The following is a 57,671-nucleotide window of genomic DNA, read 5'->3' as shown; positions in this document are numbered from 1 at the left end:
CGCCCGGACCTTCAAAACAACCTGGAAAACGCCGCAGCGTAACGCTTCGGCATGGAGGCACTATGGGGCTCAAAGGGCACGCGGCCATTGTTGGCAGCGCACAATACAAACCGGAGAAATATTCGACCGCACCCAAGATGTTTCACCTTGAGCAAGTCGCCGATCTGGCGGCCCAGGCCCTGCGCGATGCCGGGCTCAAGGCCTCGGACCTCGACGGGCTGGTGATCAACGGCCCGCATTTTCATGAAGCCTCGGTGTTCGTACCGGCGATGGCCGCCGAATACCTGGGCCTGCGCCTGAACTTCGCTGAAGTGGTGGACCTGGGTGGCTGTACGTCGGTGGGCATGGTTTGGCGCGCCGCCGCCGCCATCGAACTGGGACTGTGCCAGGCCGTGCTGTGCGTTATTCCCGCTCGCATGGCGCCGTTGGGGCCTGATGAGGATCCTGGCTGGATGGCCCGGTCCATGCGATTTGGCGGCCACAGCACGGCATTCGGCGCACCTGAAGCCGAGTTCGACCTGCCTTACGGGCACATGGGCCAGAACACCGGCTACGCGATGATTGCCCAGCGTTATGCCGCCCAGTACGACTACGACCAGCGGGCCATGGCCAAGATCGCCGTTGATCAGCGCACCAACGCCCTGGCCAACCCGCAAGCGATGTTCTACGGCCAGCCGTTGACCATCGAGCAAGTGCTGGCCAGCAAGATGGTCGCCGATCCCTTGCATGTCCTGGAAATCGTCATGCCGGTGGCCGGTGGCGCTGCCCTGATCATCACCAACAAGGAAGTGGCGGCGCGGGCACGCAAACGTCCGGCCTTCATTACCGGGTTTGGCGAGCACCTGGCCTTCAAGTCGCCGTCCTATGCCGAGGACATGCTGCACACGCCGATTGGCCCGGCTTCCCAGCGCGCCTTTGCCATGGCCGGGCTCAAGCCCAAGGACGTCGATGCCGCGCAGATCTACGACTGCTACACCATCACCACCTTGCTGACCCTGGAAGATGCCGGTTTCTGCGCCAAGGGCGAGGGCATGGCGTTCGTGCGCGAACACGACCTGACCTGGCGCGGGGATTTCCCGATGAACACCCATGGCGGGCAACTGAGTTTCGGTCAGTCGGCCTCGGCCGGTGGCATGAGCCAGGTGATCGAGGCGGTGACGCAGATCGCCGGCACCGCCGGTGAACGCCAACTGGGTCGCTGCGACAGTGTCTACGTCTCCGGCACCGGCGGCGTGATGAGTGAGCAGGGCGCATTGATACTTCAGGGAGCATAAGCACATGTCCAACAACAAACCGATGCCGGTCGCGACGCAGATCTCCGCGCCGTTCTGGGAGGGCCTGAAGGCTCGCCGCCTGTTGATCCAGCAATGCAATGCCTGTGCGCACTGGAACTTCTACCCGCGCCGGCACTGCACGGTGTGCCTGGAACATGACCTGGCGTGGCGCGAAGTCAACGGCGCCGCGACGCTGTACAGCTATACCGTGACGCGCATTGCGACCTTGCCCGACTTCATTGATGAGATGCCGCAGAAACTCGCGGTGGTCGAGTTGGCTGAAGGCGTGCGCATCAACACCAACCTGGTTGGCCTTGAGGAACACGAAATCCGCATCGGTATGCCCTTGCAGCCGGTGTTCGCCGAAGTCGATGCCAAGGGCAACCGCCTGCTGCGCTTCACCGGGGTCGACAAGGATGCGCCGGGCCTTGAGCCGCTGCCCGCGCAGGACAGCGAACCGGCGCCTGTTGCAGAGCAACCGGCCGCCCGGCAGGTCGACCTCAACGATGGTCCGGCCTTGCAGGCGCTGGTCAGCGAACAGTTCAGCGACTGGAGCAATGTGGTGGTGGTCGACCAGGCGCTGATCGACGACTTTGCCCGGTTGTCGGGCGACGATTACTGGATCCATACCGATCCGGAGCGGGCGCGCCTGCAAAGTCCGTTCGGCGGCACCATCGCCCACGGTGCGCTGGTGCAGGTGTTGCAATCACGGATGAAACTGGCGCTGAGCTTCGAAATCAGCGGCTTCACCACCCAGATCAACTACGGCTCCGATCGCCTGCGCTTCCCGGCACCGGTACCGGCCGGCTCGCGCATCCATGCGCGGGCCCGGGTGAAAAAAGTCGACATCCAGGCCCGTGGCACCCAGCTGACCCTGGAGCTCAACACCCATGTGGTGGGCCAGGACCGGCCGTCGGTGATCAACGATCTGGTGATCCTGTACATGGCCTGATCCCCGCCGAAGATCCCCTGTAGGCGCCGGCTTGCCGGCGATAGCGTCCGTCAGGCCGACGAATGGGTTGTCTGAACTGAGGCCATCGCCGGCAAGCCGGCTCCTACAGGGGGGGGGGGCGATGTCAATCAGTTCGGCTTGCACATAAATACCCGCCATTCCCGCCCCACGCCATTTGCGCCATTGCATAAGCCATTTGGACGATGTTTCACCTCTCCCTTGCGCCGACTATTGCCCCAGAGGCAACGCCCATCTCGATTGCCTCGCATGCCTGGTGCGTGACAAAAACAAGAGGATCGGCCCTATGAATTGCCCTATCCAAGCCTTCCCCGAACTGGAGCGTTGCTCATGCGCTCGTTGATCGGCTACGCGGTTTGCCTGGTGGTTGCCTTGACCATCGGCTACACCTTTTCCCCCAAAGCCCCTGCGCAGGCAGAGCTGTTGGCCACGCGCCCGGACCGGGTGCAGATCAACGGCCTGCTCAATTTTGGCGCACGCGTGGTCGCCGTTGGCGAGCGCGGCAGCATCCTGCTCAGTGATGACCAGGGCGTCAGCTGGCAGCCCGCCAACGTCGCCACGCAACGCAACGCCACCCTGACCGCCGTGGTCGCGCTGGACGACAAACGTTTGCTGGCCGTCGGGCATGACGGCTGGATCCTGCGTTCCGAGGACGCTGGCAGCAGCTGGCAGGAAATACGCTACGACAGCGATCTGGGCGAACCGCTGCTGGGCATCTGGACCGGCGGTGGCGACAGCGTCCTGGCGTTCGGCAGCTTCGGCAAGTTCTATCAATCGACTGATGGCGGAAAGACCTGGGTACCGCAGCCACTGGAGATCGACAACGCACACCTGAACAGCATGGCCGGCGGCAACGATGGCCGACGCATGCTGGTGGGCGAACAGGGTCTGGTGTTGCGTACCAGCGACAGCGGCCAGCACTGGCAAACCTTGCCGGCGTTCTACAGCGGTTCGCTGTTCGGCATCGTGCGCCTGAGCGCAGACAACTGGGTGACCTACGGTATGCGCGGGAACGTTTTCGTCAGCCACGACTTCGGCGACAGCTGGACCCAGATCAAAGTCGGCAACCAACTGCCGCTGTACGGCCATGTGCTGCTGCCCGATCACTCGGGTCTGGTGATCGTCGGTGCGGGCAGTTCGGTGGTGCGCCTGGATGTGAAAGGTGAGCTGGTCGGTGTCGGACGTCTGGCCGGCCTTGGCACATTGACCTCGGCGACTGTCGTTGGCTCGCGTCTATTGGTGGGCGGCGAACGCGGGGTATTACAGGGATCAGGTGGCAGCGTCGCTGCCTTAATGGCCACGCAGGCCACCCAGTGAATGAGAGGCAGGTAATGAATCAAGGTAAACACTGGGTGACGCGTTGCGTCGAAACCTGCGCGGACCATCTGATGGCCCGGCGCAAGGGCCTGCTGGCGCTGTTCGTCCTGGTGACGCTGGGCCTGGGCTACAGCGCCACCCACACGCAACTGGATCCGGGCTTCAACAAACAGATCCCGGTGCGCCATGAATACATGATCAATTTTCTCAAGTTCAGCCGCTACTTTACCGGCGCCAACCGGTTCCTGGTCAGCGTGCGCTGGAAAGGCGAGGGTGACATCTATAACGCCGAGTACCTCGAGACCCTGCGCAAAGTCACCGACGACGTGTTCTTCATCTCCGGTGTCAGCCGGCCCAGCGTGACGTCGCTGTTTACCGCCAACGTGCGCTACATCGAAATCACCGAGGAAGGTTTCTTTGGCGACGTAGTAGTGCCACCGCGTTTCAGCGGCACTCTCGAGGACCTGGCGCAGGTTCGCAGCAACACGGCGGCCTCCGGGCAGGTCGGTCGCCTGGTGGCCAATGACCTGAAGTCGGCCATGGTCCGCGCCGACCTGCAGGACACCGACCCCAAGACCGGCCAACCGGTGTCCTACGTCGAAATCGCCAAGCGTCTGGAAGAGATTCGTGGCAAGTACAACAGCCCCAATATCGAAATCAACATCGTCGGCTTCGCCAAGCTGGTGGGGGATGTGGTTGAAGGGTTGAACACGGTGATCGGCTTCTTTGTCGTGGCCTTCGTCATCACCGGTTTGCTGCTGTGGCTGTATTCACGCTCCCTGCGCCTCACGGTGGTGGCGCTGGTGGTCGCGTTGCTGCCGGTGGTCTGGTTGCTGGGCCTGTTGCCGCTGCTGGGCCTGGGCATCGATCCGATGTCGATCCTGGTGCCGTTTCTGATTTTTTCCATCGGCGTGTCCCATGCGGTGCAGATGACCAACGCCTGGAAGCAGGACGTGTTGGCCGGCAGCAGTTCGAAGGAAGCGGCGCGTTCGGCGTTCTGCAAGATTTTCATCCCCGGTTCCCTGGCCTTGCTGATGAATGCCCTGGGCTTCGCGGTGATCATGATGATCGACATTCCGATCGTTCACGAACTGGGGGTGACGGCCTGCATCGGCGTCATGCTGATGATCATCACCAACAAACTGATGCTGCCGATCATCATTTCCTACCTGCGCCTGGAGCCTGCGCTATTGCGTCGTGCGCAATCGCGACCGACGGGCAAGCACCGCCTGTGGTGGCGTCTGTCGGCGCTGGCCGAACCCGGGCCTGCCGTGGGCGTGTTCGTTGTCAGTCTGTTGCTGCTGGCGGCCGGGGCCTACAAGGCTCGCGACCTGGCGGTGGGCGATATCGGCGCGGGCGCGCCGGAGCTGCGGGCCGATTCGCGCTACAACCAGGACAACGAAAAGATCATCAACAGCTACTCCATCGGTCTTGATGTGATGTCGGTGTTCGTCCAGGTCAAGGGCGTTGAGGAAGGTTGCCTGTCGCCTGCGGTGATGCGTGCGGTGGAAGCCTTCGATTTCCGCATGCGCACGGTCTCGAGCGTGCAGTCGATCCAGAGCGTGGCGGACATGGGCAAGCGGGTGATCGCCGGCAACAACGAAGGTAATCCGCGCTGGGCGGCGATTCCAGGATCACCCCGTGGCCTGAGCCAGGGCGCGCGGGCCTATATGCCGGATGACGGAATGGTCACCGACGGTTGCCAGCAGATGCAGATCCTGGTGTTTCTCGCCAATCACGAGGGCAGCACGGTCAGCCATGCGATCGCCGAAGCCAAGCGGATCATTGCCGAAGTCAGTACGCCGCAAGTCGAATTTCTCCTGGCCGGCGGCAACGTCGGGGTGATGGCGGCCTCCAACGAGGCGGTCAAGCGCGCCGAAGTGATCATGCTCGGGGCACTATTCGGATCGGTGGCACTGTTTTGCTGGCTGACCTTCTTGTCGATCCGGGCGGTGCTGTGCATTCTGGTGCCGCTGGCGATTGTTGCGATCCTGTGCAACGCACTGATGACCCTGCTCGGGATCGGCCTGAAGGTCGCGACGCTGCCGGTGATGGCGCTGGGGGTGGGTGTGGGCGTCGACTACGGCATTTATCTGTACGAACGTATCCAGCACGAAATGCTGCGCGGAGCCAGCCTGCGCGAAGCCTTCTACGAGGCCATGTGCCAACGCGGCACCGCTGCGGTGTTCACGGCCGTGACCATGGCGATTGGCGTGTGCACCTGGGCGTTCGCACCGCTGAAGTTCCAGGCTGACATGGGGGTGCTGCTGTCGTTCATGTTCCTGGTCAATGTGCTGGGGGCGATTTTCCTCCTGCCGGCGCTGGCGGCCTGGTTCAATCGCGGTCGCCCCTTGGTTGAATATCGGGCTCGTACGCCTGCACCGGCACAAGGGCAATTCCGCTTGAAAAGCAGCCCGGCGGCGCGTGATACCGCAAGCGAAAAATAAACCTGCCGGGCCTCTTGTGGAGTCCACAGGGGCTAAGGAAACTGGCAGGCAAGTAGAGTCGAAAAGAGGGGGGAACTCTGGGTTCCCCCGGCCGAAATTATAAAAATAACAAGGGAAGAGCCTGGCTCTTACCCGAGCGAGAGAAGACTATGCAAAATGCTGTCTTGACCCATGAAGCCCTGGCCAGCCTTGGCCTCGACCTCACGCGCTACAACCAGCTGGTGGGCGAAATCTATGAAGGCGCCCTCGATCCGAAAATGATGGCCCACGCCCTCAGAAGTTTTCTCAAACTCTTCAATGCCAATTTCGTCACCCTGATCCTGCGGGTGCCGGATCAACCCGACACGGGCGTGATGATTATCGTCGGCGACATCGAAGGTGCCGGTGATGTCTGCTACATGACCTACCCGCAAACCAATTCGCCTTTCGCCAACCAGCCGATCGACAGTGTGTTCACCGTCGATGACATCATGAGCGCCACTGAGTGGGAACACTGCGCCTACTTCAAGGCGTTCTGCGCTCCCAATGACGTGTACCACGTGATGTGCGCGGACATTTCCACCCCCGACGGCGGCAAGCTGCGCTTTCGCATGACCCGCCCCAAACGGGCTCCCAACTTCTCTGCCAACGACCGGGCGGTGTGCGCCAGTTTCCTGCCTCACCTGCGACGGGCCTCGCAACTGCATAACCTGCTGGACCGCAGCGAATCGCTGAGCGAGTTGTATTCCCAGGCCATCAGCCGGTTGTCGGTGGCGACCCTGGTGCTCGACGAGAGCGGCAGCGTGCTGCAGATCAATCCGGTGGCGCAGGAAATTCTCGCCCGTTCCGATGGCCTGAAACTGGTGGGAGGGCGCCTGGAGGCGACGTACCCCAGCGACAACCGCGAGCTGCAACGCCTGATTCGCGGCGCGTTCTGCCCGGATGCGCCGAAAAGTGCCGAGGCCATGTCGGTGACGCGTCCTTCGGGGCTGGTCAACCTGGGGGTGGTGGTCGAATCGATTCCGTCCCTGGACTGGGCCGAAGAAAAGGGCCAGCCGGCGGCGCTGGTGTACATCCGCGATGCGTCTAGCAAATCCCTGGCCAGCGAAGTGGTGACCAAGCAGCTGTTCAACCTGACCAAGGCCGAAACGGCCCTGGCCATGGAACTGGCCAACGGCTTGTCCCTGGAGGAAGCTGCCGAGGTCCTCAATATCCGCCGTAACACGGCGCGGGCGCACTTGCGTTCGATCTTCTCCAAGACCGGTGTGCGGCGCCAGACCGAACTGGTGCGCATCATGCTCAACAGCGTGGTGGCCTTGGGCAAGCCGCAACTGGCGCTGAAACTGGCCGAGAAAATCAAGGTGCCGCCGCTGCAATTGGCCGTGCCGATCTACCGTCAGGCCTGATTCTGCAGACCCACCGCCGGGCCATTCGTGCCCGGCGTCGCAGTCATTGATCCCGCGCATTTTTTAGTCCGCACGGACGATGCCGCCCCGTGATCGCCCTGTCGATACTGGGCGGACCTATCACGGAGAACCACAATGCCTATTACAGCCATTACCGGCAGTGCCTCGGGAATCGGGGCCGCCGTATCCGCCGCCATGCGCGCTGCCGGACATCAGGTCATCGGTATTGATCGCAACAACGCCGAAGTGCTCGCCGACCTGTCCACCCCTCAAGGGCGCGACGCGGCCATCACGCAAGTGCTTGAACTCAGCGGCGGGGTCCTCGACGGACTGATCTGCTGCGCCGGGGTCGGTGTCACCGCGCCAAACTGCGGGCTGATCCTCGCGGTCAATTACTTCGGCGTCAGTCAATTGCTTGACGGCCTGCAGGGGGCATTGGCCAAGGGCCAACAACCGGCGGCGCTGGTGATCGGCTCGGTGGCGGCGACACATTCGGGGCCCGAGGGCCAGCCGCAGATCGAAGCGATGATCGCCGGCGATGAAGCCCAGGCCTTGCAACTGGCCAACAGCCTCGGCCAGCCGCACGTCGCCTATGCCGCCTCCAAATTTGCCATCAGCCAGCATGTCCGCAGCCTGGCTGTGAGTTGGGGCAAGCAGGGTATGCGGGTGAACGTGGTGGCGCCGGGTGCAGTAGAAACCCCGCTGCACCAGGCTTCGCTGGACGATGCGCGTTTTGGCCAGGCAACCCGTGATTTCGTCGCGCCCTTGGGCCGCTCCGGGCGCCCTGATGAGATCGCCGCAATGGTAGCTTTCTTGCAATCGCCACAAGCGTCATTTGTCCATGGCACCGTGGTGTTCGTTGATGGCGGTATGGACGCCATGGTCCGCGCCTCGCGTTTCTAAAAGGAATCTGTATGAACAAGGTGGCATTCATCACCGGCGCCAGCCGTGGTATTGGCCGCGAGGCGGCGCTGGCATTCGCCCGCGCCGGTTTCGACCTGGCGATCAGCGCCCGAACCCTCAACGAGGGTGAGCAACATGAGCATGCCTTGCGCGATGCCACCGGAGCGCCGCTGGCCGGCAGCCTCAACGGCACTGCGCAGGCGTTGCGCGAACTGGGTTGTCGGGTACTCGTGGTGCCGATGGACCTGCTCGACAGCGCCTCGGCCCTGCACGCTTGCGAGGCGGTGCTGGCCGAGTACGGGCGCATCGACGTGCTGATCAACAACGCGATCTACCAGGGCAGTGATCTCAACGCCGGGTTCATGGACCTGCAGGCGCAGACCCTGGAGCGTATGTTCCAGGGCTACATCCTTACCCCCTTCCTGTTGACCCGTGCAGTGGCCGAACACATGGTGACGCGCGGCGGCGGGGTGGTGATCAACGTCACCTCCGGCGCTGGCGAAAGCGACCCACCGGTGGCGGCGGGCAAGGGCGGTTGGGGATATGCCTATGGTGCGGGCAAGGCGGCGGTGTCGCGATTGTCCGGAGTGCTGAGCACGGAGCTGGGCGAGGCCGGCGTGCGCGCCTATACCCTCAATCCGGGCGTAGTTACCACCGAAGCCCTTAAGGCCACCATCGGCGACAAAGGCCTGATCGCCCTGCGCGCCGGCAGTGCTCCACCGCATGTTCCGGCGGCGGTGATGCTGTGGCTGGCCACGGCCGAACAGGCGCCGGGATTTCAACGCCGAACCATCGCCGCCCAGCCGTTTGCGCTGGAGCACGGGATAGTCGCCGACTGGCGTTGAAGTTTTGAACGACGGTATCGAATGGCGGCTTGAAGCCATTGCTCCCACAGATTTCACGGTGAGGCATCAATAGCCTGAACACCCTGTGCCTGTGGGAGCAGGATCGCTCCGGGCGGCGCTTCGGCGAAGAGTCCCTGCACAATCAACACAGCCTCTGAAATCAGTTGATCAGAGCGGCATCCACCAGCAACCCGTCCCCCCACCTGCACCACCGCCTGTTCCAGCCCAGGTACACGGCGACATGTCGCAATCGAAAGCCCCACCTGTGGTAGATGAGCCGTCCGGCACCGGCAGCCCCGTCAATCGCAGTCTTTTCCCTCAGCCATAAGAGAACAGTCCTACATTTATCCTCCTTCGCCTTTGCTACCTTTCGGCGCCTTGCCTCACTCCCCCACAAATTCAGATACAAACGGCCTCAGCGACCGCCGAAGGAACAAAGGATGTTCAGCTCTAACCCTCTCGCACGCTTCAATTTGACGATTCAGGGCCTCAATCACGACCTTCAAGTCCTGGCGTTCACGGGGCAGGAAGCGATAAGCACGCCCTATGCCTTTGACGTGGTTCTGGTCAGCGAGAGACCGAATATCGATCTTGAAAGCCTGCTGCATAAACAAGCCTTTCTGGCCTATGGCGACGCCGGTATCCACGGGCAAATCCATCGTGTTGCCCTGGGCGACGCCGGTAAACGTCTGACGCGTTACAACGTGACACTGGTGCCTCGGGTGGCTTATCTGGGCCACAGCATCAATCAGCGCATTTTTCAACAGCTGAGCGTCCCGCAGATCATTACGCAGGTGCTGGACGCGCACGGCATTCATCGTGACTTTCACCTGTTTCAGCTGGGCTCAACCTATCCAGCTCGTGACTACTGCGTGCAGTACGACGAGTCAGACTTGCATTTCATTCAACGGCTTTGCCAGGAGGAAGGTATTCATTACCACTTTCGGCACAGTCCAGAGAAACACCTGATGGTCTTTGGTGATGACCAGACCGTGTTCCCCAGACTTGAACGGCCAACGCCCTATCAACAGGACAGTGGCATGGCTGCCGAAGAGGCGGTGATCAAACAGTTTGGTCTGCGCGTAGAAGCGCGTACCAGCCGCACCACCCGCCGTGACTACGATTTTGAAAAGTCTCGCATTCTGCTGGAGTCCGCTCACCAGCCATACATCCGTCAGGCGCAGCCTGATCTGGAAGATTACGACTACCCCGCACGCTTTACCTCGGGAGAGCGTGGCCAATTGTTAAGCAAACGAGCGCTGGAGCGCCATCGTGCCGACTACCTGCAAGCAGAAGGCAAAAGCGATCAACAGGCGTTGGCGGCCGGTCGCTTTCTGCAAATGTCCCGGCATCCACGCGCAGAGTGGAATGACCTTTGGTTGCTGACAGAGGTGCGTCACGAAGGCAAGCAACCGCAAGTGCTTGAAGAAAACCATAGCAGCGTTGCCTCCAGTCATGAGGATGAGCTGGTCCAAGGCTATCGAAACACGTTTGTCGCCATACCTTGGGACGTTTTCTACCGTGCGCCACATCGTTACAACAAGCCGCGAGTGCTTGGCAGTCAGACCGCCGTGGTCACCGGCCCCAAAGGTGAGGAGATCCACTGCGACAAGTACGGTCGGGTCAAGGCTCAGTTTTTCTGGGATCGCGAAGGTCGCCACGACGGTAAAAACGGTTGCTGGTTGCGGGTGTCCTCCAATTGGGCGGGCAATGCCCATGGCAGCGTCACCATTCCGAGAGTGGGCATGGAGGTGTTGGTCAGTTTTCTTGAGGGTGACCCTGATCAACCGGTGATCAGCGGGTGTCTTGCCAACAGTGTCACCCCGGTGCCATACGAATTGCCCGCCCACAAAACCCGAAGCGTGTTTCGTTCCCGCAGTTCACCGGACAGCGGCGGGTTCAACGAATTGCACCTGGAAGATCGTGCCGGCCGGGAATTGATCTACCTGCGTGCCCAACGCGACATGGAGCAGAGGGTCGAAAACGACAGCCGCCTGGAGGTCGGGAACGAGCGCCGGGAAACCATCAAGGGCGACAGCATCACCGTACTGGAAGCCGAAGAACACCGAACCGTCACGGCTGACCGCAAAGTACAGCTCAAGGCAAGCGACTATCTGCATGTCGCCAGTAACAGCCACACCCGCGTCGATCAAACACTGGTGGTGGAGTCCGGTCAGCATTTGCACATCAAAGCCGGTGCGCACCTGACCCTGGACGCTGGAGCGAGCATCAGCCTCAAGGCGGGCGGACAGCACATTGTGATCAGCCATGGGGGCATTTTCAGTAGCAGCGAAATCCAGGTCGGTGGCGCCCCGGTGGCCGGCACGGCGGCCTCGCTCGCGATACCCGGAATCCAGGACGCCTTGACGGAGCCATCGCAACTGCCTCCCATGATTTCGCCTGGCCAGGACGCCCTCATGTCAGCCAGCAAAGTCATGGGAGCTGACTTCTGTCCCATCTGCGAAGCCTGCCGAGAAGGCATTTGCATGACACAGGAAGACGCAACATGACCGACTCGTTACCCCGTCAATGGATGATCCGCCAACAACGTCAAGGCCATATCCTGTGCATCGTTCTGGACTCGGAGAACGAGCGCGACATGCGCCAATCCCTGTTGAAGACCTGCCGGTTCGACCAGTACTCGAGCGTATATGGCGCAACCCGGTTGGCTGACCTGGCGGACGCCGGGCCGTTTGTCTTCGCCTTCGATCACGTCGGCGATAGCCGTATCGACGAATTGCTCAATCACCCGCAGCGGAACTGGGGCTGGTTCGCCAGCCTGCAAAGGGGCGATCTGCCCACTCTGGTCAAACACTGGCAGGAGCGGCTGATCGTTGGCGTACGGCCGAATCTGGCGCTGTACCGTTTCCACGATAATCGGGTGCTGGGCCGTGCCCTTGCGCATCTGTCTGTTGAAGCCTGCCCGGCCTACCTCGGGCCCGCGATCAGCGTGTGTTACTGGCAGGGCAAACGTTGGGAAAGTACGGACAATCCCGCCCCCGGCACCTACCCAGTGCCAGAGCAGCCGCTGTGGCATCAAGTGCCTGCTCCCAGCCAACAGGCTGATGACATTCGCCTGACCAATGCTCATCGCTACCTGCTGGCGGAGCATGTCGAGGCTTACGCCAAACTTGCCGAACAACATGATCCTGACAACTGGCTGCGTAGCAGGCTTGCTCAGGCGCAGGCGTGGGGATGGTACGCACCGGATCAATTGGAATTTCTGCTGATCCAGAGCCTGCAAGCATCCGCTTACACGCTGGCGTCGCATTGGCAGGTTCGCCCCGGCGAGAGTCCGAGCGAACACTTTGAACGGGTGTATCAAACAACAGCCTTCTGGCAAGGGGAAGGCGCCCTTTGAAACGCCTGATCCGCACAGCCGTTCTGAGCAGCTGTCTGGCGTTGACCGCAGGCTGCGCCAGCAGTCCGCCGAACACCTTTACCTTCACCGCCGACTTGCCGCCCGACTTTGCCTATCAGGCCATTGCCGGTATGTGCCCGCCCAAGGCGAAACCTGCACCGTGCCCGGCGGGCGCAATACCGCAGTCGGCTACAACATGAACTGGCGTGAAAACTACCAGCCAACCGCTGAAATCGCCTTGCGCAGAACGGTCAGTGGCTGCCCGCTGGTGCTCAGACGCATCGAGCTGAAAATCTATGGGACTTACGGTAAAGCCCGAGGAGATTTTGGCTCGGACATCGCCAGCGTGTTCGTTCGCGACAAGGTGGAGGATCAGTACAAAAGTGACTTTGACGAAACGGGCGAGAGTTCTTTCTACGGTGAATGCCAAAGGCTGTTCCGCACCGTGGGCCCAAAACGCCGCATCGTAAAACTCCTCAACTGCAAAACCCTCGATGCGCAGGGTGAGCGAGGAGGTTATCAGCCCTTTGCCATGTACAGCCTCGACCAACTACCGGGTAAGACCGTGAAGATGCACATCAAGTTGGCGAACGAAGAAAGACCCGGCTGGGGTGACACGTGGGTCAAAGTTCCAAACGGCTGGAAGCGCTGTATGGGCAAGGGCTATGAAGATCAGCGTGGGTACTGCAATGGCAATTACAAAGACTTCAGCGGTTTCCAGATGCCTGACGGGCGGCAATGCACCATCTACCCCGGCTGTACCGAATAAGGACATCCCCCCATGACAATCTTGTACCCGCCGGTGAAGTCACTGTTTAACAAACTGGTTTTGAACAGCTGTCTGGCGTTGACCGCAGGCTGCGCCAGCAGTTCGCCGAACACCTTTACCTTCACCGCCGACTTGCCGCCCGACTTTGCCTATCAGGCCATTGCCAAATATGTGCCCGCCCAAGGCGAAACCTGCACCGTGCCCGGCGGGCGCAATACCGCAGTCGGCTACAACATGAACTGGCGTGAAAACTACCAGCCAACCGCTGAAATCGCCTTGCGCAGAACGGTCAGTGGCTGCCCGCTGGTGCTCAGACGCATCGAGCTGAAAATCTATGGGACTTACGGTAAAGCCCGAGGAGATTTTGGCTCGGACATCGCCAGCGTGTTCGTTCGCGACAAGGTGGAGGATCAGTACAAAAGTGACTTTGACGAAACGGGCGAGAGTTCTTTCTACGGTGAATGCCAAAGGCTGTTCCGCACCGTGGGCCCAAAACGCCGCATCGTAAAACTCCTCAACTGCAAAACCCTCGATGCGCAGGGTGAGCGAGGAGGTTATCAGCCCTTTGCCATGTACAGCCTCGACCAACTACCGGGTAAGACCGTGAAGATGCACATCAAGTTGGCGAACGAAGAAAGACCCGCCATCGGGAATACGTGGGTCAAGGTACCCAATGGCTGGAAGCGCTGCATGGGCGACAACTTTGAAGACCAATATGCGTTTTGCTTTGGCAATTACAAAGACTTCAGCGGTTTCCAGATGCCTGACGGGCGGCAATGCACCATCTACCCCGGCTGTACCGAATAAGGAGGTTTTGAAATGAAATCATTGGAAAAAGAGCTGGACTCACCGCTGAGTAGCCGCGTATTGGCATGTCCCGCCCAGGGGCGATGGAGCAGCTTTCAGCTGGTCGACGAGTTCGGCTCTGGCGAACCCTATGCCGGGTTGGTCTACGGCGTAACCGATTCGGAAGGGAAAACCTATGAGGGCCATCTGGATGCCACGGGCACCGGTAAGATCACTGATCACTTCGCAGGTCCTGTTGAGCTATTACTTGATCAAACGTACGAAGGGTCAGAACAGCTATATAAGGATTTACAAACAAGACCCCATTACCCCCTAAAAATCACGGAACTCCAGGTACGCGCCGAGCAAACCCGTTACCTGAACCACAACGCCACCCGTACCCGGGAAAACCCCGCGCAAGCCTGTGCGGATGCATTTTTCAGGTGGAAGTGCGCCATCTGGTCAAGCACGCCGCCCATTTGCCGCCTCAGGTTTACAGCCACTACCCGATGGAGTCGGGGTCGGCGAAGATCATGGGCAAGCACGGTTTGTACGGCGTTGCTCTTCTGCCACTGAAGCACACCGTGCTGGAAGTGCGCCCGCTGCGGGCCTTGCGCCCCATGCTGTCCACCGACGCCGAGTACTGTTCGCTCAACCTCTATCAACTGGCGCTGATGGCCACCTTGAGCTATTGCCCCTTTGGTCAAAAACCCGATACACATCCCGTCGAAACCGCGACTGTCAGCTTTCCCCTGCAACCCAGCGTGGGCAACTGGTTCGGGGACGCACTGGCCAAGTTTGATGAGCTGGGGAAAGTCGATTCGGCGCAAACAACGGCCTACTACCCGTTGTATGAAGATGTACCGTACTCCAGGCGCCTGGAAATCGTGCCGTTCGACCCTGGCCTGTATCCCGCAAACAATCCTGAACTGAAAGACGATCAGGAAACCCCTGCCAAAATTCACTTCTTCGACGACCGGGACCTTGGGGCGGATACCACCGATACCCAAGCCTTCATCACCCACCACGATGAACTGATCCTGATCGCAGTGCGCGGCACCTTTGAAATCATCGCCGATGGCCTGCGCGACGCCGATGCCCTTCAGGTGCCGTTTGAAGATACCGACAGCAAGGTGCACCGTGGTTTTTATCAGGCTGCGCAGAAAGCTTACGACTTTGTCTTGGAGTACCTCGACAGGTTTTATGCGGGTCAAAAACTGCTGATCTGCGGCCATAGCCTCGGCGGAGCCGTGGCATTGTTGCTCTCGGAAATGCTGCGCCGCAGACCTGAAGGCTACAACATCCAGCTCTACACCTACGGCGCCCCCCGCGCCGGCGACGCCAAATTCGCAGAAGGTGCGAAGCCGCTCGTGCACTACCGCATGGTCGCCCATAACGACCCGGTGCCGAGCGTGCCCGGCACGTGGATGAACACCAGGGCAGGGGTCTACTGGGCCGGGGCAGTGCTGACCTTTGTCAACGTGCCGGTTGGCCTCTCGGTCTTTGTAGCAGGCATCACCAACTGGAGGGGTGAGCCTTACGAACATCACGGCACCCTGCGTCATGCAATGCCGGTGCAGTTCAGTCGCAAGGAAGTGTCCATGATCCTGTGGGAGCCGGGCTGCGACACCATCACCCAGCATGCCGCCTGCTCGGTGGCCATCGAACAGGAAAACGGGCTGCCGCATCGACCATTTTTGCTGGCTCAACTGTTCAGTGCCGGCAGCCACTCGATGGTCGGCAGCTACATTCCGGCTTGCTGGGCGGCATTCAAGCGTTCACAGGAGGCTCAAGGGAAAAACCGATCCCTGGTCACCGACCAGGAGTTTGGATGGATAGAGGCGGCGCTCAGGAACATTACCGATCAGTTGCGTTCAAGGCGAAGACACTTCGCGCACCAAACCTTGAAGTATCAGGAAACTCACGAGGCAGAAATCAACGCCGTCGGTATTGAGATCGACAAAGTGCATGTGACGCTTGCTCGCCTGAATACCTTGCGGTTCGAGCGCGTCAGCCAAGCCAAGGTCTACGGGTCGCTTTCGACTCAGCCCGAGCAGTTGGCGCAAAACCTGCAGCGCTGGCTTGCCCATGCGGAAAATCAGGTGATTGAACAGTGGGCCATGGCGCCAGACGAGGGCAAATACAACGAGCTGCTGGCTTCGATCTATGGCCATGTCATCGGTGCTCCCTACACGCTGGACATCGATTCGATTATTTGAAAACCCTGCGGCTCTATCACCGGACGCGAGTTTTCGCGGGGGCTGCGATTGAACCTGATCGCTTGCTTCGTCGGAACGGAACCCTGACTCACAAGCCAATACAGGCCTTCGGTACCTGGAGTGCCGAAGGCAGCGTGGTCGATCGTTGCGCTCAGTTGATGGTTGGGGTGAGCGAACGGCGGGTTGAAGGCCGTTGCTCCCACAGTTTGCGTGTTGATTACAAAAATCTGCGTTCATCACTGAATCTGGGGGAGCGGCGGGCGGTAATCCGAAGTGCCCGCCAAAGCGCCCCTGGCGGCAGTGTTTACGCCTGCAAGCGCTGACGGGCCAGGGTCATGGCGGTGTCTTCGATCATGTCTTCCTGGCCACCGACCATGCCGCGACGGCCCATCTCGACCAGAATCTCCCGTGCCGACACGCCGTACTTTTTCTCGGCTCGCTTGGCGAACAGCAGGAACGAACCGTAGACCCCGGCGTAACCCATGGTCAGGGCATCGCGGTCGCTGCGGATCGGGAAGTCCATGATCGGCACCACCAGATCTTCTGCCACGTCCTGGATGCCAAACACGCTGACACCGGTGTCGATGCCCATGCGGTCGCACACCGCCACCAGCACTTCCATCGGCGTGTTACCGGCTCCGGCCCCGAGGCCCGCGCAGGCAGCGTCGATCCGGTTGGCCCCGGCGGCAATCGCGGCGATGGAGTTGGACACGCCCATCGACAGGTTGTGGTGGCCATGGAAGCCGATCTCGGTTTCCGGCTTGAGGGCCGCACGCATCGCCGCCACGCGGGCGCTGACATCGTGGGGCAGCAGGTAGCCTGCCGAGTCGGTCAGGTAGATGCAGTTGGCGCCGTAGCTTTCCATCAGCAGGCCTTGCTTGACCAGGCCTTCGGGGCTGTTCATGTGGGCCATCATCAGGAAGCCGACGGTGTCCATGCCCAGGCCGCGGGCATGGGAGATGTGCTGTTCGCTGACATCTGCCTCGGTGCAGTGGGTGGCCACGCGAATGGTGTTGACCCCCAGTTCGTGGGCCATTTTCAGGTGGTCGACGGTGCCGATACCCGGCAGCAGCAGGGCCGAAACCTTGGCCTTTTTCATCAGCGGGATTACCGCCGACAGATACTCCTCATCGGTGTGGGCCGGAAAACCATAATTCACCGAGCTGCCGCCCAAGCCGTCGCCGTGGGTGACTTCGATCAGCGGCACGCCCGCCGCATCGAGGCCGCAGGCGATGTCTTTCATCTGTTGCAGGCTGATCTGATGACGCTTGGGGTGCATGCCATCGCGCAGGCACATGTCGTGAACGGTGATGCTTTTGCCGCGAAGATCCATGGTCGGCTCCTTATGCGTGGGCGGGTTGGGCGGTGGCTTTGAGCACAAGCTCGCCCTTGAGGATTTCCTCGGCGAACATCTCGGCGGTGCGCGCCGCGGCGGCGGTCATGATGTCGAGATTGCCGGCGTACTTGGGCAGGTAGTCACCCAGGCCTTCGACTTCCATGAAGATCGACACACGATTGCCGTCGAACACCGGGCCATTGACCAGCTTGTAGCCGGGCACGTAGCGCTGCACTTGTTTGATCATCGCTTCGATGGCGGCGGTGATCGCTGGCTGGTCGGGTTCGCTGGCGGTCAGGCAATGCACGGTGTCGCGCATGATCAGCGGCGGCTCGGCCGGGTTGATGATGATGATCGCCTTGCCTTTCTTTGCACCGCCGACCTTTTCCACTGCGCTGGAGGTGGTGCGGGTGAACTCGTCGATGTTTTTCCGGGTGCCGGGGCCGACGGATTTCGAGGCGGCGGTGGCGATGATTTCGGCGTACTCCACCGGCTGCACGCTGGACACCGCCGCCACCAGCGGAATGGTGGCCTGGCCGCCGCAGGTGACCATGTTGACGTTCATCACCCCCAGGCCCAGTTGCGCCTTGAGGTTCACCGGCGGTACGCAGTACGGGCCGATGGCTGCCGGGGTCAGGTCGATCATCAACACGCCCAGGGCATTGAGCTTTTGCGAGTTCTGCGCGTGCACGTAGGCCGAGGTGGCGTCGAAGGCGATCTGGATCTGGTCTTCGAGGACATGCGGCAGCAGACCGTCAACGCCATCGGCGGTGGTTTTCAGGCCGAGCTCGCGAGCGCGCGACAGGCCTTCGGAGGTGGCGTCGATACCGACCATCCAGACCGGCTCCAGTACCTCGCTGCGCATCAGTTTGTACAGCAGGTCGGTGCCGATGTTGCCCGGCCCGATCAGCGCGCATTTGATCTTTTTGCTCATGGTGTTCTGGCTCCTGAAGAGGGAAGGGCGATTTACGGGACGAAGCGCAGGCTGGTTTCGCCCAGCCCGCTCATGGACAGGCTGATGCGGTCGCCGGCGACCACTGGCACCAGTGGCGCCAGGGCACCGGAAAGAATGATTTCGCCACGGCGGAACGGGATACCCAATTCACCCAGGGTGTTGGCCAGCCAGGCCACTGCCGCGCAGGGATGGCCTTGCACCGCCGAGCCCAGGCCCGAGCCTGCCGGCTGGCCGTTTTTGAGCATTTGCATTTGCACCGCAGCCAGGTCCAGCGAGCGCGGGTCGATGCGCTGGCTTCCGAGGGCGAACACGCCACAGGAGGCGTTGTCGGCCACGGTGTCCTGGATGCGGATCTGCCAGTCGTCGATCCGCGAATCGACGATTTCGAAGCACGGCATGACCCACTGACTGGCGGCCATTACGTCGTCGGCGCTGATGCCCGGGCCTTGCAAGTCTTCGCCGAGGATAAAGGCGATTTCACCTTCGGCCCGTGGCTGGATCAGGTTGTAGCGGGCCAGGCTGACATCGCTGCCATCCTCGACCTGCATGGCGTTGGTGAGGAAGCCGAAGTCCGGTTGGTGGACATCGAGCATTTCCTGCACGGCGCGGCTGGTCACGCCGATTTTCTTGCCAACCACGTGCTCGCCGAGGGCTTCGCGGCGTTGCAGGAAGCGCAGGGAAATCTGATATGCCTGCTCCAGGGTGATCTGTGGATAACGCCGGGTCAGGGGCGCCAGCGTCTGGCGGCCGCGCAAGGCGTTGAACAGCTCGTCACCGAGGGTGTTGATCAAATGGGCGTCCATGGCGAGGGCTCCAGATGGGGGGAAGAAAAAAGGCCCGCCCCAACGTGGTCGGGGGCGAGCCCAAAGGAGTCGGTCAGCCGGGCCAGACGGATGTGTCGGCGCCGCCATCGACATCGATGATCTTGCCGGTTACCCAGGCCGAAGCGGGGCTGGCCAGGTACAACGCGGCAGCGGCGATGTCTTCAGGGCTGCCCAGGCACTTGAGCGGAGTGTTGGCCTCCATGGCTTCGCGCATGGCGGCGGGCATCACGCTGTTCAACGCTTCGGTCAGGGTGGGGCCGGGGGCGACGGCGTTGACCCGGATCTGCGGTGCGAAATCCTGGGCCAGCAGGCGGGTCAGTTGGCTGAGGGCGGCCTTGGCCGTGCCGTAGGCGCTGAAATGGCGCTGGGCATAGCGTGCCGCTACCGAGCTGATATTGATGATGTTGCCACCACCGGCTTCGCGCATCAGCGGCACGCACAACTGGCAGAACGCGTAGCTGGTGGTGACGTTGAAGGTCAGCATCTCGGAGAATTGCTCGGGCGTCATCTGCAGCGGATCGTTGGGACCGCCACCGCCGACGTTGTTCACCAGATGAGTGATCCGGCCCATTTGCTCAACGCTTTGACGCACCAGTGCCTGGCGTTGCCCGGCGTCGTTGACGTCACAGGCGATGGCCAGGGCGCGCCGGCCCAGGCCGCGAACCTCTTCGGCCACGGCCTCTACCTCGTCCATCGAGCGCGCCGAGCACACCACATCGGCGCCGGCTTCGGCATACGCCAGGGCAATCGCCCGACCGATACCCCGGCCGCTGCCGGTGACGATGGCGACGCTGCCGTGCATTTGGAAACGCTGCAAAATACTCATGGGCCCTTGCTCCGTGGGGTCGATTGTTTATGGATTGAATATCGCCGCAACGGCTGGCGCCAGCATCGTCTCAATGGACTATCAAACAGCGCACACAGGGAGCTGCGATGAGGTGCACCGGCTTGCCAGCGAAGGGACCCTCGAGATTGGCGCGGTGTTTGAGGGCGCCTTCGCCAGCAAGCCGGCTCCTGCAGGGAATCATGTAGCCACGCAGGTCCGCGCTCTTCGTAGGAGCTGGCTTGCCAGCGAAGGGGGCCGCGAGATAGGCGCAATGTTTGAGGGCGCCTTCGCCGGCAAGCCGGCTCCTACAGGAAATCGTGCGGTCACGGAATTCCGCGCTCTTCGTAGGAGCTGGCTTGCCAGCGAAGGGGGCCGCGAGATTGGCGCAATGTTTGAGGGCGCCTTCGCCAGCAAGCCGGCTCCTGCAGGACAGTGCGAATCCTGGGAGACCCATCCCCCCCTAGTCCGCTTTGACGATGAATGATTGTTCGCTCGATCCGATGATCTGTCTCGACTCGCGCAGTGGCGCAGTGAGATCGGGAGAATTGAGTGATGCACAGCATGCGAGAAAAGACCCAGGAAGAACGTGATCTGCTTGAACGTGCACGCAGCCTGGTGCCGGCACTCAAGGCGCGCACGGCGCAGGCCGACAAGGACTTGAAAGTGCCGGTGGAGAGCGTCATCGAATTGCAGTCCGCCGGCTTGCTGCGGGCCCTGCAGCCTCGGGCTTTCGGTGGCTACGAAGTCGACCCGCGGACCTTCTTCGAAATCCAGACCATCCTCGCCGAGGGTTGCATGTCCACGGCCTGGATCTACGGCGTGATGGGAGTTCACCCCTGGCAACTGGCGCGCTACCCGATCGAAGCGCAGCGCGAAGTCTGGGCCGAAGATCATGACGCACTGATCTGCTCGACCTATATGCCGGCCGCCAAAGTCACGGTGGTCGAAGGTGGCTATCGCATCAGCGGACGCTGGGGTTTTTCCAGCGGCAGCGAGCACTGCCAGTGGGTGTTCCTGGGCGGCATCCTGCCAGCCGATGGCGAACACGCCGCCGAGCACGGCACCTTCCTGCTGCCGCGCAGCGACTATCAGATCGAACGCAACTGGGACGTGATGGGGCTGCGCGGCACTGGCAGTCACGACATCGTGGTCGAGGATGTATTCGTCCCCGCCCACCGCGTGCAGCGCACCAATAACTGGACCCTCGAAGCGACGCCGGGGCGTCTGGTCAACACCAACCCGATCTACGCGATCCCCTTCGCTCAAGTGTTCTCCCGCGCTGTCTCGACCTCGGCCATCGGCGCCCTGCAGGGTGCGATCAACGAATTTTGCGACAACGCCGCCAAACACATCGGCAAGCACGGCGCCCGTACCGCTGAGGATCCGGTGGCGCAAACCGCGATCGCCGAAGCGATGGTCACCGTCGACAGCCTGCGCCTGGTTCTGGAGCGCAACTACGAGCACCTGATGAGCCTGGCCCGTGCCGGCGAATACCCGGACACCGAGACCCGTCTGCTGTATCGCTACCAGTCGGCCTATGTGACCAATATCTGCGCCGAACGGGCCAATGACCTGCTGCGCAGCATGGCCGCTTCCGGCTTGTACAACACCAATCCGGTGGCGCGGCTGTTCCGCGACTTGCACCAGGCACGCGGACACATCGCCAACAACTACATGGCCTACGGCCGCAGCTACGGCGCGGTGATGCTCGGCCTGCCCAACCCGGACCCGTACGTCTGAGGCCGTGGCACCTGTTTCAAGACCCCTGGGTTTACACCTGTCCGTGACGCACGGGCAGGTGGTCATGAGTACCTGACCTATGAGCAATTATCTGGCCCTGCGCGTGGCGCGAGTGATCGAGGAAACCGCCGATGCGCGCTCCCTCGTGTTCGACGTGCCGGAGCATCTGGGCGAACGTTTCCGCTATCAACCCGGTCAGTTCCTGACCTTGCGCGTACCTTTCGAGGACGGCTGGCTGCCCCGTTGTTATTCGTTGTCCAGCACGCCGTTGCTGGATGAACCATTGCGGGTCACGGTCAAGCGCGTGCACGAGGGGCGCGCCTCGAACTGGCTGTGCGGCGAGTTGCAGGCCGGCCAGACCCTGGAGGTGCTGCCGCCGGCCGGGGTGTTCGTGCCACGCAGCCTCGACGGCGACCTGCTGCTGTTCGGCGGCGGCAGTGGCGTGACGCCGGTGCTGTCGATCCTGCGTTCGGCATTGCTCGCGGGCACGGGTCGGGTCCTGCTGATCTACGCCAACCGCGATGAGCAGTCGGTGATTTTCAAGGATGAACTCAAGGCCTTGGCCAGTGCGCATCCGCAACGCCTGCAAATCGTCCATTGGCTGGATTCGGTGCAGGGCATTCCAGGCGTCGGACAACTGGCCGAGCTGGCACGGCCGTTCATCGATGCCCAGGCATTCATTTGTGGTCCGGGCCCGTTCATGGACGCGAGCGTCAGCGCGCTCAAGAGCCTGGGCATGCCGGATCGTCGCGTGCATGTCGAGCGTTTCGTCTCCCTGCCCGGCGAAGGCGAACAGCCGTTGGTGACCAGCAGCGAAGCAGCAGTGGCCGCGCAGTTGGCAGTGCGTCTGGATGGCGAAGACTTTCAATTGTCCTGCGACAGCGGCGAGACCGTACTGGCCGCCATGGAGCGTGCCGGCCTCAACCCGCCCAGCGCCTGTCGTGTCGGCGGCTGCGCCTCGTGCATGTGCACCCTGGAAAGCGGCGACGTTGAACTGTTGCACAACGATGCACTGGATGCCGGCGAACTGGCCGAAGGCTGGATTCTCGCCTGTCAGGCGGTGCCGACCAGCGCGCAACTGCGCATCCGCTTTCCCGAATAATGAGCCCGAGCCCACGATGAATCAGAGCCTGAATCTTGCCGCGCCCCTGAGCGCTGTCCCCGCCACCCTGGCCCAGTTGGTCTTCAGCAGTGCCGAACGTTTTGCCGGGCGCACGGCCATCGAGGACAACGGCGAATGCATCGACTACGCGCAGTTGCCCGAACGGGTCATGGGGTTTGCCCGGGGCTTGATGGCTTTGGGAATCCAGGCCGGTGACCGGATCGGGATCTGGGCACCGAACGGTGCCGACTGGATCCTCGCGGCGCTGGGCACTCAGTGCGCCGGTGCGGTGCTGGTGCCGATCAATACGCGCATGAAGGGGCTTGAAGCCGCCGATGTGCTGGAACGCAGCGGTTGTCGGGTGTTGTTTGTCCAGCAGCGATTTCTCGATGTTGACTACCCGGCCTTGCTTGCGCCCCATCGGCCATCGAACCTCGAACACCTGGTGATCATCGATGGCGACACGCCTGGGCTGTCTTCTGACCTGAGCCTTGCGCAATTCCTGCGCGGCGCGGCGACCATCGATGCCGACAGCGCCAGACACCGTGCATTGGCAGTGCGCCCCGAGGCCATGTGCGACCTGCTGTTCACCTCCGGCACCACCGGCAAACCCAAGGGCGTGATGAGCGGCCATGGCCAGAACCTGCGGGCCTTCACCGAATACGTCAAGGTCATCGGCCTGGTGCCGGGAGACCGTTACCTGATCGTCAACCCGTTCTTTCATGCCTTCGGCTACAAGGCCGGCTGGCTGACCTGCCTGATCGCCGGGGCGACCATCCTGCCCCATGCGGCGTTCGACGCCGAACAGGTGTTCCAGCGCATCGCCCGCGAGCGCATCAGCGTTCTACCCGGTGCGCCGACCCTGTACCTCTCGCTGCTGGCCCATCCGCTGCTCAAGCAGACCGACCTGTCGAGCCTGCGCATCGCCGTTACCGGTTCGGCGAGCATTCCGCCGAGCCTGATCGAGCGCATGCGCAACGAGTTGGGATTTGCCGTGGTCACCACTGCCTACGGCCTGACCGAGTGCGGCGGACTGGCGACGATCTGCGATCCGCAGGACTCGGCACAGGTGATCGCCGGCACCAGCGGACGCCCGATTGCCGGTACCGAAGTGAGCATTCGCGATCCGCAGAACCAGGCACTGGGCGCCGGGCATACCGGCGAGATCTGCCTGCGCGGTTTTCACATCATGCAGGGCTATTTCCAGAACCCCGAAGCGACCCGCGAAGCCATCGACGTCGAAGGCTGGCTGCACACCGGCGATGTCGGGCGGCTGGACGAGGCGGGCAACCTGATCATTACCGACCGCCTGAAGGACATGTTCATCGTCGGCGGTTTCAACTGTTACCCGGCGGAAATCGAAGCGGCACTGATCCGGCATCCGGCGATTGCCCAGGTGGCGGTGATTGGTATCGCCGATGAACGCATGGGCGAAGTCGGCTGCGCCTGCGTGGTGTTGCGTGAAGGCAGAGCGCTGGACGAGGTGCAACTGATCGCCTGGAGCCGCGAACAGATGGCCAACTACAAGGTGCCGCGTCAGGTGCGTTTTTTCAGTGCGTTGCCGCTCAACCCGTCGAGCAAGGTGGCAAAAAACGAACTGCGCGCGATGGTGGCTGACAACCCTCAGGCATGAGCAGCGCTCGTCTCACCAAACGGACGATGTGCGCCACAGCGGTTTTTTTCATGCTGTGGCGGCACAAGCAAAAACAACAAAAAGGAGAGGAGCATGTTTACCCGAATCAGAGTTGCACGGCGTCCGGGAAGCCTGATCGATGGGCGCTGTCTGTTGGCAACGGCCATCACCTTCGTCAGTGCTGCAGCCAGCGCTGCGCCGACCATCGAACTGGGGGAAGACACCACCCTGGATTCGTCGCTGACGGTCAACTACACCGCATCCATGCGCACCGCCAAACAGGCCAATCAGTATCTCGACGATCCGAACAATGACGATGGCACGCGCAACTTCAAGCGCGGCTCGTTGATCAACAATCGTCTGAGCCTGTTCGGCGAGTTGCAGCTCAAGCACGACAACCTCGGTGCGGTGCTGCGCGGCAGTCAGTTCTATGACGATGTCTACAACCAGAAAAACGCCAACGACTCGCCGCAGACGGTGAACAAGACCGGGCACAACGACGGTTTCAGCGACGAGACCCGGCGCCTCAGCGGCAGCGCGGCGCGGCTGCTCGATGCGTATGTGTATGGCAACTTCGAACTGGGCGAAACCCAATACCTGTCGCTCAAGGCCGGACGACATCTGGTGGCCTGGGGCGAAAGCCTGTTCTGGGCCAACATCAGCCAGGGCCAGGCGCCGGTGGATGCCACCAAGTTCAATGTGCCGGGTACCGAGGCCAAGGACTCGTACCTGCCGGTGGGCCAGGTGTCCGGATCGTGGTCGCTCAATGAAGACCTGGCGTTGGTGGGCTACTACCAATACGAGTGGGAAAAAACCCAGCTCAACCCGGTGGGCGATTATTTCGGCAGCGATACCTTTGGCCCCGGTGCCGAGTTCTTTCGTCTGGGCGCCGGCCAGATCGACCGTCTGCCCAACGGCCTGGCGGTCGGTTATGCCGGTGAAAAAGACGCCAGCGACAGCGGCCAATGGGGCCTGGGCGTGCGCTACCGGATCACCGAGAACACCGAGGTCGGGCTGTTCCATTACCGTTATAACGAGCGCGTCGGCTCGTTGTTTTTCGACTTCACCGGCACCACCCAGTACTCGTCGCTCAAGGGCATTGGCCATGATGGAACCGCGCCATCCTATCGCCTGGGCTACTTCGAAGACGTGAAACTCACCGGGGTCAGCTTCAGCTCCAAGGTCGGTGACTCGGTGCAGTATGCCGGTGACCTGAGCTACCGCGATGGCGCCTCGGTGTATCTGAACAATGGCGCACCGACCACCGGGCAAATCTGGCAAGGCAACCTCAATGCCTCCTACATCCTCGGCCCGAGCTTCCTCGCCCAGCAGACCACCTTCATGGGCGAAGTGGTGCATCAACACATCGACGGCGTCGACAGCCTGACGATCACCGGCGGTGGCGCTGGCGTGGACGGCACGTTCGACACGTTCGAGTCGAAGACCCAGACCCGTGGCTCAAGCCTGCTCGGCGTCGGCGTCTACATGGATTACCCGTCCATCGCCAACGGCCTGGACCTGAGCACCAAAGTGGTGTGGACGCAGAACGTCGACGGCAGCGCCTATCAGGGCCTGGGCCGTGACGAGAAGCGCCTGACCGTGGGCGGCGACTTCAAGTACCTGGGCAACTTCCAGGTCGGCATGACCTATATCGCCTACCTGAGTTCGCCGGACGTCGCCCAGGGCCGCTTGCTGGCCGACCGCGATTACCTGTCGCTCAACGCCAAGTACACCTTCTGATGATCCCTGCTGCGTCGCGGCATGGCGACGCAGCGTTCATTTGTAGCCTGATAACAATAAAGAGAGGCCTGTCATGAATCCTCGTCCGACCCCGTCAGCGTTCAGCCCGATTGCGATCGGCCCGCTGACCCTGAAAAACCGCTTTATCAAGGCTGCCACCAACGAAGGCATGAGTGCTGGGGGGGTGCCTTCCAAGCAACTGGTCAAACTGCACTCGGCGCTGGTCGCGGGCGGCACTGCCCTGACTACCGTGGCCTATTGCGCGGTCAGCAGCGATGGACGCACCTTGCCCAATCAGTTGATCCTCGCCCCGTCCAGCGTGCCGCACTTCAAGGCGCTGACCGACGCCGTGCACCAGTGCGGTGGCCTGGCCAGCGCACAGATCACCCACGGTGGTTGCTTTACCTTTATCCGCGAGCGTTCGACCAAACGTCCGCTGTCGGCCAGCGGCGGCTTCAACAAGATCGGCTTGATGAGCGGCATGTTCCTCAAGCAGGCGATGAACGAAGCCGACATGCAGCAAGTGGTGCGCGACTTCGCCCAGGGCGCGCGTCTGGCGCGCCAGGCAGGTTTCGATGCCGTGGAAATCCACATGGGCCACGGCTACTTGCTCAGCCAGTTCATTTCGCCGATGTACAACAAGCGCCGCGACCAGTACGGCGGCAGTCTGGAAAACCGCCTGCGCTTTCCGCGCCGGGTGCTGCGCGCGGTGCTCGATGCGGTCGGCACGGAAATGGCCGTGATCTGCAAATACAGCATCACCGAAGGCGTGCGCGCCGGTAACAGCGCCGAAGACGGCGCACAGATCGCCCGCATGCTGGAAGAAGAGGGCGCGCACCTGCTGGTGCTCAGCGCCGGGATGAACGCCGAATCGATCACCACCATGTTCGGCTCGTCCTTCCCCAAGGAAAACCGCGTGCAGCAGAAGAACAAGATCATCGCCCTGGCGATGGCTATCCAGCGCCGCAAAGAGCCGACCGTGGAGTTCCGTGAGCTGTATCTGCTGGAGCATGCACGCAAGGTGCGGGCGGCGGTAAAGATGCCGCTGGCTTACCTGGGCGGCGCCAAGAGCCTGGCGAGTATCGAAAAGATCATGGCCGAGGGCTTTGACCTGGTCGCCATGGGCCGGGTGTTGCTGGCTGAAAATGACTACGTCGACAAACTCGCCAGCGGCGCCAGTCGCGATTCGATCTGCACCGCGTGCAACCGCTGTGTGGCGATGATGTATACCCCCGGTGGCACTTCCTGCGTATTGGGCCAGCCGGGTGATGCCGTATTGAACAGCCAGAAGGCGGCGGATCGCTAACCCCACATCCCCCTGCAGGAGCGAGCCTGCTCGCGAAGGACTCAAGGGCAACGCGTTTATCCAGCCATCACGCGTTTTCGTTAACATCCTTCGCGAGCATGCTCGCTCCTACAATTTGCGGTTAGCCGTGTTGAAGGAACTCGATGCAGCTGCGGTTGAACAGTTCGCGGTGTTCCACCTGGACCCAATGGCCGCAGCGGTTGAGGACGATGAAGCGGGCATTCGGCGCGCCGTCGATGATGCGCTGGGCGCCGCTGATCGGGTTGAAGTGATCGTTGTTGCCCCAGAAACCCAGGATCGGGCACTGGATCTCACCCAGACGTGCTTCCATGTTCTGCACCATCATCGTGCTGAACAGATTCTTCGGCTGGGTGACCGCCACCGCCACGCGCTCTTGCAGCAGGCTCTCCGGCAGGATCGACGCATCGAACAACTGCAGGCTCATCATGCTGCGCATCTCCTCCATCCCGATAGGCCCCGCGGCGAACAGGGTGACCATGCGCACGATGCCTTCCATCTTGAAGTAGGTTTCCCGCTCCTCGACACCGCCCGGCGCCAGCAGGATCAGGCTCTGCGGCAATTGTGGCAAGCGCAGGGCCAGCCCCAGGGCGATGGCGCCGCCCAGCGAGTTCCCCAGGATCGTGCAACGTTGCACACCGATGGCCTCGAGGAACGCCGCCACGCAATCGACGAAGAAATCCAGGTTGTACTGCACATCTTCGGGTTTGTCCGAGCGGCCGAAACCCGGAAGGTCGAGCACGATGTTGCGATAGCCCGCGGCGACCATTTGCGGATAGTTGCCCTTGAAGTTGCTGAAGCCACTGGCGCCCGGCCCGCTGCCGTGCAGCCACAGCACCACGGGGCCGGCGCCCTCATCCAGATAGTGCAGGCGCAGGCTGTTTGGCAGGCTCGCGTAATGGCCGACGGGCAGGGGCAAATCTACGGGTTGGTTCATGGGGTTCTCCATTGATGGCGGATTCATGAAGCGCAGCCGCGCCAGGCGCTGCAGCAGGTTGAAGGGGAGCACAGCGCCTGGCGTGGTGCGCGCCTTGCGAATGCTGGGCTTTGATCGGCGTGTTCACATCGTCCGTTCAGACCACGCGGCGGTAGTCCCATCGGACGATGTGTGCCCGGGTGCCTGCCGCTAATCATGCAGGGGACGGCGCCACTGCAAGGGCAGGGGGCGCAGCGTATTTGCACATTCGGAGATTGCTATGAAGTTACTCAACAAAGTGGCCTTTGTGACCGGTGCGGCACAGGGCATGGGCCAGGCCATCGTGCGTGGTTTTGTCGCCGAAGGCGCCAAAGTGGTAGCTGTCGACCTCAACCAGGCGGCACTGGCCGAGAGCCTGGCAGACTTGGGCGACAAGGTCCTGGCCCTGTCCTGCAACGTCGGTGACAGCGCCTCCGTAGCCGATGCGATGGGGCAGACCGAGCAGCACTTCGGCGGCCTCGACATCCTGGTCAACAACGCCGGCGTGGGCGGACTGGACAGCTTCCTCGAAACCCCGGACGAGAGCTGGGCGCGGGTGATCGGCGTGAATATGGGTGGCACCTTTCTGTGCTGTCGTGAGGGCGCAAAACTGATGGTCAAGGGGGGCCGCAAGGGCGCGATCATCAACCTCTCCAGCACCGCTGCGCTGACCGGTGAAGGTCCAAGCCACTATTGCGCTTCGAAAGCCGGGGTGATGGGCCTGACCCGTTCGATCGCCCGTGAGCTGGCGGCCAGCGGCATCCGCGTCAACACCCTGGTGCCGGGGCCGACCAACACGCCGATGATGGCCGGCATCCCTGACGAATACATGGAAGCGCTGCTCAAGAATGTGCCGCTGGGGCGCATGTGCGAGACCGACGAAATCGCCCGGGTCGCGGTGTTCCTGGCCAGCGAAGACGCCAGTTTCATGACCGGGCAGAACGTTGCCGTCAACGGCGGCATGGCCTTTATCTGATCAGGGAGTCACCCATGAGCAAGCGTTTACAAGGAAAAATCGCCTTCGTCACCGGCGCCGGTTCCGGCATCGGCGAAGCCACTGCACTGCGCTTCGCCGAAGAAGGTGCAACGGTGGTGTTGTGCGGGCGTCGCATCGAGCCGTTGCAAGGCGTGCAGGAAAAAATCCGTGCCCAGGGCGGGCGGGCCGAGATCGCCGTGGCCGATGTCAGCGACGAACAGGCCTACGTCGGTGCGCTGCAAGCCACCGCGCAACGCCACGGTCGCCTGGACATTCTGGTCAACAACGCGATGGCCTACACCTGGGGCGGCATCGACACGATGACCACCGCCGACTGGCACGCCAACTTCGCCACCACCGTCGACGGCACTTTCTGGGGCACCCGCACCGCGATGCAGTTGATGAAAGCGCAGGGCGGTGGTTCGATCGTCAACATCGCGTCGATCTGCGGCCTGTTCGGCACGGCGTGGATGGCCGGCTACTCGGCGGCCAAGGCGGCTGTGATCAACTTCAGCCGGGCGGCGGCCAGCGAAGGTGCACCGAACAATATTCGTTGCAACGTGATCATCCCAGGCGTGGTCGACACCCCGGCCACTGCCGGCATGCTCGGCGACGCCAAGACTCGCAGCAACACTGAAAAAGTCATCCCGATGAAACGGGTCGGCCTGCCGGTTGAGTTGGCCAACGCCATCCTGTTCCTGGCCAGCGATGAGGCTTCGTATGTCACCGGCGCCAGCCTGGCGGTGGACGGCGGACGCGGTTCGGACCTGTATACGGTGCTCGACTGATGGGCCTGGAATCCGCCGCGCTGCTTGAGCGTATCGACCGCCTGGAGTCGCTGGACGCGATCCGCCAACTGGCGGGCAAGTACGCCCTGGCGCTGGACATGCGTGACATGGATGCCATGGCCAACTGCTTCGCCCCGGACGTGCGCGTGGGCCGCGACAAGAGCGGTCGCGCGCACCTCAAGGCGTGGCTGGACGAAACCATGCGCAAGCAGTTCCATGGCACGTCTCATCACCTGGGCCAGCACATCATCGAGTTCAGCGATGCCGATCACGCCACCGGCGTGGTCTATTCCAAGAACGAACATGAGACCGGGCCGGAGTGGGTGATCATGCAGATGCTGTACTGGGACGACTACGAGCGGATCGACGGGCGCTGGTGTTTCCGTCGCCGCTTGCCGTGCTACTGGTACGCGACTGACCTGAACAAACCTCCGATCGGCGGCCTGAAAATGCGCTGGCCGGGGCGCGAGCCGTACGCTGGCAGCTTCCATGAGCTGTTTCCGTCGTGGGATGCGTTCTGGGCGCAGCGTCCGGACAAGGACGCCTTGCCGCAGATTGCCGAACCGGCGCCGTTGGAAGGCTTCCTCAAAAATCTGCGCCGTGGGGCGGATGATCCGAAGATTCGCGTGCGTTGAATAATCAGGGCGGCCCGTGCAGGTGCCGCCCTTTTGCTTGCGCGACGGTATACCCCTTTTGGCGCGCACCTTCCAGCTAGCCTGGGTTTTGCGGCTGTACGCGTTACCTGTGGGAGCAAGACGACAGGTACCTTGACACGTACCGAACGCCTCAAAAGTAACCAAAAAGTCTTGCCCCACCATTCGGCCCCTCGCTGAGGCTCGGGGTGCCCTCACTCCGGCATTGCTCCGTGGGCCCGCCGCGATCGGCCATCCATGGCCGTGCGCGGCTATCCCGGCATCCATGCCGGGATGCCCACTGCGCAACGCCTGCGTTCGGCCTCTGGAAACGGGGCGGGTGGATCAAGATCAAAAGCCAAAGCCAAGCAAGATCAAAAGATCGCAGCCTTCGGCAGCTCCTACGGGAAATGTGCACGAGCTGCCGACCAGGCCGGCCGGCCCCGGCCATGGATGGCGCGATGGCGGCGGGCTCTGTAGGAGCGAGCTTGCTCGCGATAAACCTGAGAGCACCGCGAGGTGTCAGGATTCCCGCGTCATCGTTGACCTCCATCGCGAGCAAGCTCGCTCCTACAGGTTTTTGATGGTGTTCAGATCATGCGCTCACCCGCGGCTCTCGGGGCATACCCAGGGCCCGCTCGGCAATCACATTGCGCTGAATCTCGTTACTGCCACCGTAAATGGTATCCGAGCGGGTGAACAGAAACAGCGACTGCAGGCGGCTGAGCTGGTAGGGCGCGGCGTCGAGGATTTCCCCGGCATCGCCCAGCACGTCCATGGCCAGTTTTCCCAGGTCGCTGTGCCAGGTGGACCAGGCCAGTTTGTAGATCATCGCTTCACGCCCCAGGTTGCCGTCTTGCGGACCTGAAAGCATACGCAGCGAGTTGTAGCGCAATACCTTGAGACCGGCCCAGGCCTGGGCGATGCGCTGGCGCAGCAATGGATCGCGGGCAGCACCGTTGGCGCGGGCGATACGGATGATTTCGTCGAGTTCGTTGTGGAACTGCATCTGCTGGCCCAGCGTCGATACGCCACGCTCAAAACCCAGCAGCGCCATGGCGATCTTCCAGCCATCACCCGGTTGGCCGATCAGGTTGTCAGCATGGGTGACGGTCTGGTCGAAGAACACTTCGTTGAATTCACTGGTGCCGGTCAGTTGCTGGATCGGTTGCACGCGGATGCTGTCCTGGGCCATCGGCACCAGCAGGAACGACAAACCGTGATGCCCTTGGCTGCCAGGTTCGGTGCGCGCCAGTACGAAACACCAGTCGGCCTCGTGGGCCAGGGAGGTCCAGACCTTTTGCCCGCTGATCAGCCAGTGCTCGCCCGTGGCATCGAGTTTCGCCCGAGTCTGTACATTGGCAAGGTCGGAACCCGCGCCCGGTTCCGAGTAGCCCTGGCACCAGAACTGGCTGCCATCGAGAATGCCGGGCAACAGGCGCTGCTGCTGGGACGGGGTACCGAAGGCGGCGAGGGTCGGGCCGACCAGGCCTTCGCCGATATGGCCCATGCGTCCGGGGCCACCGGCACGGGCATATTCCTCGTGGAAGATGACCTGCTGGCTGATCGACAGTCCGCGTCCGCCGTGTTCTTTCGACCAGCCGACACCGATCCAGCCACCGGCCGCCAACTCGCGTTCCCAGGCTTTGCGTTCTTCGGGAAAGCTGTGTTCATCCCCCGGTCCCCCGCGAAAGCGCAAGGGCGCGAACGCGCCGCTCAGGTGCTCGGCCATCCACCGGGCGACCTCTTCGCGGAACGCTTCGTCGGCACGACTGAAACCGATTTTCATGCTTGTTCTCCCAAAAGATGCGCGGCCAGACGCTCGCGGTGCAATGCCGGGTTGCCCAACAGCTGCTCGCCGGCGCGGGCACGTTTGAAGTACAGGTGTGGGTCGTATTCCCAGGTGAAGCCGACGCCGCCGTGCAGCTGGATCGACTCGGCGGCGCAGTGGAAAAACGCCTCGCTGGCATGGATCTTCGCGGTGGCGGCGGCCTGCTCAAGCTCCTCGGTCACCGCCACATCGCCATTCGGGTCGAGGCGTTCCTGGGCCACGCAAGCGGCATAGTAGGCCGCCGACCGGGCGCATTCGACTTGCAGCATCATGTCGGCGCAGCGGTGCTTGATCGCCTGGAAGCTGGCAATGGTGCGTTTGAATTGCCGGCGTTCGGCGATGTACGCCAGGGTCAGGTCCAGGGCCTGTTGTGCGCCGCCGGTCTGCTCGGCGGCAAGGCCGATGGCGGCGATCAACAAGGTGTCGCGCAGCACTGTCCAGCCTTGTTCGGGGCCGCAAAGCAGCTGCGCCTCGCTGACCTGCACCTGATGCAGTTCGATGCGTGCCAGGCGGCGGGTCTGGTCGAGGGTGGCCAGGGGGGTGCGGATCACGCCCGGCGTATCGCCCGGCAAGACGAACAGGCTGATGCCCTGTTGGCCCTGAGTACCGGGGGCGCGGGCGGCGACGATCAGCAGGTCGGCCGAGGCGCCATCGATGACTTGTGCGTACTGGCCGTCAAGGGTCCAGCCTCCCGGGCGTGGCGCGGCCACGGCTTGCACGCTGCAAGCCTCCAGTCCCGGAACACTGGCGAAGGCCAGGGTGGCGCGGGTTTCGCCGCCGGCAATCGCCCCCAGCCAATACGTCTGCACGGCCTCGTTGTGTCCCAGCAACAGCGCTGGGGTGGCCAGGCACGCGGTAGCGAAAAGCGGCGAACCGAGCAGGTAGCGGCCACTTTGTTCCAGCAGGATCGCCAGCTCGACAAACCCCAGGCCCATACCACCAAAACGCTCGGGCACCATCAGCGCCGGCCAGTACAACTCCTGGCCGATTCGCCGCCAGACCTCGGGGTCATGCGCGTCAGGGCGATTCATGGCAGCGCGCACGGCATGTGTGTCACTGACCTGGGCGAGAAAGCGCTCGGCACTGTCGCGAATCATCAGGTGTTCTTCGGTAAAAGCGAACTCCATGGGGGTTGTCTCTGCAAAGCGGATGGATGCGCCAGTCTGAGGCGTTGGCAACGGTGCTCGAATCATTAAAACGGACTAGGGCACCACGTCATCGGGGCTTCGCGCTGTAGGAGCCCGGCTTGCCGGCGAAGGCGTTCTTGAAGTCACCTTCGCCGGCAAGTCGGGCTCCAGCAGGGTGCTTAGTCTCAACGGACGATGAAGTGCAAGGTGGCGCTTAGCACAATGCCTGCCACGTAAGCCATTCAGCCAACGAGGACCCAGGCATGATCGACATTCGCGGTTTGAGCTATTTCGTCTCGCAGATCGAAAACCTCAGCCATTGGCAGCGTTACGCCGAAGACGTGCTGGGCATGCAGGTACAGTCAGCGCCGGGCGGTGGCTTGTACGTGAAAATGGACGAGCGTCCGTTTCGCATGCTGATCGTCGAAGGCAGCGAGGCGCGCTATCTGGCGTCCGGTTGGGAGCTGGCCAACGAGCCGGCATTCCGGGCCGCACTCGAGCACCTGAGCGCGGCCGGCATCGAATGGCAGCCGGGCTCTGCCGCCGAGATCGACCAGCGCGGCGTACAGGCGCTGGTCAAGGTCACCGATCCCTCCGGCAACTGCCATGAACTGAGCTGGGGCCACCGCTCCGACTGTCTGCCGTTTGTTTCGCCTCAAGGCGTGCCGCGTTTCATCACTGGCGACATGGGGCTGGGCCACACGGTGCTGCCGGCACCGAATTTCGACGCCACTCTGGCTTTCGCCAAGGATGTGCTGGGCTTCAAGCTGTCGGACATTTTCAACTTCCGCCCCGACCCGTCGGCGCCGCCTATCCGCATTCACTTCCTGCATTGCCAGAACGCCCGCCACCACAGTCTGGCCCTGGCCGAGTACCCGGTGCCGTCAGGTTGCGTGCACGTGATGGTGGAGGTCGATTCGATGACCGAAGTCGGTCGTGCCCATGACCGTTTGCACGCCCATGACGTGACCCTCTCGGCCACCCTCGGACAGCACCTGAACGATCGCATGACCAGTTTCTACATGAAGACGCCGTCCGGTTTCGATCTGGAATACGGCTTTGGCGGATTGCAGGTCGACTGGGCCGAGCACTCGGCATTCGAATTCACTCGCGTGAGCATTTGGGGGCACGACTTTTCGGTCGGCCAACAGTAAGGAAAAATCATCATGAACAAACAACTGACAGCGGCCGATGCGGTCGCTCAACTGCGCGATGGCATGACCATCGGTTTCGGCGGCTGGGGTCCGCGGCGCAAGCCGATGGCCATCGTGCGCGAGATCCTGCGCTCACCGGTCAAGGACCTGACCGTGGTCGCCTACGGCGGCCCTGAAGTCGGCATGCTTTGCGCCGCCGGCAAGGTCAAGAAGCTGGTGTTCGGTTTCGCCACCCTTGATGCCATTCCGCTGGAACCCTACTACCGCAAGGCCCGCGAAGCCGGCGAACTGGAGCTGATGGAGCTCGACGAAGGCATGTTCCAGTGGGGCCTGCGCGCCGCCGGCATGCGCTTGCCGTTCCTGCCGACCCGTTGTGGCCTGGCCACTGATGTGACGCGGCTCAATCCTGAAATCAAGACCATCCAGTCGCCCTATGCCGATGGAGAGGTGCTGCTGGCGATGCCGGCCCTCAACCTCGACGTGGCGTTCCTGCATGCCAACGTCGCCGACCGCCTGGGCAATTGCCTGATGACCGGGCCGGACCCTTATTTCGATCACCTGTTCGCTCGCGCCGCCAAGCAGTGCTTTGTCTCCTGCGAACGTCTTGAAGAGCGCCTGGAACTGACTGCCGATCAGGCCCGCTTCAATACCTTTGAACGCTATCTGGTGACCGGTGTGGTGCACGCCCCCCTCGGTGCGCATCCGACACTCTGCGCTCCCGACTACGGCTGGGACCTCAAGCACCTGAAAACCTATGTCGCCAGCAGCCAGGCGGACAACGGCTGGCAGGACTATGTGCAGACCTACGTCGCCGGTGGCGAGCAGGCCTATCAGGCACAGAACGGCGGTGCCGAATCCATGGGCGTCTTGCCCCTTCCCGTGTTCTGAGGATTAGCGACTATGTCTGCAACCTGTGATTTCACCCTCGCTGAACTGATGATCGTCGCGGCCTCCGAGGCCTGGCGCGGCAATGGCGAGCTGATCGCCTCAGGTCTGGGCGTGATCCCGCGCCTGGGCGCCAGCCTGGCCAAACTGACCCACAGCCCGGAACTGCTGATGACCGACAGCGAGGCGTTCCTGGTCGAAGAACCGATCCCGCTGGGCCCGCGTGGCGACTATGTGCCGCGTTACTCGGGTTACATGTCCTTTGAGCGGGTCTTCGAGTGCGTCTGGGGCGGTCGCCGTCACGCGATGATCGGCCCGACCCAGATCGACCGCTGGGGCCAGACCAACTTGTCCTGCGTGGGCGACTATCAAAAGCCCAGGACCGCGATCCTTGGCGTGCGCGGCTTGCCCGGCAACAGCATCAACCACCTCAACTCGTTCTTTGTGCCCAGCCACAACACCCGCGTGTTCGTCAGCGGCGAAGTGGACATGGTGTCCGGTGTCGGCTTCAAGGCCGAGCGCTGGCCCGAGGGCGCACGTCGTGACTTGATGGACATCCATTGCGTGGTCAGCGACCTGTGCGTCATGGATTTCAATGGCCCTGAGCGTGCGGTGCAGGTGCGTTCGTTGCACCCCGGCGTGAGTTTCGAGCGGGTCCAGGAAAACACCGGTTTCCCGTTGCTCAAGTCCGCACAGTTGCACGAAACCGTGCACCCCACCCCTGAGCAGTTGGCCCTGATCCGCCGACTCGACCCCCATGATTACCGAGCCACCGCGATCAAGGGCAACCCGCCCGGCATCCGTACGGTCTGAGACGAGGAGGCGAGCATGCACAGCAGCGACAGTGAATTCATCGTCCGCCAGGACAACGCCGTCTACGAGACGGACACCCCGGTGCTGTACAGCGTGGCCGAGGGCATCGCCACGCTGACGCTGAACCGGCCGACCTTCAACAACGCGCAAAACTCGCAGATGACCTATGCCCTGGATGCCTGCTTTCGCCAGGCGGTGAATGACGACAGCGTCAAGGTCATCGTCCTGCGCGGCAACGGCAAGCATTTCTCGGCGGGCCACGATATCGGCACCCCGGGGCGTGATATCGACAAGCCGTTCGAGCGCGCGCACCTGTGGTGGGATCACACCAATAAACCTGGTGGCGAGCAGCTGTACGCCCGCGAGCAGGAGGTGTACCTGGGCATGTGCCGACGCTGGCGTGAATTGCCCAAGCCGACCATCGCCATGGTCCATGGCGCGTGTGTCGCGGGAGGGCTGATGCTGGCCTGGGTGTGCGATCTGATCGTCGCCAGCGACGACGCCTTCTTCCAGGACCCGGTGGTGCGCATGGGCATTCCGGGGGTGGAGTATTTTGCCCATCCCTATGAAATGAACCCGCGCATCGCCAAGGAATTCCTGTTCACCGGTGACCGCATGAGCGCCAACCGGGCCTGGCAGGTGGGCATGGTCAACCGTCTGGTATCACGCGAGGAACTGGAGTCGACGACCTATGCCCTGGCCGCCGGTATCGCCCGCCAGCCACGCATGGGCCTGGCCCTGACCAAGCAGGCGATCAACCACGTCGAGGACCTGCAAGGCAAGCGCACGGCAATGGATGCCGTGTTCGCCTGGCACCACTTTGCCCATGCCCATAACGAGCTGTTGTCCGGCGACAAACTCGGTGGTTTCGACGCCAAGGGCATGGCGCGGGCCAACAAGCAGGCCGAGGAAAAAAACCAATGAACCGCTGGCTCGAGACGCCGCTGACCGAGGCCCTCGGTTGCCGTTACCCGATTGTGCAAACCGCCATGGGCTGGGTCGCCGACGCCAACCTGGTGATCGCCACGACACAGGCAGGGGGCTTCGGTTTCCTGGCCGGTGCGACCATTACGGCCGATGCGCTGGAAGGTGAGATCCGCAAGGTCATCGATGCCACCGGCGGCAGCAATTTCGGGCTCAATTTCCATATGTTCCAGGACAACGCCGCGCAGTGCGTCGACCTGGCGATCAAGTACCGCTTGCGCGCCGTGAGCTACGGACGCGGCCCCGACAAACAAACGATCGCCCGCTTCAAGGCAGCCAAGGTGTTGTGCATTCCCACCGTCGGCGCCTTGAAGCATGCGCTCAAGGCGGTGGAGTTGGGCGCCGACCTGATCACCATCCAGGGCGGCGAGGGCGGCGGCCATACCGGCGGTGTGCCCAGCTCGATCCTGCTGCCCCAGGTGCTGGCGGCGGTCAAGGTGCCGGTGATCGCCGCCGGAGGATATTCCACTGGCCGAGGGCTGGCCTCGGTGCTGGCTGCCGGTGGTGTCGGCATCGCCATGGGCACGCGATTTCTGATGACCCGCGAATCGCCGACGCCGGCCGCGACACTGGAACATTACTTGAAGGTCAACGATCCGCAGCAGGTGCGCGTGACCACCGCGGTCGATGGCATGCGCCACCGCATGATCGAAAACCGCTTCATCAATCGTCTGGAGCAGGCGGGCGCCTTCGGTCGCCTGCGCATTGCCCTGGGCAGCGCCTGGCAGTGGAAGCAGCAAACCGGCATGAGCCTGGGGCACATGGCCTCGGTATTTTTCCGGGCATTGCGTGAAGACCCCTCGCAACTGTCGCAAGTGGTGATGGCCGCCAACCAGCCGGTGTTGTTGCAGCGCTCGATGGTCGATGGCGCCCCGGACGAGGGGATCCTGTCCAGCGGCCAGGTGGCGGCGGCCATCGGTGAATTGCTCAGTTGTCGTGAAGTCATCGAAGGCATCGCCAGTGAGGCCCAGCAATGCCTGGACGCGCTCCTGACACGCAGCCAGACCCATCCCTCGAACCAACCCGTCAGTATTGGAGAGCCCCTGTGAACCAGGCATTTACCACACAACTCAATCAGGGGATCGCTGAACTGGTGATCGCCAAACCACCGGTCAATGCCCTCGATAGCCAGGAATGGCTCGCTCTGGCGCAACAGATCGAAACCCTCGGCGCCAATCCCGAGGTGCGGGTGATTGTGATCCGTGCCGAAGGCCGGGGCTTTTGCGCCGGTGTCGATATCAAGGAACTGGACAAGCATCCGGAGCGGATCATCGAGGTCAACGCTGGCAACTACGCCACCTTCAAGGCCGTGCACCGCAATCCGGTGCCGGTGATTGTCGCGGTGCACGGGTTTGTCCTGGGTGGTGGCATCGGCATCACCGGAGCGGCGGACATCGTCGTTGCCTCCGACTGCGCGACCTTCGCCCTGCCGGAAGTCGACCGTGGCGCCATGGGCGGCGGTGCGCATCTGCAGCGCCTGTTCCCGGTGCAAAAGGTCCGCTACCTGTTCTTTACCGGCGACAGCATCAGTGCACCGGATGCCCTGCAATACGGCTTTATCGAGCGCATCGTGCCCAAGGACCAACTGCGTGAAACCGCCCTGGGCATCGCGGCGAAGATCGCCGAAAAAAGCCCCGGCATGATCCGCATTGCCAAGGAAGCCTTGAACGGCATCGAAGACGGCAACCTGGAAGACAAATACCGCTGGGAGCAGGGCTTCACCATGCAGGCCTATAGCAGCCCGGACTCCGCGGAAACGCGCCGGGCCTTCGTCGAAAAACGCGACGCCAAGTTCTGAGATCACGCCATGGACCTGACATATACCCCCAAGCAAAACGCCTTTCGCGCCGAAGTCCGGGCCTGGCTGGCGGCCAATCTGCCAAGTGAGCCCTTTGCCAGCTACGACAGTCGCGAAGGTTTTGAACAGCACCGCGCCTGGGAGGCCAAGCTGTTCGAAAGCCGCTGGTCGATGGTGATGTGGCCCGCCGAACTGGGCGGTCGCGGCAGCGACTTGATCGAGTGGCTGATCTTCGAGGAAGAGTATTACGGCGCCGGTGCACCGATGCGCATCAACCAGAACGGCCAACTGTTGCTGGGCCCGACGTTGATGGAGTTTGGCACCGAGGAGCAGAAGCAGCGCTTCTTGCCACGCATGGCCGAAAGCCTGGACATGTGGGCGCAAGGCTGGTCGGAGCCCAACGCCGGTTCCGACATGGCGGCGATCACCAGCAAGGCGGTGCTCGACGGCGACCATTACGTGATCAACGGGCAGAAGACCTGGTCAAGCCGGGCCAACTTCGCCGACTGGCTGTTTGGCCTGTTCCGCAGCGAGCCGGGTTCGGCTCGTCATCACGGCCTGTCGTTCATCATGGTGCCGCTCAATACGCCAGGGGTGAGCATTCGCCCGATCAAGGCACTCAACGGCAAAGAGTCCTTCGCCGAGGTGTTTTTCGATGACGTCCGGGTCCCCGTGAACAACCTCATCGGTGCCCAGGGGCAGGGCTGGCACGTAGCAATGGCGACCGCCGGCTTCGAGCGTGGTCTGCTGCTGCGGTCACCAGCGCGCTTCCAGTGCACGGCACGCAAACTGGTTGAATTGTACAAGGCCCACCGCGTCAGTGCCGACCGTGACCCTGGCCTGCGCGATGCCGTGCTGGACACCTGGATGTGCGCCGAGGCCTATGCGATGTCGGCCTATTACACGGTGGGACGTTTGAGCCGGGGCGAGCAGATCGGCGCCGAATCGAGCATCAACAAGATCATTTGGTCGGAGCTCGACCTGAAGATGCACGAGACCGCCATGCGCATTCTCGGCACACGCGGCGAGCTGGTGGCAAAGGGCGCGGAAGCGGGCGATGCGGCGGGCTGGCTGGAGGGCTTCCTGTTTGCCCAGTCCGGGCCGATCTACGCCGGCACCAACGAAATCCAGCGCAACATCATCGCCGAGCGCATGCTCGGTTTGCCGAAATAAGGAACCGCCCATGGACTTCACTTTTAACGATGACCAGTTGGCGTTCCGCGAAGCCATCGGTCGTTTCCTGATGACCGAAGCTGCCCCGGAAATGCTCCGGGAAATCTGGGAAACCGATGCCGGGCGCTCCCGGGAGCTGCGCAACAAGATCGCCGAGCAGGGCTTGACCGCCTTGTCGGTGCCCGAGGCCGAAGGCGGCCTGGGCATGGACGATGTGGCCTGGGCGCTGATGACCCAGGAGCTGGGCTACTACGCGATTCCCGACTCCCTCGCCGACACCGCCTATGTCGCCACCGGCTTGCTCGCCGACCTGCCTGCGCAGCATCCGGCCCGTGCCGATCTGTTGCCACTGATAGCCGACGGCAGCTTGCGCATGGCGATCAGTCATCCGGTCAATGCCCTGGTCAGCGACGCACAACTGGCCGAAGTATTGATCCTTACTCACGGCGATGAGATCCATGTGGTGTCGCGCGCCGAAGTCGAAGTGGACAACCACCTGAGTATCGATGCCTCGCGGCGCCTGGGCCAAGTGACCTGGACGCCGTCGTCGGCGACCTGCATTGCCAAGGGCGAACAGGGCCGCGCCTTGCAGGAACGCCTGCTGGATCGGGGGGCGCTGTCGGTGGCCGGGCAACTGCTGGGGTTGGCGCAGCGCATGCTCGACCTGTCGGTGGATTACGTGGCCCAGCGCAAACAGTTCGGCAAGCCGATCGGCAGTTTCCAGGCGGTCAAGCATCACCTGGCCGATGTGGCCCGTTACATCGAACAGGCAAAACCGGTGCTGTACCGCGCCGCCCATGCGCTGGCCCGGGGTGATGTCAACGCGGGCGTGCGGGTTTCGCAAGCGCGCCTGGCAGCCAATGAGGCGAGCTGGATCGCAGCGCGCAAAGGCATCCAGGTGCACGGTGCGATGGGGTACACCTGGGAAGTCGATTTGCAGATGTTCATGAAGCGCACCTGGGCTCTCGATGCGTCCTGGGGCGACCGCGGCTTTCACAAAACCCGTGTCAGCGACTACCTGTTCGCCGACGCCACCGGCCTTGCGCCGGGGCATACTTTCGAGGATTGAGTCATGGCACAGGCCTACATTGTTGATGCACTGCGCAGCCCCACCGGCAAGCGCAAGGGCGCATTGAGCGAGATCCACGCGATTGACCTGGGCGCCCATGTGCTCAAGGCGCTGGTGGAGCGCAATGTGATCCCGGCTGAAGACTACGACGACGTGATATTCGGTTGCGTCGACACCATCGGCTCCCAGGCCGGCGACATTGCCCGCACCAGTTGGCTGGCCGCCGGCTTGCCGCTGACCGTGCCTGGCACCACAGTCGATCGCCAGTGCGGTTCGTCGCAACAGGCGCTGCACTTTGCCGCGCAGGCGGTGATGAGCGGCACCCAGGATGTGGTGGCGGTGGGCGGGGTGCAGACCATGACCCGGATCCCCATCTCCTCGGCGATGCTCGCCGGCCAGCCTCTGGGCTTTGCCGATCCGTTCTCGGGCAGCGTTGGCTGGCGCGCACGATTCGGCCAGCAGCCGGTGAACCAGTTTTATGCCGCGCAACGGATTGCCGATCACTGGCAGATCAGCCGCGAGCAAATGGAAGCCTTTGCTTTGCAAAGCCACGAACGCGCCCTGGCGGCCATCGCCAGTGGGCGCTTTGCCCGGGAAATCGTCAGCTGTCAGGGCCTGGCGGTGGATGAAACGCCGCGTCACAGCAGCCTGGCGAAGATGGCCGAATTGCAGCCGGTGGACCCGCAGTTCCCGTCGATCACCGCTGCCGTGTCCAGCCAGACCTGCGACGCCTCGGCGGCGCTGCTGGTGGTGTCCGAAGCGGCACTCAAGCGTTACGACCTGACGCCACGGGCGCGGATTCATCACTTGACGGTGCTTGGTGACGATCCGATCTGGCACCTCACCGCTCCGATTGCCGCCACCCGCCGAGCCTTGGCCAAGAGCGGCCTGAGCATGGCCGACATCGACCGCGTGGAGATCAACGAAGCTTTTGCCTCGGTGGTCATGGCCTGGGCCAAGGAACTGGATTACGACCCGGCACGCACCAACGTCAACGGCGGCGCGATTGCCCTCGGCCATCCGTTGGGGGCAACCGGCGCCCGGCTCATGACCACGCTGCTCAACGAACTCGAATGCAGCGGTGGTCGCTACGGCCTGCAAACCATGTGTGAAGGCGGCGGCCAGGCCAACGTGACCATCATCGAACGTCTGTAATTTTTTATGCGAGGCCGCCGCTTCGGGCGTGCGGCCAGCCAATCTTTCAAGGAGTCAAACATGGCTATGTGTGCAGACCGCACCGTGATCATCACCGGGGCCGGCGGCGGCCTGGGGCGCGCCTACGCCTTGGCGTTCGCCGCGCAAGGGGCCAATGTGCTGGTCAACGATATTCGCGCCGAGGCCGCAGAAGACGTGGCGGGGGAGATCCGTGCCAACGGTGGCCAGGCGATTGCCAACAGCGACGACATCACCACCCTGGCCACCGCGCAGCACATCGTCGATGCGGCATTGGCGGCGTTCGGTGAAGTGCATGTGCTGATCAACAACGCCGGGGTCTTGCGCGACCGAATGTTCATCAGCCTCAGTGAAGAGGACTGGGACATGGTCATGCGCGTCCACCTCAAGGGCCATTACTGCCTGGCCAACATCCTCGGCCGCCGCTGGCGCGACCTGGCCAAGGCCGGTACGCCGGTCGACGCGCGGATCATCAACACCAGCTCCGGCGCCGGCCTGCAGGGTTCGGTGGGGCAGTCGAACTATTCGGCGGCCAAGGGCGGCATCGCTGCGCTGACTCTGGTGCAAGCGGCGGAACTGGCCCGCTACGGCGTCACCGCCAACGCGCTGGCACCGGCCGCACGCACCTCGATGACCGAGAGCGCCATGCCCGACATGGTGAAAAAACCCGAGGACGGCAGCTTCGACGCCTGGGCCGCCGAAAACGTTGCGCCGTTGGTGGTGTGGTTGGGCAGTCCGGCATCGGCCCACGTCAGCGGCCAGATCTTCGAAAGCCAGGGCGGGCGAATCTCCCTCGGCGACGGCTGGCGCACCGGCATCACCCGTGACAAGGGCGCGATGTGGCAGGTTGAAGAAATCGGCGCGGCAGTGGACGCAATCCTCGCCGAGGCGCCCAAGGCGCAGAAAGTCTGGGGGAGTTGACGCCCAGCCTCACTCGCGGATTCACTCGATCTACTGTAGGAGCTGGCTTGCCAGCGATGGCGGCCTGACAGCCGACCTGGATTTTGACCGAGTAAATATCCATTCCTGCGGTAACGGCCACTTACGGTTCCGCTCTTACAGCGGGTCACTTGGAAAAGCCTGTAGGAGCGAGCTTGCTCGCGATGGAGGCCAACGATGACGCGGGAATCCTGACACCCCGCGGTGCTCTCAGGTTTTTCGCGAGCAAGCTCGCTCCTACAAGACCCACTGCGCAGAATCGAAGCCTCTCGATGGGGCAGGAAGATCAAAAGCCAAAGCAAAAGATCTTGCTGTTGCGCCACGTCATCCTTCTCCACCTTCATACCCCATTTTGACGATGCGCCGGCATCGCTCCCTCCGTACAACTACAGCGTATTGATTTCTTCGGAGGTAGACGCTGTGAAACAAGCCCCCCCTTATGTTCCCGGCCATCAATTGCTGGCCGGCAAGTCGGTGTTGATTACCGCTGCTGCCGGTGCCGGTATCGGTTATTCGGCGGCTCGCCGCAGTGCTGAGGAAGGCTGTCGGGCGCTGATGATTTCCGATGTGCATGCGCGGCGCCTCGAAGAGGCGGTGGAGCGCCTCAAGGCCGAGACCGGTTTGCAGGCGATTTATGGCCAGCTGTGCAATGTCACCGTCGAAGACGAAGTCCAGGCCCTGGTGGCTGCCGCCGAAGAGGCGTTGGGCGGGGTCGATGTGCTGATCAACAACGCGGGCTTGGGTGGTCAAAAGCGCGTGGTTGAGATGAGCGACGAAGAGTGGCTGCGGGTGCTGGATGTGACCTTGACCGGCACCTTCCGCATGACCCGGGCGATGCTGCCGCACATGCAGCGTCGCGGCGCCGGGGCCATCGTCAACAACGCCTCGGTGCTCGGTTGGCGGGCCCAGAAGGAACAGGCCCATTACGCCGCCGCCAAGGCCGGGGTGATGGCGCTGACCCGCTGCAGCGCACTGGAAGCCGCCGAGTTCGGCGTGCGCATCAACGCGGTATCGCCCTCGATTGCGCTGCACGATTTCCTCAAGAAAGCCTCCAGCGAAGAGTTGCTCGAAAGCCTCGCCGGGCGCGAGGCGTTCGGTCGCGCCGCTGAAGTCTGGGAAGTGGCCAACGTGATGATGTTCCTGGCCAGTGACTATGCCTCCTACATGGTCGGCGAAGTGCTGTCCGTCAGTTCCCAACAAGCGTGAGGGCTCGCTCATGAGTCACGTTTTCAGCAGTGCCCAGGCCTTGCTGGCGGCCGAGGGCCTGGACCTGGGCCATACCGAATGGGTGACCATCGACCAGCAACGCATCGATCTGTTCGCCGAAGCCACCAGTGATCACCAGTGGATTCATGTCGATCCGGTGCGCGCCGCCAGCGGTCCGTTTGGCGCCTGCATTGCCCACGGTTACCTGACCCAGTCCCTGGCCAATCTGTTCATGCCGCAGCTGATGACCATTGAAAACATGGCCATGGGCGTCAACTACGGCAGCGACCGGGTGCGCTTCCCGGCACCGGTCAAGGTCGATTCGCGAGTGCGCGGCAGCGGCCAGATCATCCGCTGCGAAACACTGGGCGACGCCGTGCAACTGGTGGTGCGCATGACCATGGAAGTCGAGGGCCAGGCGCGCCCGGGCTGCGTGATCGACACCATCAGCCGCTACACCTTCAACCCCATTTCCGAGTGAGTTCCCCATGGACCTGAATGAAGTTGTCATCGTCGCCACCGCCCGTACCGCGTTGGCCAAGTCGTTTCGCGGATCGTTCAACGATACCGAGGCCCCGGTGCTGGGCGGCCATGTGGTGCGCGCGGTGGTCGAGCGCGCCGGCATCGAGCCGGCTGACGTCGAGGATGTGATCATGGGCGCAGCGGTGCAGCAGGGCACCCAGGCCTACAACATCGGTCGACTCTGCGCCTACACCGGCGGTTTGCCGGACAGCGTGGCGGGCATGGCCCTGGACCGGATGTGCGCCTCGGGCCTGATGAGTATCGGCGTGGCGGCCAAGGGCATCATGACCGGCGAGATGAGCATCGCCATCGGCGGCGGCGTGGAGTCGCTGTCGCTGACCCAGACCAAACACAAGAACAGCTTCCGCGCGCAGTCCGAAGCCGTGCTGCAGGTGATGCCCAGCGCCTATATCCCGATGATCGAAACCGCCGAAATCGTCTCGCGCCGCTATGGCATCAGCCGCGCCGCCCAGGATGAGTATTCGCTGCAAAGCCAACTGCGCACCGCTGCCGCCCAGCGCGACGGACTGTTCGACGACGAAATCGTCGGCCTGAGCGTCGACAAGCTGCTGTTTGCCGCCGATGGCCAGCCCAATGGCCATGAACGCGTGCAGGTCCTGCGTGACGAGTGCAACCGGCCCAATACGCGCCTGGAAGACCTGGCCGGATTGAAACCGGTGTGGAAGGACGGCAAATGGGTCGCACAGGGCGAGTTCGTCACCGCCGGCAACGCCTCGCAATTCTCCGACGGCGCCGCGGCCAGCCTGCTGATGAGCCGCGCCGAGGCCAAGCGCCGCGGATTGACACCGCTGGGCATCTACCGCGGCATTGCCGTGGGCGGCTGCGCGCCAGAGGAAATGGGTATCGGCCCGGTGATTGCGATTCCCAAGCTGCTCAAGCGCTTTGGCCTTGGGGTAGCGGACATCGGTCTGTGGGAGATCAACGAGGCCTTCGCCAGCCAGGTGTTGCATTGCCGCGATGCACTGCAGATCCCGGCGGATCGCCTGAACGTCAATGGCGGAGCGATTGCCATCGGGCACCCCTTCGGCATGTCCGGTGCGCGGATGGTCGGCCACGCCTTGCTGGAAGGTCGACGTCGCGGTGTGCGCTATGTGGTGATTGCCATGTGCATCGGTGGCGGCATGGGCGCCGCAGGACTGTTCGAACTGCCGTGAGGCGAGCGGAGCGCCGCGCCGTCGCGATTCAATCCATGGGGGCCCGCTGGTCGGGCCCGCTGCTGGGGAATGGTTATGCAAAGTCACATGCCCAATGCACAGGTCCTGGCGCAAATGGGCCTGGAGCTGGCCGAGTACGAACGGATTATCGGCAACATCTACGAAGCGGCGATGAATACTCGCTGCCTGAGCGACTCGTTGCGCGAGATCCGCGCATTGTTCAAGGCCAATTTCGTTACCCTGATCCTGCGGGTCCAGGACGAGCCGCTGTTGTCACCGATGGTGGTTGCCGGTGATGTCGAACTGGGGCAGGGCGGGATTAACCATTATGCCTACTACGCCAAATCCACCCTGTTCGAAGGCTTGCCCACCGACACCGTGTTCACCATCGATGAACTGATGAGCGAGGCCGAGTGGGCCAGTTCGGCGTTTTACCTGCTGTACTGCCAACCCTACGATTGCTACCACATGCTCGGTGCCGATATCCGCATGCCGGATGGCGGCACGGTGCGCTTTCGGATCAATCGACCACAGGGTCAGCCAGCTTTCAGTGACACCGAGCGGGCCATGTGCGCCATGTTGTTGCCGCACCTGCGCCGGACCTTGCACATGTATTCGCAGCTCGACCGCAGTGAGTCCCTCGGCAGTCTGTATTCGCAGACGATCAGCCGCCTCGCGGTGGCGACCATCGTGCTTGATGAAAACGGCAGCGTGGTGCAACTCAATCCCGTGGCCCGGGAGATTCTCGACAGTCAGGACGGCCTCAAGGTGGTGGGCGGCCGGCTGGAGGCAACCTACCCCAGTGACAATCGCGAGTTGTCGCGGCTTGTGCGCAACGCCTTTCAGCGTGCCAGGCAGGGCGCCGCCAGGGGCGTGCAGGTGGCCGAGGCGACGTCGATTTCCCGTCCTTCCGGACAGGTCAGCCTGGGGGTTGTGGTGGAGTTGATTCCCTCCCGGGATCTGCTCGAAGGCAACGGCAAGCCGACGGTGGTGGTGTATGTGCGCGATGCGGTGAGCAAGTCGCTGGTGAGTACGGTGTTGACGTCGCAACTGTACAACCTGACTCCGGCGGAAACCGCACTGGCCCTGGAACTGGCCAACGGTCTGTCGTTGGAGGAAGCCTCGGAACTGCTCAATATCCGCCGCAACACCGCGCGGGCGCACCTGCGTTCGATCTTTTCCAAGACCGGCGTACGGCGCCAGACCGAGCTGGTGCGGATCATGCTCAACAGCGTGGTGGCGCTGGGGGCGCCGCAGCCGGCTGCGGTCCGGCTGTGAGGCGCGGCTGCGGCAAAATGCGTTAGTCCGTGCGGACGATGCTGCCGGGTTCCTGGGCTGTCGATACTGGGCAACCGTTGTCGAATCCAAGGAGAATAAAAATGACCGGCAGTAATCAGACCCCTGGCTGGGCGTTGACGTTGTTGTTGGGATGCTGTGCCGTCGGCACGGTACATGCCGCACCGGAAGACATCCCGCGCTTGGGCAACGACTTGACGTGCCTGGGCGCGGAAAAGGCCGGCAATGCCGACGGCAGCATTCCAGCGTTCAGCGGCAAGTGGCTGGGTGCACCGCCCCACGTTGATTTCAAGGGCACGGGCAACCATCCGGTGGATCCGTACCCGGACGAAAAGCCGCTGTTCGTGATCACCGCGCAGAACATCGCGCAATACAGCGACTACCTGTCCGATGGCCAGAAAGCGCTGTTCAAGCTGTACCCGGGCACTTACAAAATGCCGGTCTATCCCTCGCATCGGGATTTCCGTTACAACGACGCGGTCTGCCAGGCCACCCGCGAAAATGCCAGCGTGGCACGTCTGGTGGATGACGGCGAAGGGGTGGTCGGCAAGACCGGCGGCACACCGTTTCCGGTACCGCGCAGCGGCCTCGAACTGTTGAAAAACGCTTCGACGTTTACCTTGCGCGCCTGGACCGAGGAATATGTCTCGGATAACGCCTATGTGCTCAAGGACGGCAACATCAACTGGGGTCGCGTGCATTCGCGCAACCTGGCGCCGTCGCTGGAGCCCGGCAAGATTGGCGAAACCAGCGGCAACTCGTCGTTCTATCTCAATGAAACCCTGCTGCCGCAACGGGACAAGGGCGAGATCAATACCGGCACCGAGTTCTGGAATGACAAGACCGAACCGCGCCAGGCCTGGCGTTACGACCCGGGCACCCGTCGCGTGCGGCAGTCGCCGGGTTATGGTTTCGACATGTCGTTCCCCGGCAGCGGTGGCTCGATCACAGTGGACGAAGTGCGCCTGTTCAACGGTTCCGGCCAGCGCTACGACTGGAAGATCGTCGGCAAGCGCGAGATGTACATCCCTTACAACACCTACCGCCTGCATGCGGCCAATCTCAAGTACGCCGACCTGCTGACCCCCGGCCACATCAATCCCCAGGCCATGCGCTATGAGCGCCATCGGGTCTGGGAACTGGAAGGCACGCTCAAACCGGGTTATCGCCACTTGTATGGCAAGCGCAAGTTGTATGTCGACGAGGACACCTGGTTTCCGATGCTCGCCGACAACTACGACAACCGTGGCGAGCTGTGGCGCACCTCGATGGTCAACTACTTCTACGCCTATGAAAGCCAGCGCCAGCAAGCGGGTGTGGGCCTGTACTACGACCTCAATGCCGGCAGTTACCTGGCGTTCAACCTGATCAACGAGCAGCGCAACGGCTATCTGTTGAACAAACCCGGTTTCAGTCCCCGGGACTTCGGCCCGGAAGCCGCCCGGCGTTTCGGCCAGTAACCGACAAGCACGGCGCCTGTTGGGCCATGGGCGCCGATTGAGAGCGGATCGCATTTGATCTAGTCCAACTGAAGGATGTTCACCTTGCGCGACTGCTCAATGATGTTCGCCATGGGATCACCCTGTATTTCCTAGGGGCATTGCCTGCCCCGAAGTCTGCATTCGAGGAACAATAACAATGACCAAACTCGCTGAAATCAATATCGAGAACGCCCAGCGGACCCACCGTTACGCGCGCGGCTGGCACTGCCTGGGCAATGCCAGCGATTACCGTGATGGCAAGCCCCATACCCTGGAAGTCTTCGGCACCCGCCTGGTGGCCTTCGCCGACAGCCAGGGCCACATCAGCATTCTGGATGCCTATTGCCCGCACATGGGCGCCGACCTGTCCCAGGGCACTATCGAGAACGACAAACTGGTGTGTCCGTTCCATCACTGGAAGTACGACACTGGCGGCAAGTGCGTGGAAATTCCTTACTGCAAGCGCATTCCACCCAAGGCCAAGACCCGCAGCTGGTTGACCTGCGAGGAAAACAACCTGCTGTTCGTCTGGAACAACCCTGAAGGCCGTCCGCCGAAAGAGGGCGTGATCATTCCGCACCTGCCAGAGATGGACGATCCGGACTGGGTGCATGACTGGAACATCGACACCATGCACATCGAAACCAACCCACGGGAGTTGGTCGATAACCTGGTGGATGCCCAGCACTTCGGGCCGGTGCACGGCACGCCGACCAAGTATTTCGCCAACGTCTTCGAAGGGCATATCGGCCACCAGATTTTCCATGGCGACTCCGAGCGCCTGGGCGGCGACCTGATCGCGCCATCGGCCTACTACGGCCCGGCCACTCACTTCACGCACATCAGTTCGATGTTCGGCGATGTGCGCATCCACGCCATTTTGCTCAACAGCCACGTGCCGGTGACGCCGAACAGTTTCGACCTGCGCTTTGGTTGCATGGTCAAGCGCGTGCCGGGCTGGACCGAAGAGCAGAACCAGGAAGTGGCCAAGGCCTATGTCCAGGGCAACCGCGATTCGTTCTATCAAGACGTGGTGATCTGGAAACACAAGATTCGTATCGACAAGCCGGTGCTGGCAGAAACCGACGGCCCGGTCTACCAGTTGCGCGAATGGTACGAGCAGTTCTTCACCAATGAGGACGACGTGCCCGCATTCATGGCCGAGCGTCGCGAGTTCATTACGGTCGACGAACGCTGACGGAGCAACCAGGGGTCTTCGAGCGATAAGCGATTGTCACTCGAAGGCGCCGCTCGCAGACGCACTGCCACCTTGCAAGTCATGGCAGTAGAGCAGATCGGATTCAAAGGTCATGAGAGCACTGACAATGAAAATAAAAAGTCTTCTTGCCTATTTCTTTCCCTTGCTGGTCCTGTTTTTCCTGGTGTTGACCGTGCAGGTCTCGGTCCCACCGGAGTCACCCAGCGTCCTGGCCTGCAAGCGTTATGCGAGCTGTGTCGCCATGAGTTCGAGCGCCCCGAACTGGCTTAATTTCCGGTAGCGGTTATTGATCCTGATCTGGGTCGACTTCCTTCCAACTGGCATCCGGATCGAAGCGCTTCATGGCTTGCCCGATTTTTTCACCATCGGGTCCCAGATCCTTCTCGAATACCTGACCTTCATGACTGATCATGAAGCTCATCACGCCGGTGTCATTGTATTTCGCCGGCCAGGCGATCAGCGCAAAGCCTCGGCTCATCTTGTCGCCGATGAGATAGCTATAGGCACCCCCGGGTGCTGAAGGACCCTGGCCTTTGAGGATGCGGAAGCGGTAGCCGCGCCATTCTTCGTCGGCTATGGCTCTGCCGAACGAAGGCCCGAGCGGGCTGATCTGGCCGCTGCCATCCTCTGCCCAATAGAGTCCGTCGTGCTTGCCATTGGTGCTGAAGATTTTCTGTGCGTATTCGAGGGCGCCGTCGCCGTCACGATCCACTGACGCGTAGTCCATCTGGGCATCGTGATAGGCCAGCACCGATTGCACCGCGTTAAGCTCGTTGCGGCCGATTCGACGCGCACGGATTTCGGCATTGCCGGCCTTCATGTCGAAGCGCCAGCCATTGGCGTCTTCGACCAACGGAATAGGCAGTGTCCAGTGGTCGGCGCCGACTTCCAGTACGGCCTTGCGATCGCCGGTTTTTTCAATCTTGTGTTGCTCGCGGTAATGCTGCAGAAACGCATCCACGTCTTTGCGCTGTACGCCTTCGCGTGGAATGAAACTGTGCCATTCGCTGCCCAGCAACTCTGTCAGGCGTGCCTGATCGGCGTGCTCCTGACCCAGTGCTTCAACGAAGGCTTCAACAGCCTTTTCCGGCGTTGGAAATGACTGCTGTGCCATCGTGATACACGACCACATAACGCCGGCAGTCAGCGCAAGAACCTGAGGAAACAAGCCCATGAGTCGATTCACTCGAGGATGATTTTTCAACGACGGCCCCCCCTTGAACGCGATGGTGGATTGGACGGCCGACTGACCTGATGACCGGCCGATCGCGCCGCTTGGGGACGTTGGGCGGAAGCCTGGCTGGCCCGGCCACGGTTGGCCTGCACCTGGCTCTTGGACGGTGAACGCGCACCGGCGAACGCGTTGTTGCGGGCGCTGCCGGCACTGGCGGCTGGCCGTTTCTGGCTCGCTTGTCGCGTCTGCGCGCTGCCGTCTCTGCGCTGATTGTTTTGCACGTTCTGCTTCCTCGGTTGCTGATTCTCCCGAGTGTTTCTGGCGGTGTTCTGGCTTCTGTCGGACGTTCTGGGTCTGTCGGCTCCCGCTTGTGCCCGATTTCTGTCCGAGGTGCCCGATTGCGCCCGATTTCTGTCAGCCGTTGCGGATTGGGCCCTGCGTGCTTGATCACGGGCCTGGGCGTTGCTGGTGGGTGGTCTTTCGATACCGGCCCGGTCCATGGAGCTGCGGGCGTTTTCGCGAGCCTGGGAGCGTTGGGCATTGTCGCCCCGATAGGCTTCACGCTGATTGGCACCGTTGAGTTGGCGGCCGTACTGTTCACGGCTCTTGTTGTCGCGATAAGGCACGCCGTTGCGGTGAACGGGGTTGTGTTGCCAGTTACCGTTGTTAATTCGATTGTTGGCATTGATGTTGTTGTAACGGTTCACGTCGATGTCGACGTCGTTGTTGCCCCAGTCACATTCACCCCACAACGCACCGACAATCGCCACGCCGGTCCCGAATGCCAGCCCGGCCATCAAGGCCTGACCGGGGTAATACGCAGGTGGCGGTGGATAGTAGGCGGGGGGCGAGGCCGGGTAGGGCCAGGTGCCGTAGGTGGTGGTCGGGTTATAGGTGGGGACGTACACCACTTGCGGGTCGGCAGGTTGAATGATGATGGTGGAGCTGCTGGCCGGGGCTGGAGCGGCGGCTTCTTGCGTCGGTGCCGGCGCCGGCGCCGGTGCTGGGGTATTCTGGATGGTCACGTTCTGATACTGATTGCTCTGCAGGTTGCCTGCCGCCTGCGCCTGATGACGCAAACGCTGCACACCCTGCATGACGTCGTCGGGTTGCGCCAGGAAGGCATCACCCAGGCGTTGTACCCAGACGGGGTCCTGTCCCAGCGTTGCCAACACCTGTGGAAAGGCAACCAGGGCCTGCACGCTCGGATCCCAAGGCTGATTCGCCACTTGCTTGACCGCATCGTCACCCTTGGCGTCCGGATGCGCCTTCGACCAGGCTACTGCCTCTGTGATCTCCCCTGGGTATGTGGTCGCCATCAGCACCTGGGCCAGCAGCGGGTCCGGGTAAAGCGCAATGGGCGCCAGCATTTGATCCAGTTGTTCCTGGGTGAATACAGGGTCTTTGGCCAACGCCGCAGCGGGTGCTGCAGTGGAAACATTCGCCGGTGCCGGTGCGGTCGCGCCCGCTGACAAAGCCAGGCCGGAGGATCCGCTCAAAAACAGTACGGCTGACAACGCGTAAAGGATTGGAATGCGCATTGCACCCCCTATGTGGTCAGGCAGGCTTGATAAGAGTGGATCAACGTCAGGCGGGCGAAATCCGACCCTGCAAGCCATAGAGCTTAGCTTCAATGTCGCTTTCTGAAGGGAGCAAATGAATAATTTTTGCGCTGGGCGCGCAAGGGGTCGATTCCTGGCAACGACAGCTGACAGAAATCGACCCGATAGAGATCAGCGCTTGATCAGGGAAATCTTCGTGCCCTCGATGCTGACCCCGGCCATCAGGCCTTGCTGGTCGAAGATGAAGGCGTAAGCGTCGTCTTTGATCGTCGAGCTTGACAGGTTTTTCGCAACCCCTTCATCGACCACGACAACGGTGGGTCCTACACCGATTTCCCAACCTTTGGTTTCAGTGATGTATTTCAATGCTTTGTCGGTCATCAGAAAAACCGCATAGCCATACGATTGAGCACCGGCCTGCAGCCCCCATGAGCCACTGACCGAGTTGTAATAGTTATCGACTTTCGTGCCCTTCATCAGCACGCCTTCGCCATAGCTGCCACCAAATACGAGACCTGCCTTGATGATTTTCGGGAAGACCAATATGGCTTTGGCCTGACGCGAAAGGGTTTCGGCAGTGGGATTGGTCTTGTAGAGCAATTGCAACGCTTGTTTAGCGTCGGCATTCAGGTCCTCGGCCGTGGCCGCTCCTGCATTGTTCAGCAGACTTGCCGATGCCAGTGTTGTAACTGCGAGGAAGAACGACAGGAAGAACCGCATTGATTGAGTCATTTGCGTACTCCGAAGCGGGAGCCTTGGATGGAAACCAGCGATCAGCGCCTGCCTCAGACAGGAACCGAAGGGGCTGAACGTATCCGACGCACCCAAAAGTGTGAAGTGCAGCGTCGCTCTTGATGAACAGACTCAGGGCCGTTGATCAGTCGCGATGCCATCACCTGTTATGACCACCGGGCGATGAGCGGGTTCGTGGTCATAATCGGATACAGAGCAATTACTCGTTTCGACGCAACGTTTGGCTGCGCATTCCGATCAATAATTTGTGAGTTTCGGTCATTGAGTGGCGGCGGTGTGACTCTTAGTCTGTCGAACATGAAGATGGGGGCCGTAGAGCTCCCGCATTTTTCCGTGATCGCTGGATGTGGAGTTACCGATGACCGCCGCTCATTACCCGAACCTGCTGGCTCCGCTGGACCTGGGTTTTACCACGTTGCGCAACCGCACCCTGATGGGCTCGATGCACACCGGCCTCGAAGAGAAACCGGGTGGCTTCGAGCGCATGGCCGCGTACTTCGCCGAGCGTGCCCGTGGCGGTGTCGGTCTGATGGTGACGGGCGGTATCGGCCCGAACGAAGAGGGTGGCGTGTATTCCGGCGCAGCCAAGCTGACCACCGAAGAGGAAGCGCTCAAGCACCGCATCGTCACCCGCGCGGTGCATGACGCGGGCGGCAAGATCTGTATGCAGATCCTCCATGCCGGGCGTTATGCCTACAGCCCGAAACAGGTGGCGCCTAGCGCGATCCAGGCACCGATCAACCCGTTCAAGCCAAAAGAGCTGGACGAAGAAGGTATCGAGAAGCAGATCAGCGATTTCGTCACCTGTTCGGTACTGGCGCAAACCGCCGAGTACGACGGCGTGGAGATCATGGGCTCCGAAGGTTATTTCATTAACCAGTTCCTCGCCGCGCACACCAACCACCGCACCGACCGCTGGGGTGGCAGCTACGAAAACCGCATGCGCCTGCCGCTGGAAATCGTGCGTCGCGTACGTGAGGCGGTAGGTCCGAATTTCATCATCATTTTCCGTCTGTCGATGCTCGACCTGGTCGAAGGTGGCAGCTCCTGGGAAGAAATCGTCGTGTTGGCCAAGGCCATCGAGAAGGCCGGTGCGACCATCATCAACACCGGTATCGGTTGGCACGAAGCGCGGATTCCGACCATCGCCACCAAAGTTCCACGTGCGGCGTTCAGCAAGGTCACGGCCAAGCTGCGTGGCTCGGTCAATATTCCGCTGATCACCACCAACCGTATCAACACGCCAGAAGTGGCCGAACAGATTCTCGCCGAGGGTGATGCCGACATGGTCTCCATGGCGCGGCCGTTCCTTGCCGACCCGGATTTCGTCAACAAGGCCGCTGAAGGTCGCGCCGATGAAATCAACACCTGCATCGGTTGCAATCAAGCCTGCCTCGATCACACTTTCGGCGGCAAGCTGACCAGTTGCCTGGTCAACCCGCGTGCCTGCCATGAAACCGAACTCAACTATCTGCCGGTGCAGCAGCTGAAGAAAATCGCCGTGGTCGGTGCCGGCCCTGCCGGTTTGTCCGCCGCGACCGTGGCCGCCGAGCGTGGTCACCAGGTGACGCTGTTCGACTCGGCCAGCGAAATCGGTGGTCAGTTCAACATCGCCAAGCGTGTGCCGGGCAAGGAAGAGTTCTACGAAACCATTCGCTATTTCAACCGCAAGTTGCAGACCACCAACGTCGAGCTGTGCCTGAACACCCGTGTCGACGTGGCGCAACTGGTCGAGGGCGGTTACGACGAAATCATTCTGGCCACTGGTATCGCGCCGCGTTTGCCAGCGATTCCAGGCGTGGAAAACGCCAAGGTGCTCAGCTACCTGGACGTGATCCTGGAGCGCAAGCCCGTGGGTAAACGTGTCGCGGTGATTGGCGCCGGTGGTATCGGTTTCGACGTTTCGGAATTTCTGGTTCATGAAGGTGTAGCAACCAGTCAGGATCGTGCCGCGTTCTGGAAGGAGTGGGGCATCGATACGCACCTGGAAGCTCGCGGCGGCGTTGCCGGCATCAAGGCGGCGCCCCACGCGCCAGCCCGTGAAGTGTTCCTGCTGCAACGCAAGAAATCCAAGGTGGGTGATGGCCTGGGTAAAACCACCGGCTGGATTCACCGCACCGGTCTGAAGAACAAGCAGGTGCAGATGCTCAACAGCGTTGAGTACCTGAAGATCGACGACGAAGGCCTGCACATCCGTGTTGGTGAAACCGGCGAGCCGCAAGTGTTGCCGGTGGACAACATCGTGATCTGCGCCGGACAGGACCCGCTGCGCGAATTGCATGATGGTCTGGTGGCAGCGGGGCAGAATGTGCACCTGATCGGCGGTGCGGATGTCGCAGCGGAGCTGGATGCGAAGCGGGCGATCAACCAGGGTTCACGGTTGGCGGCCGAGCTGTAACACACATTCAGATCACCCACCAAGGTGCTGCTAAGATGCCGGATCTTTCCAAAGATCCGGCATCATGCTTTCTTCTCAAGACAACATTCTTCCTCACGCTCCGCTCGAACGCCTGCACCTCGATTGGCTGGCTCACGCCGGCATCGAAGTCGCGATTCTGCGTCTGGATCAGATCGATCCGCTAATCAGTGGCAACAAGTGGTTCAAGCTGATCGAACACCTCAGGGCCGCGCAGCGAGCAGGTGCCGAGGGCATCATCAGCCTCGGTGGCGCCCATTCCAATCATCTTCATGCGCTGGCGGCGGCGGGCAAACGATTCGGTTTTTCCACCGTAGGGCTGTTGCGCGGCCATCCACAGCAAACCCCTACGGTGGGGGATTTGCAGGCATTTGGCATGCAGTTGCACTGGTTGGGTTATGGCGGATATCGGGCCCGGCATGAACCGGGTTTCTGGCAGCCGTGGCAAACCCGATATCCAACGTTGCATGCGGTGCCTGAAGGGGGCGGTGGTTTGCCCGGTGCCCGGGGTTGCATGCAGTTGAAGGGAACGGTTTGCACGCAATTGGAAGGTTTGGGCTGGAGCGCCTACGACGGCTGGTGGCTGGCCTGCGGCACCGGTACCACTCTGGCGGGTCTGGTGTTGTCGGAGGCGGGCAAGCATCCGGTTTACGGTGCGCTGGCGGTGCCCGACGACCACGGGGTGGCGCAACAGGTCGAGTCGATCGTGCAGCAAGCGGGCTTGATCGATCGTGAATATGAGCTGATTGATGCCAGTCGCGGCGGCTTTGCCAAGGTCGATCCCCTGTTGCTCGATTTCATCGCACAGACCGAG

Annotated in this window: 46 protein-coding genes and 2 pseudogenes (1 of these 48 only partly in view); 38 read left to right on the top strand and 10 right to left on the bottom strand. The window is 62.1% G+C overall.

Annotation, left to right across the window (positions count from 1 at the left end; translation table 11 throughout):
- Window positions 1–62: 62 nt before the first annotated feature.
- The 12 genes and pseudogenes from QMK58_RS20465 (at window position 63) to QMK58_RS20410 (ending at window position 16,276) form a co-directional block, all read left to right on the top strand.
- Window positions 63–1,274, top strand: coding sequence for a thiolase family protein (locus tag QMK58_RS20465; protein WP_053159816.1), 1,212 nt, complete (start codon window positions 63–65; stop codon window positions 1,272–1,274).
- Between the two features lie 4 nt (window positions 1,275–1,278).
- Window positions 1,279–2,226, top strand: coding sequence for an OB-fold domain-containing protein (locus tag QMK58_RS20460; RefSeq protein ID WP_320395332.1), 948 nt, complete (start codon window positions 1,279–1,281; stop codon window positions 2,224–2,226).
- A 348-nt stretch (window positions 2,227–2,574) separates the two neighbouring features.
- Window positions 2,575–3,561, top strand: coding sequence for a WD40/YVTN/BNR-like repeat-containing protein (locus tag QMK58_RS20455; RefSeq protein WP_320395331.1), 987 nt, complete (start codon window positions 2,575–2,577; stop codon window positions 3,559–3,561).
- Between the two features lie 14 nt (window positions 3,562–3,575).
- Window positions 3,576–6,008, top strand: a complete 2,433-nt coding sequence (locus QMK58_RS20450; RefSeq protein ID WP_053159810.1) for an efflux RND transporter permease subunit — start codon at window positions 3,576–3,578, stop codon at window positions 6,006–6,008.
- Window positions 6,009–6,157: 149 nt separating this feature from the next.
- Window positions 6,158–7,393, top strand: coding sequence for a helix-turn-helix transcriptional regulator (locus QMK58_RS20445; protein WP_053159808.1), 1,236 nt, complete (start codon window positions 6,158–6,160; stop codon window positions 7,391–7,393).
- 135 nt (window positions 7,394–7,528) lie between these two features.
- Complete coding sequence (locus tag QMK58_RS20440; RefSeq protein WP_053159806.1) at window positions 7,529–8,296, top strand: SDR family oxidoreductase; 768 nt, start codon at window positions 7,529–7,531, stop codon at window positions 8,294–8,296.
- Between the two features lie 11 nt (window positions 8,297–8,307).
- Window positions 8,308–9,141, top strand: a complete 834-nt coding sequence (locus QMK58_RS20435; RefSeq protein ID WP_053159804.1) for an SDR family NAD(P)-dependent oxidoreductase — start codon at window positions 8,308–8,310, stop codon at window positions 9,139–9,141.
- Between the two features lie 440 nt (window positions 9,142–9,581).
- A complete protein-coding gene (gene tssI / locus QMK58_RS20430; protein ID WP_320395330.1) occupies window positions 9,582–11,651 on the top strand; it encodes a type VI secretion system tip protein VgrG in 2,070 nt (689 codons plus the stop codon).
- Window positions 11,648–12,502: a DUF4123 domain-containing protein gene (locus tag QMK58_RS20425; RefSeq protein ID WP_320395329.1), complete on the top strand. Its 855-nt coding sequence runs from the start codon at window positions 11,648–11,650 to the stop codon at window positions 12,500–12,502. The genes tssI and QMK58_RS20425 overlap by 4 nt, the downstream gene beginning before the upstream one ends.
- A pseudogene (locus tag QMK58_RS20420) lies at window positions 12,499–13,271 on the top strand (hypothetical protein). The gene QMK58_RS20425 and the pseudogene QMK58_RS20420 overlap by 4 nt, the downstream one beginning before the upstream one ends.
- Window positions 13,272–13,283: 12 nt before the next feature.
- Entirely contained in the window at window positions 13,284–14,078 is a 795-nt protein-coding gene (locus QMK58_RS20415) for a hypothetical protein (RefSeq protein ID WP_320395328.1), read from the top strand.
- A gap of 12 nt (window positions 14,079–14,090) precedes the next feature.
- Window positions 14,091–16,276: pseudogene (locus QMK58_RS20410) on the top strand (lipase family protein).
- Between the two features lie 304 nt (window positions 16,277–16,580).
- On the opposite strand, the gene dmpG reads toward QMK58_RS20410, so the two are convergent.
- The 4 genes from dmpG to QMK58_RS20390 form a co-directional block, all read right to left on the bottom strand.
- Window positions 16,581–17,609, bottom strand: a complete 1,029-nt coding sequence (gene dmpG / locus QMK58_RS20405; protein ID WP_320395327.1) for a 4-hydroxy-2-oxovalerate aldolase — start codon at window positions 17,607–17,609, stop codon at window positions 16,581–16,583.
- Window positions 17,610–17,619: 10 nt separating this feature from the next.
- Window positions 17,620–18,546: an acetaldehyde dehydrogenase (acetylating) gene (locus QMK58_RS20400; protein ID WP_053159794.1), complete on the bottom strand. Its 927-nt coding sequence runs from the start codon at window positions 18,544–18,546 to the stop codon at window positions 17,620–17,622.
- Window positions 18,547–18,578: 32 nt separating this feature from the next.
- Window positions 18,579–19,370, bottom strand: coding sequence for a fumarylacetoacetate hydrolase family protein (locus QMK58_RS20395; protein ID WP_053159791.1), 792 nt, complete (start codon window positions 19,368–19,370; stop codon window positions 18,579–18,581).
- 73 nt (window positions 19,371–19,443) lie between these two features.
- On the bottom strand, window positions 19,444–20,217 hold the full coding sequence (locus QMK58_RS20390) for a glucose 1-dehydrogenase (protein WP_053159790.1): 774 nt from the start codon (window positions 20,215–20,217) through the stop codon (window positions 19,444–19,446).
- A gap of 552 nt (window positions 20,218–20,769) precedes the next feature.
- Between QMK58_RS20390 and QMK58_RS20385 the strand changes: the two genes are divergently transcribed.
- The 5 genes from QMK58_RS20385 to QMK58_RS20365 all read left to right on the top strand — a co-directional run bounded on the left by QMK58_RS20385 (window position 20,770) and on the right by QMK58_RS20365 (window position 27,738).
- Window positions 20,770–21,957 carry an acyl-CoA dehydrogenase family protein gene (locus tag QMK58_RS20385; RefSeq protein ID WP_053159786.1) on the top strand — a complete coding sequence of 396 codons (1,188 nt, stop codon included), beginning with the start codon at window positions 20,770–20,772 and terminating at the stop codon, window positions 21,955–21,957.
- 79 nt (window positions 21,958–22,036) lie between these two features.
- Window positions 22,037–23,059, top strand: coding sequence for a ferredoxin--NADP reductase (locus QMK58_RS20380; RefSeq protein WP_320395326.1), 1,023 nt, complete (start codon window positions 22,037–22,039; stop codon window positions 23,057–23,059).
- 16 nt (window positions 23,060–23,075) lie between these two features.
- Entirely contained in the window at window positions 23,076–24,692 is a 1,617-nt protein-coding gene (locus QMK58_RS20375) for a FadD3 family acyl-CoA ligase (protein ID WP_320395325.1), read from the top strand.
- A gap of 93 nt (window positions 24,693–24,785) precedes the next feature.
- Entirely contained in the window at window positions 24,786–26,432 is a 1,647-nt protein-coding gene (locus QMK58_RS20370; protein ID WP_156322338.1) for a DUF1302 domain-containing protein, read from the top strand.
- A gap of 73 nt (window positions 26,433–26,505) precedes the next feature.
- Entirely contained in the window at window positions 26,506–27,738 is a 1,233-nt protein-coding gene (locus QMK58_RS20365) for an NADH:flavin oxidoreductase (RefSeq protein ID WP_053159780.1), read from the top strand.
- 121 nt (window positions 27,739–27,859) lie between these two features.
- On the opposite strand, the gene QMK58_RS20360 is transcribed toward QMK58_RS20365, so the two are convergent.
- On the bottom strand, window positions 27,860–28,693 hold the full coding sequence (locus tag QMK58_RS20360) for an alpha/beta fold hydrolase (RefSeq protein ID WP_053159778.1): 834 nt from the start codon (window positions 28,691–28,693) through the stop codon (window positions 27,860–27,862).
- Between the two features lie 259 nt (window positions 28,694–28,952).
- Between QMK58_RS20360 and QMK58_RS20355 the strand changes: the two genes are divergently transcribed.
- The 3 genes from QMK58_RS20355 to QMK58_RS20345 are packed head-to-tail and all read left to right on the top strand — an operon-like array spanning window position 28,953 to window position 31,110.
- Window positions 28,953–29,687, top strand: coding sequence for a 3-oxoacyl-ACP reductase family protein (locus tag QMK58_RS20355; protein WP_320395324.1), 735 nt, complete (start codon window positions 28,953–28,955; stop codon window positions 29,685–29,687).
- A gap of 14 nt (window positions 29,688–29,701) precedes the next feature.
- Window positions 29,702–30,475 carry an SDR family NAD(P)-dependent oxidoreductase gene (locus QMK58_RS20350; protein WP_053159773.1) on the top strand — a complete coding sequence of 258 codons (774 nt, stop codon included), beginning with the start codon at window positions 29,702–29,704 and terminating at the stop codon, window positions 30,473–30,475.
- 5 nt (window positions 30,476–30,480) lie between these two features.
- Entirely contained in the window at window positions 30,481–31,110 is a 630-nt protein-coding gene (locus tag QMK58_RS20345; protein ID WP_053159881.1) for a nuclear transport factor 2 family protein, read from the top strand.
- Window positions 31,111–31,702: 592 nt separating this feature from the next.
- On the opposite strand, the gene QMK58_RS20340 is transcribed toward QMK58_RS20345, so the two are convergent.
- Entirely contained in the window at window positions 31,703–32,896 is a 1,194-nt protein-coding gene (locus tag QMK58_RS20340) for an acyl-CoA dehydrogenase family protein (RefSeq protein ID WP_053159771.1), read from the bottom strand.
- Window positions 32,893–34,065, bottom strand: coding sequence for an acyl-CoA dehydrogenase family protein (locus QMK58_RS20335; protein WP_320395323.1), 1,173 nt, complete (start codon window positions 34,063–34,065; stop codon window positions 32,893–32,895). Before QMK58_RS20335 ends, QMK58_RS20340 begins: the two co-directional genes overlap by 4 nt.
- A 263-nt stretch (window positions 34,066–34,328) precedes the next feature.
- Here QMK58_RS20335 and QMK58_RS20330 point away from each other — a divergent pair, with 263 nt between their 5' ends.
- The 16 genes from QMK58_RS20330 (at window position 34,329) to QMK58_RS20255 (ending at window position 50,931) form a co-directional block, all read left to right on the top strand.
- Window positions 34,329–35,219, top strand: a complete 891-nt coding sequence (locus QMK58_RS20330) for a VOC family protein (RefSeq protein ID WP_053159768.1) — start codon at window positions 34,329–34,331, stop codon at window positions 35,217–35,219.
- 12 nt (window positions 35,220–35,231) lie between these two features.
- Complete coding sequence (locus QMK58_RS20325) at window positions 35,232–36,107, top strand: CoA transferase subunit A (protein WP_320395322.1); 876 nt, start codon at window positions 35,232–35,234, stop codon at window positions 36,105–36,107.
- A 12-nt stretch (window positions 36,108–36,119) separates the two neighbouring features.
- Entirely contained in the window at window positions 36,120–36,917 is a 798-nt protein-coding gene (locus tag QMK58_RS20320) for a ketoacid CoA transferase (protein WP_320395321.1), read from the top strand.
- Between the two features lie 15 nt (window positions 36,918–36,932).
- A complete protein-coding gene (locus QMK58_RS20315) occupies window positions 36,933–37,841 on the top strand; it encodes an enoyl-CoA hydratase (protein ID WP_053159762.1) in 909 nt (302 codons plus the stop codon).
- A complete protein-coding gene (locus QMK58_RS20310) occupies window positions 37,838–38,950 on the top strand; it encodes an NAD(P)H-dependent flavin oxidoreductase (protein ID WP_053159760.1) in 1,113 nt (370 codons plus the stop codon). The genes QMK58_RS20315 and QMK58_RS20310 overlap by 4 nt, the downstream gene beginning before the upstream one ends.
- Window positions 38,947–39,699, top strand: a complete 753-nt coding sequence (locus QMK58_RS20305) for an enoyl-CoA hydratase family protein (protein WP_053159758.1) — start codon at window positions 38,947–38,949, stop codon at window positions 39,697–39,699. The genes QMK58_RS20310 and QMK58_RS20305 overlap by 4 nt, the downstream gene beginning before the upstream one ends.
- Before the next feature lie 9 nt (window positions 39,700–39,708).
- Entirely contained in the window at window positions 39,709–40,872 is a 1,164-nt protein-coding gene (locus QMK58_RS20300) for an acyl-CoA dehydrogenase family protein (protein WP_053159756.1), read from the top strand.
- A 10-nt stretch (window positions 40,873–40,882) separates the two neighbouring features.
- Complete coding sequence (locus QMK58_RS20295) at window positions 40,883–41,941, top strand: acyl-CoA dehydrogenase family protein (RefSeq protein WP_053159754.1); 1,059 nt, start codon at window positions 40,883–40,885, stop codon at window positions 41,939–41,941.
- A 3-nt stretch (window positions 41,942–41,944) separates the two neighbouring features.
- Window positions 41,945–43,096 (top strand): acetyl-CoA C-acetyltransferase, encoded by a 1,152-nt coding sequence (locus tag QMK58_RS20290; RefSeq protein WP_320395320.1) that lies wholly within the window; start codon window positions 41,945–41,947, stop codon window positions 43,094–43,096.
- Window positions 43,097–43,156: 60 nt separating this feature from the next.
- Window positions 43,157–44,035: an SDR family oxidoreductase gene (locus QMK58_RS20285; RefSeq protein WP_053159750.1), complete on the top strand. Its 879-nt coding sequence runs from the start codon at window positions 43,157–43,159 to the stop codon at window positions 44,033–44,035.
- A 438-nt stretch (window positions 44,036–44,473) separates the two neighbouring features.
- Complete coding sequence (locus QMK58_RS20280; protein WP_156322336.1) at window positions 44,474–45,259, top strand: SDR family oxidoreductase; 786 nt, start codon at window positions 44,474–44,476, stop codon at window positions 45,257–45,259.
- Between the two features lie 10 nt (window positions 45,260–45,269).
- A complete protein-coding gene (locus QMK58_RS20275; protein WP_053159744.1) occupies window positions 45,270–45,740 on the top strand; it encodes a MaoC family dehydratase in 471 nt (156 codons plus the stop codon).
- 7 nt (window positions 45,741–45,747) lie between these two features.
- On the top strand, window positions 45,748–46,956 hold the full coding sequence (locus tag QMK58_RS20270) for an acetyl-CoA C-acyltransferase (RefSeq protein WP_053159742.1): 1,209 nt from the start codon (window positions 45,748–45,750) through the stop codon (window positions 46,954–46,956).
- A 75-nt stretch (window positions 46,957–47,031) separates the two neighbouring features.
- Window positions 47,032–48,234 (top strand): helix-turn-helix transcriptional regulator, encoded by a 1,203-nt coding sequence (locus tag QMK58_RS20265; RefSeq protein ID WP_053159740.1) that lies wholly within the window; start codon window positions 47,032–47,034, stop codon window positions 48,232–48,234.
- Between the two features lie 101 nt (window positions 48,235–48,335).
- Entirely contained in the window at window positions 48,336–49,712 is a 1,377-nt protein-coding gene (locus QMK58_RS20260; RefSeq protein ID WP_053159738.1) for a DUF1329 domain-containing protein, read from the top strand.
- Window positions 49,713–49,890: 178 nt separating this feature from the next.
- Window positions 49,891–50,931, top strand: a complete 1,041-nt coding sequence (locus tag QMK58_RS20255) for a Rieske 2Fe-2S domain-containing protein (protein WP_053159736.1) — start codon at window positions 49,891–49,893, stop codon at window positions 50,929–50,931.
- A gap of 304 nt (window positions 50,932–51,235) precedes the next feature.
- Here QMK58_RS20255 and QMK58_RS20250 read toward each other — a convergent pair whose 3' ends face one another.
- From QMK58_RS20250 to QMK58_RS20240, 3 genes are all read right to left on the bottom strand, one after another.
- Entirely contained in the window at window positions 51,236–52,126 is an 891-nt protein-coding gene (locus QMK58_RS20250) for a DUF2950 domain-containing protein (RefSeq protein ID WP_053159734.1), read from the bottom strand.
- 26 nt (window positions 52,127–52,152) lie between these two features.
- On the bottom strand, window positions 52,153–53,667 hold the full coding sequence (locus tag QMK58_RS20245) for a DUF3300 domain-containing protein (RefSeq protein ID WP_320395319.1): 1,515 nt from the start codon (window positions 53,665–53,667) through the stop codon (window positions 52,153–52,155).
- A gap of 192 nt (window positions 53,668–53,859) precedes the next feature.
- Entirely contained in the window at window positions 53,860–54,420 is a 561-nt protein-coding gene (locus tag QMK58_RS20240; RefSeq protein ID WP_053159731.1) for a YSC84-related protein, read from the bottom strand.
- A 379-nt stretch (window positions 54,421–54,799) separates the two neighbouring features.
- Between QMK58_RS20240 and QMK58_RS20235 the strand changes: the two genes are divergently transcribed.
- On the top strand, window positions 54,800–56,839 hold the full coding sequence (locus QMK58_RS20235) for an NADPH-dependent 2,4-dienoyl-CoA reductase (protein ID WP_320395318.1): 2,040 nt from the start codon (window positions 54,800–54,802) through the stop codon (window positions 56,837–56,839).
- 64 nt (window positions 56,840–56,903) lie between these two features.
- Window positions 56,904–57,671: the 5' portion of a 1-aminocyclopropane-1-carboxylate deaminase/D-cysteine desulfhydrase gene (locus QMK58_RS20230; RefSeq protein WP_053159727.1), read on the top strand. It continues 159 nt past the right edge of the window; 768 of the gene's 927 nt are visible here — the first part of the coding sequence; its start codon is at window positions 56,904–56,906; the stop codon falls past the right edge of the window.

Source organism: Pseudomonas sp. P8_241, from assembly GCF_034008315.1.
Lineage (GTDB): Bacteria > Pseudomonadota > Gammaproteobacteria > Pseudomonadales > Pseudomonadaceae > Aquipseudomonas.
The sequence above is the reverse complement of the archived record's forward strand: the minus strand, read 5'-3'. Positions and strand labels throughout refer to the sequence as shown.

What these genes read in the sequence shown, in the direction of transcription:
- QMK58_RS20465 (WP_053159816.1), top strand. Translation starts at nt 63, where the DNA reads ATGGGGCTCAAAGGGCACGCGGCCATTGTTGGCAGCGCACAATACAAA.
- QMK58_RS20460 (WP_320395332.1), top strand. Translation starts at nt 1,279, where the DNA reads ATGTCCAACAACAAACCGATGCCGGTCGCGACGCAGATCTCCGCGCCG.
- QMK58_RS20455 (WP_320395331.1), top strand. Translation starts at nt 2,575, where the DNA reads ATGCGCTCGTTGATCGGCTACGCGGTTTGCCTGGTGGTTGCCTTGACC.
- QMK58_RS20450 (WP_053159810.1), top strand. Translation starts at nt 3,576, where the DNA reads ATGAATCAAGGTAAACACTGGGTGACGCGTTGCGTCGAAACCTGCGCG.
- QMK58_RS20445 (WP_053159808.1), top strand. Translation starts at nt 6,158, where the DNA reads ATGCAAAATGCTGTCTTGACCCATGAAGCCCTGGCCAGCCTTGGCCTC.
- QMK58_RS20440 (WP_053159806.1), top strand. Translation starts at nt 7,529, where the DNA reads ATGCCTATTACAGCCATTACCGGCAGTGCCTCGGGAATCGGGGCCGCC.
- QMK58_RS20435 (WP_053159804.1), top strand. Translation starts at nt 8,308, where the DNA reads ATGAACAAGGTGGCATTCATCACCGGCGCCAGCCGTGGTATTGGCCGC.
- tssI (WP_320395330.1), top strand. Translation starts at nt 9,582, where the DNA reads ATGTTCAGCTCTAACCCTCTCGCACGCTTCAATTTGACGATTCAGGGC.
- QMK58_RS20425 (WP_320395329.1), top strand. Translation starts at nt 11,648, where the DNA reads ATGACCGACTCGTTACCCCGTCAATGGATGATCCGCCAACAACGTCAA.
- QMK58_RS20415 (WP_320395328.1), top strand. Translation starts at nt 13,284, where the DNA reads ATGACAATCTTGTACCCGCCGGTGAAGTCACTGTTTAACAAACTGGTT.
- dmpG (WP_320395327.1), bottom strand. Translation starts at nt 17,609, where the DNA reads ATGGATCTTCGCGGCAAAAGCATCACCGTTCACGACATGTGCCTGCGC.
- QMK58_RS20400 (WP_053159794.1), bottom strand. Translation starts at nt 18,546, where the DNA reads ATGAGCAAAAAGATCAAATGCGCGCTGATCGGGCCGGGCAACATCGGC.
- QMK58_RS20395 (WP_053159791.1), bottom strand. Translation starts at nt 19,370, where the DNA reads ATGGACGCCCATTTGATCAACACCCTCGGTGACGAGCTGTTCAACGCC.
- QMK58_RS20390 (WP_053159790.1), bottom strand. Translation starts at nt 20,217, where the DNA reads ATGAGTATTTTGCAGCGTTTCCAAATGCACGGCAGCGTCGCCATCGTC.
- QMK58_RS20385 (WP_053159786.1), top strand. Translation starts at nt 20,770, where the DNA reads ATGCACAGCATGCGAGAAAAGACCCAGGAAGAACGTGATCTGCTTGAA.
- QMK58_RS20380 (WP_320395326.1), top strand. Translation starts at nt 22,037, where the DNA reads ATGAGCAATTATCTGGCCCTGCGCGTGGCGCGAGTGATCGAGGAAACC.
- QMK58_RS20375 (WP_320395325.1), top strand. Translation starts at nt 23,076, where the DNA reads ATGAATCAGAGCCTGAATCTTGCCGCGCCCCTGAGCGCTGTCCCCGCC.
- QMK58_RS20370 (WP_156322338.1), top strand. Translation starts at nt 24,786, where the DNA reads ATGTTTACCCGAATCAGAGTTGCACGGCGTCCGGGAAGCCTGATCGAT.
- QMK58_RS20365 (WP_053159780.1), top strand. Translation starts at nt 26,506, where the DNA reads ATGAATCCTCGTCCGACCCCGTCAGCGTTCAGCCCGATTGCGATCGGC.
- QMK58_RS20360 (WP_053159778.1), bottom strand. Translation starts at nt 28,693, where the DNA reads ATGAACCAACCCGTAGATTTGCCCCTGCCCGTCGGCCATTACGCGAGC.
- QMK58_RS20355 (WP_320395324.1), top strand. Translation starts at nt 28,953, where the DNA reads ATGAAGTTACTCAACAAAGTGGCCTTTGTGACCGGTGCGGCACAGGGC.
- QMK58_RS20350 (WP_053159773.1), top strand. Translation starts at nt 29,702, where the DNA reads ATGAGCAAGCGTTTACAAGGAAAAATCGCCTTCGTCACCGGCGCCGGT.
- QMK58_RS20340 (WP_053159771.1), bottom strand. Translation starts at nt 32,896, where the DNA reads ATGAAAATCGGTTTCAGTCGTGCCGACGAAGCGTTCCGCGAAGAGGTC.
- QMK58_RS20335 (WP_320395323.1), bottom strand. Translation starts at nt 34,065, where the DNA reads ATGGAGTTCGCTTTTACCGAAGAACACCTGATGATTCGCGACAGTGCC.
- QMK58_RS20330 (WP_053159768.1), top strand. Translation starts at nt 34,329, where the DNA reads ATGATCGACATTCGCGGTTTGAGCTATTTCGTCTCGCAGATCGAAAAC.
- QMK58_RS20325 (WP_320395322.1), top strand. Translation starts at nt 35,232, where the DNA reads ATGAACAAACAACTGACAGCGGCCGATGCGGTCGCTCAACTGCGCGAT.
- QMK58_RS20320 (WP_320395321.1), top strand. Translation starts at nt 36,120, where the DNA reads ATGTCTGCAACCTGTGATTTCACCCTCGCTGAACTGATGATCGTCGCG.
- QMK58_RS20315 (WP_053159762.1), top strand. Translation starts at nt 36,933, where the DNA reads ATGCACAGCAGCGACAGTGAATTCATCGTCCGCCAGGACAACGCCGTC.
- QMK58_RS20310 (WP_053159760.1), top strand. Translation starts at nt 37,838, where the DNA reads ATGAACCGCTGGCTCGAGACGCCGCTGACCGAGGCCCTCGGTTGCCGT.
- QMK58_RS20300 (WP_053159756.1), top strand. Translation starts at nt 39,709, where the DNA reads ATGGACCTGACATATACCCCCAAGCAAAACGCCTTTCGCGCCGAAGTC.
- QMK58_RS20295 (WP_053159754.1), top strand. Translation starts at nt 40,883, where the DNA reads ATGGACTTCACTTTTAACGATGACCAGTTGGCGTTCCGCGAAGCCATC.
- QMK58_RS20290 (WP_320395320.1), top strand. Translation starts at nt 41,945, where the DNA reads ATGGCACAGGCCTACATTGTTGATGCACTGCGCAGCCCCACCGGCAAG.
- QMK58_RS20285 (WP_053159750.1), top strand. Translation starts at nt 43,157, where the DNA reads ATGGCTATGTGTGCAGACCGCACCGTGATCATCACCGGGGCCGGCGGC.
- QMK58_RS20275 (WP_053159744.1), top strand. Translation starts at nt 45,270, where the DNA reads ATGAGTCACGTTTTCAGCAGTGCCCAGGCCTTGCTGGCGGCCGAGGGC.
- QMK58_RS20270 (WP_053159742.1), top strand. Translation starts at nt 45,748, where the DNA reads ATGGACCTGAATGAAGTTGTCATCGTCGCCACCGCCCGTACCGCGTTG.
- QMK58_RS20265 (WP_053159740.1), top strand. Translation starts at nt 47,032, where the DNA reads ATGCAAAGTCACATGCCCAATGCACAGGTCCTGGCGCAAATGGGCCTG.
- QMK58_RS20260 (WP_053159738.1), top strand. Translation starts at nt 48,336, where the DNA reads ATGACCGGCAGTAATCAGACCCCTGGCTGGGCGTTGACGTTGTTGTTG.
- QMK58_RS20255 (WP_053159736.1), top strand. Translation starts at nt 49,891, where the DNA reads ATGACCAAACTCGCTGAAATCAATATCGAGAACGCCCAGCGGACCCAC.
- QMK58_RS20250 (WP_053159734.1), bottom strand. Translation starts at nt 52,126, where the DNA reads ATGGGCTTGTTTCCTCAGGTTCTTGCGCTGACTGCCGGCGTTATGTGG.
- QMK58_RS20245 (WP_320395319.1), bottom strand. Translation starts at nt 53,667, where the DNA reads ATGCGCATTCCAATCCTTTACGCGTTGTCAGCCGTACTGTTTTTGAGC.
- QMK58_RS20240 (WP_053159731.1), bottom strand. Translation starts at nt 54,420, where the DNA reads ATGACTCAATCAATGCGGTTCTTCCTGTCGTTCTTCCTCGCAGTTACA.
- QMK58_RS20235 (WP_320395318.1), top strand. Translation starts at nt 54,800, where the DNA reads ATGACCGCCGCTCATTACCCGAACCTGCTGGCTCCGCTGGACCTGGGT.